At 74.0% G+C, this 56899-nt stretch carries 48 protein-coding genes and 1 riboswitch (1 of these 49 running past the window's edge); of the genes, 16 read left to right on the forward strand and 32 right to left on the reverse strand.

Translation table 11 applies throughout. From position 1 onward, the window contains the following. The 3 genes from FZ103_RS18355 to FZ103_RS18365 all read left to right on the forward strand — a co-directional run. On the forward strand, positions 1-317 hold the 3' end of the coding sequence (locus tag FZ103_RS18355; RefSeq protein WP_156002988.1) for an ABC transporter ATP-binding protein. Its footprint begins 1576 nt before the window's first position; only the last 317 of its 1893 coding nucleotides appear in the window; its start codon lies off the left edge, out of view; the stop codon is at positions 315-317. A gap of 172 nt (positions 318-489) precedes the next feature. After that, a complete protein-coding gene (locus FZ103_RS18360; protein ID WP_156002807.1) occupies positions 490-1122 on the forward strand; it encodes a TetR/AcrR family transcriptional regulator in 633 nt (210 codons plus the stop codon). 98 nt (positions 1123-1220) lie between these two features. Further along, positions 1221-2855 carry an MDR family MFS transporter gene (locus FZ103_RS18365; protein ID WP_156002808.1) on the forward strand — a complete coding sequence of 545 codons (1635 nt, stop codon included), beginning with the start codon at positions 1221-1223 and terminating at the stop codon, positions 2853-2855. A gap of 96 nt (positions 2856-2951) precedes the next feature. On the opposite strand, the gene FZ103_RS18370 is transcribed toward FZ103_RS18365, so the two are convergent. Next, positions 2952-3527, reverse strand: coding sequence for a (2Fe-2S) ferredoxin domain-containing protein (locus tag FZ103_RS18370; RefSeq protein ID WP_343233587.1), 576 nt, complete (start codon positions 3525-3527; stop codon positions 2952-2954). 160 nt (positions 3528-3687) lie between these two features. Here FZ103_RS18370 and FZ103_RS18375 point away from each other — a divergent pair, with 160 nt between their 5' ends. Continuing rightward, complete coding sequence (locus FZ103_RS18375) at positions 3688-4494, forward strand: ATP-binding cassette domain-containing protein (protein WP_343233588.1); 807 nt, start codon at positions 3688-3690, stop codon at positions 4492-4494. A gap of 104 nt (positions 4495-4598) precedes the next feature. On the opposite strand, the gene FZ103_RS18380 is transcribed toward FZ103_RS18375, so the two are convergent. The 3 genes from FZ103_RS18380 to FZ103_RS18390 all read right to left on the reverse strand — a co-directional run bounded on the left by FZ103_RS18380 (position 4599) and on the right by FZ103_RS18390 (position 7570). Then, on the reverse strand, positions 4599-4856 hold the full coding sequence (locus FZ103_RS18380; protein ID WP_343233589.1) for an antitoxin: 258 nt from the start codon (positions 4854-4856) through the stop codon (positions 4599-4601). 119 nt (positions 4857-4975) lie between these two features. Then, positions 4976-6319, reverse strand: a complete 1344-nt coding sequence (mgtE, locus tag FZ103_RS18385) for a magnesium transporter (protein ID WP_156002810.1) — start codon at positions 6317-6319, stop codon at positions 4976-4978. A 147-nt stretch (positions 6320-6466) separates the two neighbouring features. Continuing rightward, positions 6467-7570 carry a PP2C family protein-serine/threonine phosphatase gene (locus FZ103_RS18390; protein WP_156002811.1) on the reverse strand — a complete coding sequence of 368 codons (1104 nt, stop codon included), beginning with the start codon at positions 7568-7570 and terminating at the stop codon, positions 6467-6469. 313 nt (positions 7571-7883) lie between these two features. Between FZ103_RS18390 and FZ103_RS18395 the strand changes: the two genes are divergently transcribed. Continuing rightward, positions 7884-9155 carry a GNAT family N-acetyltransferase gene (locus FZ103_RS18395; RefSeq protein WP_156002812.1) on the forward strand — a complete coding sequence of 424 codons (1272 nt, stop codon included), beginning with the start codon at positions 7884-7886 and terminating at the stop codon, positions 9153-9155. 341 nt (positions 9156-9496) lie between these two features. Here FZ103_RS18395 and FZ103_RS18400 read toward each other — a convergent pair whose 3' ends face one another. The 5 genes from FZ103_RS18400 to FZ103_RS18410 all read right to left on the reverse strand — a co-directional run bounded on the left by FZ103_RS18400 (position 9497) and on the right by FZ103_RS18410 (position 12780). Beyond that, entirely contained in the window at positions 9497-9982 is a 486-nt protein-coding gene (locus FZ103_RS18400; RefSeq protein WP_186356487.1) for a ribose-5-phosphate isomerase, read from the reverse strand. Between the two features lie 94 nt (positions 9983-10076). Continuing rightward, entirely contained in the window at positions 10077-10238 is a 162-nt protein-coding gene (locus FZ103_RS24935; RefSeq protein WP_186356488.1) for a hypothetical protein, read from the reverse strand. 113 nt (positions 10239-10351) lie between these two features. Further along, a complete protein-coding gene (locus FZ103_RS18405; protein ID WP_156002814.1) occupies positions 10352-11779 on the reverse strand; it encodes an aldehyde dehydrogenase family protein in 1428 nt (475 codons plus the stop codon). A 66-nt stretch (positions 11780-11845) separates the two neighbouring features. Then, positions 11846-12001, reverse strand: coding sequence for a hypothetical protein (locus FZ103_RS24940; RefSeq protein WP_186356489.1), 156 nt, complete (start codon positions 11999-12001; stop codon positions 11846-11848). Positions 12002-12138: 137 nt separating this feature from the next. Further along, positions 12139-12780: a disulfide bond formation protein DsbA gene (locus tag FZ103_RS18410; protein WP_186356490.1), complete on the reverse strand. Its 642-nt coding sequence runs from the start codon at positions 12778-12780 to the stop codon at positions 12139-12141. 250 nt (positions 12781-13030) lie between these two features. Between FZ103_RS18410 and pepN the strand changes: the two genes are divergently transcribed. After that, positions 13031-15577, forward strand: coding sequence for an aminopeptidase N (gene pepN / locus FZ103_RS18415; RefSeq protein WP_186356491.1), 2547 nt, complete (start codon positions 13031-13033; stop codon positions 15575-15577). A gap of 159 nt (positions 15578-15736) precedes the next feature. Here pepN and malQ read toward each other — a convergent pair whose 3' ends face one another. After that, positions 15737-17788, reverse strand: a complete 2052-nt coding sequence (gene malQ / locus FZ103_RS18420) for a 4-alpha-glucanotransferase (RefSeq protein WP_186356492.1) — start codon at positions 17786-17788, stop codon at positions 15737-15739. 150 nt (positions 17789-17938) lie between these two features. Here malQ and FZ103_RS18425 point away from each other — a divergent pair, with 150 nt between their 5' ends. After that, positions 17939-19231 (forward strand): MFS transporter, encoded by a 1293-nt coding sequence (locus FZ103_RS18425; RefSeq protein WP_156002815.1) that lies wholly within the window; start codon positions 17939-17941, stop codon positions 19229-19231. On the opposite strand, the gene FZ103_RS18430 is transcribed toward FZ103_RS18425, so the two are convergent. Next, positions 19158-20576, reverse strand: a complete 1419-nt coding sequence (locus tag FZ103_RS18430) for an amidase (protein ID WP_156002816.1) — start codon at positions 20574-20576, stop codon at positions 19158-19160. The two genes, FZ103_RS18425 and FZ103_RS18430, sit on opposite strands and share 74 nt — an antisense overlap. 186 nt (positions 20577-20762) lie before the next feature. Here FZ103_RS18430 and FZ103_RS18435 point away from each other — a divergent pair, with 186 nt between their 5' ends. Then, positions 20763-21593, forward strand: coding sequence for a nuclease-related domain-containing protein (locus tag FZ103_RS18435; protein WP_156002817.1), 831 nt, complete (start codon positions 20763-20765; stop codon positions 21591-21593). Positions 21594-21836: 243 nt separating this feature from the next. Next, positions 21837-23699 carry a dihydroxy-acid dehydratase gene (ilvD, locus tag FZ103_RS18440; RefSeq protein WP_156002818.1) on the forward strand — a complete coding sequence of 621 codons (1863 nt, stop codon included), beginning with the start codon at positions 21837-21839 and terminating at the stop codon, positions 23697-23699. 159 nt (positions 23700-23858) lie between these two features. Here the strand turns inward: ilvD and FZ103_RS18445 are convergent, their stop codons facing one another. Then, positions 23859-24059: a zinc ribbon domain-containing protein gene (locus FZ103_RS18445; protein ID WP_156002819.1), complete on the reverse strand. Its 201-nt coding sequence runs from the start codon at positions 24057-24059 to the stop codon at positions 23859-23861. A 124-nt stretch (positions 24060-24183) separates the two neighbouring features. Beyond that, positions 24184-24684: an HNH endonuclease gene (locus tag FZ103_RS18450; RefSeq protein ID WP_186356534.1), complete on the reverse strand. Its 501-nt coding sequence runs from the start codon at positions 24682-24684 to the stop codon at positions 24184-24186. A 341-nt stretch (positions 24685-25025) separates the two neighbouring features. Here FZ103_RS18450 and FZ103_RS18455 point away from each other — a divergent pair, with 341 nt between their 5' ends. From FZ103_RS18455 to FZ103_RS18465, 3 genes are all read left to right on the forward strand, one after another. Next, complete coding sequence (locus FZ103_RS18455; protein WP_156002820.1) at positions 25026-27134, forward strand: prolyl oligopeptidase family protein; 2109 nt, start codon at positions 25026-25028, stop codon at positions 27132-27134. Between the two features lie 113 nt (positions 27135-27247). Continuing rightward, a complete protein-coding gene (locus tag FZ103_RS18460; protein ID WP_186356493.1) occupies positions 27248-27712 on the forward strand; it encodes a thioesterase family protein in 465 nt (154 codons plus the stop codon). Positions 27713-27772: 60 nt separating this feature from the next. Further along, entirely contained in the window at positions 27773-29038 is a 1266-nt protein-coding gene (locus FZ103_RS18465; RefSeq protein ID WP_343233591.1) for an MFS transporter, read from the forward strand. A 54-nt stretch (positions 29039-29092) separates the two neighbouring features. Here the strand turns inward: FZ103_RS18465 and FZ103_RS18470 are convergent, their stop codons facing one another. The 13 genes from FZ103_RS18470 to FZ103_RS18530 form a co-directional block, all read right to left on the reverse strand. Then, positions 29093-29281, reverse strand: coding sequence for a hypothetical protein (locus FZ103_RS18470; protein ID WP_156002821.1), 189 nt, complete (start codon positions 29279-29281; stop codon positions 29093-29095). A gap of 482 nt (positions 29282-29763) precedes the next feature. Continuing rightward, entirely contained in the window at positions 29764-30216 is a 453-nt protein-coding gene (locus FZ103_RS18475) for a globin (RefSeq protein ID WP_156002822.1), read from the reverse strand. A 148-nt stretch (positions 30217-30364) separates the two neighbouring features. Next, positions 30365-32029, reverse strand: a complete 1665-nt coding sequence (gene ettA, locus FZ103_RS18480; RefSeq protein ID WP_156002823.1) for an energy-dependent translational throttle protein EttA — start codon at positions 32027-32029, stop codon at positions 30365-30367. A gap of 227 nt (positions 32030-32256) precedes the next feature. Beyond that, positions 32257-33339: a DUF4192 domain-containing protein gene (locus tag FZ103_RS18485; RefSeq protein WP_156002824.1), complete on the reverse strand. Its 1083-nt coding sequence runs from the start codon at positions 33337-33339 to the stop codon at positions 32257-32259. A gap of 85 nt (positions 33340-33424) precedes the next feature. Beyond that, positions 33425-34807, reverse strand: coding sequence for a GGDEF domain-containing protein (locus FZ103_RS18490; protein WP_186356495.1), 1383 nt, complete (start codon positions 34805-34807; stop codon positions 33425-33427). Between the two features lie 379 nt (positions 34808-35186). Continuing rightward, the gene (locus FZ103_RS18495) at positions 35187-37841 is read right to left on the reverse strand and encodes a GTPase (RefSeq protein WP_156002825.1); all 2655 of its coding nucleotides are present in this window, start codon (positions 37839-37841) and stop codon (positions 35187-35189) included. Then, on the reverse strand, positions 37838-39670 hold the full coding sequence (locus tag FZ103_RS18500) for a GTPase (protein WP_156002826.1): 1833 nt from the start codon (positions 39668-39670) through the stop codon (positions 37838-37840). Before FZ103_RS18500 ends, FZ103_RS18495 begins: the two co-directional genes overlap by 4 nt. A 32-nt stretch (positions 39671-39702) precedes the next feature. Continuing rightward, positions 39703-41013, reverse strand: a complete 1311-nt coding sequence (cobA, locus tag FZ103_RS18505) for a uroporphyrinogen-III C-methyltransferase (RefSeq protein ID WP_343233592.1) — start codon at positions 41011-41013, stop codon at positions 39703-39705. A 199-nt stretch (positions 41014-41212) separates the two neighbouring features. Next, positions 41213-43831 carry a nicotinate-nucleotide--dimethylbenzimidazole phosphoribosyltransferase gene (gene cobT / locus FZ103_RS18510; protein WP_156002827.1) on the reverse strand — a complete coding sequence of 873 codons (2619 nt, stop codon included), beginning with the start codon at positions 43829-43831 and terminating at the stop codon, positions 41213-41215. A gap of 112 nt (positions 43832-43943) precedes the next feature. Continuing rightward, complete coding sequence (gene cobC, locus FZ103_RS18515) at positions 43944-44999, reverse strand: Rv2231c family pyridoxal phosphate-dependent protein CobC (protein WP_156002828.1); 1056 nt, start codon at positions 44997-44999, stop codon at positions 43944-43946. Continuing rightward, positions 44989-45930 (reverse strand): sirohydrochlorin chelatase, encoded by a 942-nt coding sequence (locus FZ103_RS18520; RefSeq protein ID WP_156002829.1) that lies wholly within the window; start codon positions 45928-45930, stop codon positions 44989-44991. Before FZ103_RS18520 ends, cobC begins: the two co-directional genes overlap by 11 nt. 249 nt (positions 45931-46179) lie before the next feature. Further along, on the reverse strand, positions 46180-46770 hold the full coding sequence (locus FZ103_RS18525; protein ID WP_186356496.1) for a precorrin-8X methylmutase: 591 nt from the start codon (positions 46768-46770) through the stop codon (positions 46180-46182). Between the two features lie 52 nt (positions 46771-46822). Continuing rightward, positions 46823-47023, reverse strand: coding sequence for a 4Fe-4S binding protein (locus FZ103_RS18530; RefSeq protein WP_156002830.1), 201 nt, complete (start codon positions 47021-47023; stop codon positions 46823-46825). A gap of 159 nt (positions 47024-47182) precedes the next feature. Next, a riboswitch (cobalamin riboswitch) is annotated at positions 47183-47392 on the forward strand. Positions 47393-47421: 29 nt separating this feature from the next. Here FZ103_RS18530 and FZ103_RS18535 point away from each other — a divergent pair. From FZ103_RS18535 to FZ103_RS18550, 4 genes are read left to right on the forward strand one after another with little or no spacing between them, the layout of a single operon-like run. Next, entirely contained in the window at positions 47422-48156 is a 735-nt protein-coding gene (locus tag FZ103_RS18535; RefSeq protein WP_156002831.1) for an energy-coupling factor ABC transporter permease, read from the forward strand. A 3-nt stretch (positions 48157-48159) separates the two neighbouring features. Further along, entirely contained in the window at positions 48160-48537 is a 378-nt protein-coding gene (locus tag FZ103_RS18540) for an energy-coupling factor ABC transporter substrate-binding protein (protein ID WP_156002832.1), read from the forward strand. 9 nt (positions 48538-48546) lie between these two features. Further along, a complete protein-coding gene (gene cbiQ, locus FZ103_RS18545; RefSeq protein ID WP_186356497.1) occupies positions 48547-49299 on the forward strand; it encodes a cobalt ECF transporter T component CbiQ in 753 nt (250 codons plus the stop codon). Further along, positions 49296-50168: an ABC transporter ATP-binding protein gene (locus FZ103_RS18550; protein WP_186356498.1), complete on the forward strand. Its 873-nt coding sequence runs from the start codon at positions 49296-49298 to the stop codon at positions 50166-50168. Before cbiQ ends, FZ103_RS18550 begins: the two co-directional genes overlap by 4 nt. A 120-nt stretch (positions 50169-50288) precedes the next feature. Here FZ103_RS18550 and FZ103_RS18555 read toward each other — a convergent pair whose 3' ends face one another. The 6 genes from FZ103_RS18555 to cobI all read right to left on the reverse strand — a co-directional run bounded on the left by FZ103_RS18555 (position 50289) and on the right by cobI (position 56654). After that, positions 50289-50627, reverse strand: a complete 339-nt coding sequence (locus tag FZ103_RS18555) for a hypothetical protein (protein WP_156002833.1) — start codon at positions 50625-50627, stop codon at positions 50289-50291. An 85-nt stretch (positions 50628-50712) separates the two neighbouring features. Beyond that, positions 50713-52485, reverse strand: a complete 1773-nt coding sequence (cobJ, locus tag FZ103_RS18560) for a precorrin-3B C(17)-methyltransferase (protein ID WP_156002834.1) — start codon at positions 52483-52485, stop codon at positions 50713-50715. 9 nt (positions 52486-52494) lie between these two features. Further along, positions 52495-53739, reverse strand: a complete 1245-nt coding sequence (gene cbiE, locus FZ103_RS18565; RefSeq protein ID WP_156002835.1) for a precorrin-6y C5,15-methyltransferase (decarboxylating) subunit CbiE — start codon at positions 53737-53739, stop codon at positions 52495-52497. After that, a complete protein-coding gene (locus FZ103_RS18570; protein ID WP_343233593.1) occupies positions 53736-54965 on the reverse strand; it encodes a cobalt-precorrin-5B (C(1))-methyltransferase in 1230 nt (409 codons plus the stop codon). Before FZ103_RS18570 ends, cbiE begins: the two co-directional genes overlap by 4 nt. Positions 54966-54969: 4 nt before the next feature. Then, positions 54970-55815 carry a precorrin-4 C(11)-methyltransferase gene (cobM, locus tag FZ103_RS18575; protein ID WP_156003003.1) on the reverse strand — a complete coding sequence of 282 codons (846 nt, stop codon included), beginning with the start codon at positions 55813-55815 and terminating at the stop codon, positions 54970-54972. A gap of 95 nt (positions 55816-55910) precedes the next feature. Further along, positions 55911-56654 (reverse strand): precorrin-2 C(20)-methyltransferase, encoded by a 744-nt coding sequence (gene cobI / locus FZ103_RS18580; protein WP_156002836.1) that lies wholly within the window; start codon positions 56652-56654, stop codon positions 55911-55913. Positions 56655-56899 lie beyond the last annotated feature (245 nt).

The raw sequence follows: 56899 nt of genomic DNA on the forward strand, positions 1-56899 counted from the left end.
TCGCGCGCCTGCTGCTGAAGGCGCCGTCGGTGGTGGTGCTCGACGAGGCGACCGCGCACCTGGACTCGGAGTCGGAGGCCGCGGTGCAGGAGGCGCTGCGCACCGCGCTCGCCGGGCGCACGTCGCTGGTCATCGCGCACCGGCTGGCGACCGTGCGCGAGGCCGATCTGATCCTGGTGCTGGAGGACGGCCGCATCCTGGAGCGCGGCACCCACGAGGAGCTGCTGCGCGAGGGCGGGTTGTACACGGCGCTGTACCGCACCCAGTTCGCCACCCAGGAGAGGGAGGAGCGCGGCACCGCCGCCTCGCGCGCGTGAAGCCCCTCTGCTCCGGCCGCCCTGCCTTCGGGCCGGCCGCCACCCGCACCGAATCGGGCCGAAGAGATACACGTCACGCATATATTCACTTTGCGCATTTTTTCATCCGGTGCAACAATTGGGTGGAAGGTATCCGGAGCGCGCATGACGACACGGCTGAGGGGGTGAGCCGATGGGCCTGCGCGAGCGCAAGAAGGCGGCCACGCGGCGCACCCTGCAGCGCGCGGCCGTGCGGCTGGCGATCGAGCGCGGCTCCGAGCAGGTGACCGTCGACGACATCGCCGCGGCGGCCGACGTCTCCAAGCGCACGTTCTTCAACTACTTCTCCTCCAAGGAGGAGGCGATCGTCGGCGACGGGCCGCCGCGCCCGGACGACGAGGCCCACGCGGTCTTCGTCGCCGACGGCCCGACCGGCGACCTGCTGGAGGACCTCAAGGTCTTCCTGCTGTCCCCGCTGGCGGACTCCGACGCCGAGGACCTGCGCCGGCGCCTGGCCGACGTCCGCGACCGCAAGCGCCTGGTGCAGCAGGAGCCGCACCTGGCCCCGCGGGTCATGGCCGCCTTCGCCGACATGGAGCGGTACGTGGGCGAGAGCGTCGCCGAGCGCCTGAGCGAGGACCCCGACGACATCCGCCCCCAGATCGTGGCCTCGCTGGGGATCACCGCCATGCGGTTCTCCATGCGGCGCCTGCAGACCCATGCGGGTTCCGGCGGCGCGGATTCCCCGGACGACGCCGCGGAACTGCGCGTGCTGTTCGACCAGGCCTTCGACGCGCTCCGGCGCACTTTCCACCCGGCCGCCTAGACCACGCGCCGGGCCCCACGACACACCCAGGACGCGGCCCCGCCCAGCGGGCGGCGGCGGTCCGTACCGGATCCGACCAGGGGAAGCGAGTACCGCTTATGCCACCGACCCAGCAGCAGTCGCCGTTACCCGATCCCGCGGGTGCGCACGACTCGGGAGGCCCGCTGCCGCGCCGCAAGGTGCTGCTGGTCTTCTCCGGGGTCATGCTCACGATGCTGCTCGGCGCGCTCGACCAGACGATCGTCTCGACGGCGCTGCCGACCATCGTCGGCGAACTCAACGGCTTGGAGCACCTGTCCTGGGTCGTCACGGCCTACATGCTGGCGGCCACCGTGGGCATGCCGATCTACGGCAAGGCCGGCGACCTCTTCGGCCGCAAGGTCGTCTTCCAGTTCGCCATCGTCACCTTCCTGCTGGGGTCGGTCCTGTGCGGCGTGGCCCAGGACATGACCCAGCTCATCCTCTTCCGCGCACTGCAGGGCATCGGCGGCGGCGGGCTGATGATCAGCGCGCAGGCCATCATCGCCGACGTGGTCTCGGCGCGCGACCGCGGCCGCTACATGGGGCTGATCGGCGGCGTGTTCGGCCTGGCCTCGGTGGCCGGGCCGCTGCTGGGCGGGTTGTTCACCGACCACCTCTCCTGGCGGTGGATCTTCTACATCAACCTGCCGCTGGGGGCGGCAGCGCTGCTGGTGACCACCGTGGCGCTGCAGCTGCCCCGGCCCTCGGGCCCCCGGCCCAGGCTCGACTACGCGGGCACTGTGCTGCTGGCCGCCGCGAGCGTGTGCATGGTGCTGTTCACCAGCTGGGGCGGCACCGAGTACGACTGGTCGAGCCCGGTGATCATCGGGCTGGGCGCCGGCGCCGCGGTCGCCGCCGCACTGTTCGTCCTCGCCGAGCGCTACGCCGCCGAGCCGATCATCCCGCTGCGCCTGTTCCGCGACCGCGAGTTCGTGCTCACCTCGCTGGTGGGCATCACCGTGGGCATCGCGATGTTCTCCACGGTCTCCTATCTGCCGACGTTCCTGCAGATGGTCAACGGGGCCAGCGCCACCGAGTCGGGCCTGTGGATGCTGCCGATGGTGGCGGGCATGCTGACCGCCACCATCACCACCGGGCGCATCATCAGCCGGACCGGCCGCTACAAGGTGTGGCCGATCGCCGGCACGGCCGTGATCATGGTGGGCCTCACCCTGCTTTCGCGGATGGACGCCGACACCACCTACCTCTACAACGCCACGGGGATGCTGGTGCTCGGCCTGGGCGTGGGCATGGTGATGCAGAACCTGGTGCTGATCGTGCAGAACTCGGCGCCGCGGCGCTACCTCGGCACGGCCACCTCCGCCACGAACTACTTCCGCCAGATCGGCGCCTCGTTCGGCATCGCGGTGTTCGGTTCGATCTTCGTCAGCCGACTCAACGACGAGATGGCGGGGCTGCCGAACGGCTCCGGGTTCGCGGTCGAGGGCGGCGAGGCCGGGATCAGCTCGCTGACTCCCGACATGCTCCAGCAGTTGCCGCCGCAGATTCAGCAGTTCATCGTGCACGCCTTCGCCGACGCGCTGCCGCCGATCTTCCTCTACGGGGTGCCCGTCGCACTGGTCGGTTTCGTGCTGGCGTTCTTCATCCGCGAGAAGCCGCTGGCGACCACGGTGGGCGCGAGCGCGGGCGACGACGAGGAGGACGGCGCGAGCGGCGGCACGACGCAGACCGCGGCCGCGGTGAGCGACTGAGCTGCCCGTCCCCGCAAGACAGATCCGCGGCGGGCGCTCGGGGGTGTCCGCCGCGGACGGCGCAACGGGGCTGCGAGGGCCGGCTCGGGCCTCCCGTCAGCCCTTCTTCGCCTTCTTGGCCTTCTTCGTCTTCTTCGTCGGTGCGGAGCGGTCCGCAGCGGCCGCTCCGGCCTCCTTGGCCGCCCTCTTGGCCTTCTTCGCCGCCTTCTCGACCTTCTTGACGGCCTTCTTCGCCTTCTTGCCGGGCTTCTTCTCCGCCTTCTCGGCCTTCTTGGTCTTCTTGGCCTTCTTCGCCTTCTTGGGCTTCTCGGCGTCCTTGGAGGTGACGCGGGCCGCGAGGGCCTCCGGCAGCGGCGCGGCGCCGGGGCCGCCCTCGCGGATCCAGTCCCCCAGGTCGTCGATCAGCCCGTCCTCGGAGAACTCGCCTAGCCAGACCGGGCGGCCTCCCCGCTCGCGGCCCTCGGACGACGGCTGCACGACCACGACGTTGGCCTGGAAGCACGGCCCCAGACAGGTGCTGGTGCGCAGGGGCACCCGCCTCCCCCGGCCGTCGCGCAGGCCGCCGAGCCGCTCCAGCTGCCCCTCATGGTCGACGCCGGGCCGCTTCTTCGCCGTTCCGCAGCAGCAGCCGCGGCACACGACGAGTCGGCAGGGGCGGCCAGTCGCGGTCACGGTGCTCCTCTCCGGCCGGTGTGCTCGCTCGCGCCGCCCGGGTGGAGCGCGGAGCGCGGCCGCCTCCACGGTATCCAGACATTCCAGACAGGGCGCCATGAACTCCCCACTCCTCCCCCAGCGCCCCGGCCCGCGACCGCGCCGCCGCTACCCTGGACCGGTGACCTCCCAGACCACCGCACCCGTGATCGAGGCCGACCGCGTCGAGGTCGTGCGTTCGGGCAAGAAGCTCCTCGACCAGGTGAGCATGACCGTGCGCCCCGGTGAGCACTGGGCGCTGCTCGGCCCCAACGGCGCCGGCAAGACCACCCTGCTCAGCCTGCTGGGAGCCGAGCAGCACCCCACGCGAGGAGCCGTGCAAGTGCTGGGCCGCCGCCTGGGCCGCACCGACGTCCGCGAGCTGCGGCGCCACATCGGCCACGTCAATCCGCGCCACGACGTGCGCACGGCGCTGTCGGGCCGCGACATCGTGCTCACGGGCGCCACCGGCACCATCGAACGCCCGCCGCGGTGGCGCCCCTCCCCCGCCGAGGAGGCCCGCGCCGACAGGCTCATCGAGCTGATGGGCGTGGGCGCGCTACGCGGCGACACCTGGCCCACCCTCTCCCAGGGCGAGCGGGGCCGCTTCCTGATCGCCCGCGCGCTGATGCCCGCTCCCCGGCTGCTCCTGCTGGACGAGCCCGCCTCCGGGCTCGACGTCGCGGCGCGCGAGCAACTGCTCTCCAGCCTGGACGGACTGCGCCGCGAGCATCCCGAGCTGGCCACCGTGCTGGTGACCCACCACCTGGAGGAGCTGCCGGCCTCGACCACCCACGCCCTGCTGCTGCGCGCGGGCCAGGTCGTCGCGGCGGGCGAGGCAGAGGAGACCCTGGCCACCAAGCCGGTCACGGCATGCTTCGACCACCCGATCGCCATCGAGCGCCGCGGCGGCCGGTGGAGCGCGCGGGCCGAGGGCTCCTCCGCCTGAGCCCGCGGCACGCCGCGGTTCGCGGCCCGCAGACAGCTCGGCGGCCGCGGAGCACCCCTCGGGTCTCCGCGGCCGCCGCCGGGCCGCTCCGCGGCGGAGCGCGGTCAGCGCCGCGTCTCGCCGGAGCCGCCCTCGCCGCTGTCGCGGTCGGGCTTGTTCTGCTGTTCGCCGGTGAGGTAGCCGGTGGCCGAATCCCCGGCCTTGTCGATCTGCGCGTCGTACTTGCCGCCGGTCTTGCGCTTGGCGAAACCCTTCAGCTTCTCGACGCCCTGTTCGACCTTCTGGCTGTTGCCGCCGGCCGCCTGCCTGATCTTGCCGAGCATGCCGCCTTTGCCCATGCGATCCACCCCCTGTACGGGCACGTCGCGGCGGACCATCCTTCGTGGACTGCGATACCCGCTGAACGCGCGGCCATACCAGCCGTGAACGCACCGTCGCAGGTGGCGACGCCCGCGGCGCGGTGCCGCGGCCCGGGCCGCCCTCAGACGCCCAGGATCAGCCGCGCGATGGTGAAGTAGATCAGCAGCCCGGTCGCGTCGACGAGGGTGGAGACCAGCGGGGCCGAGACCACCGCGGGGTCGACCCCCACCCTGCGGGCCAGCAGCGGCATGGTGCTGCCGATCACGGCGGCCCAGGTGCAGATGGCGATCACCGAGGCCGCGACGACCACCGCGATCAGCGTGCCCACCAGGGCGGTGCCGATGACCATCGCGATGCCGGCCAGCATCAGCCCCAGCAGGATGCCCACCCGCGATTCCTTCCAGGCCACCCGCGGCAGGTCGCGCAGCCGCACCTCGCCGACCGCCAGCGCGCGCACGATCGCGGTGGCCGACTGGGAGCCGACGTTGCCTCCGGTGCCGGTGAGCATCGGCACGAACAGCGCGAGCGCCGTCACCTGCTCCAGCGTGGCCTCGAAGCCCTGCATCACGTTGACGGTCAGCGTGGCCGCGACGATGAGCAGCAGCAGCCACACCGAGCGCGCCCGTGCCAGGCGCACGACGCCGGCGGCGACGTAGTGGCCGGCCACGGGGCTGGCGCCGGACTGGCGGGCGATGTCCTCGGAGTCGGCCGCCTCGATCAGCTCCAGCGCGTCGTCGAAGGTCAGCAGCCCGACGAAGCGCTCCTCGGAGTCGACCACCGGCAGGGCGACCATGTTGGCCTGCTGCATCAGCCGGGCCGCCTCCTCGGCCGGCTCGGTGGCGCTCACGCGCGGCACCAGCACGTCGACGATGTCCTTGACCAGGCCGTCGTCGTCACTGACCACCAGGTCGCTCAGCTGGACGGTGCCGGCCAACCGGCGGCCGTCGTCGACAACCGGCAGCGTGTAGACGGTCTCGGCGTCGGCGCCCTTGGCCCGCACCACCTCCAGCGCCCGGCCCACTGTCAGGTCGCGGTGCAGCACGACGGTCTCGGGCGTCATGTAGCGCCCGACGGAGCCCTCGGGGTAGCCCAGCAGCGCCGCGGTCATCTTGCGCTGGGCCGGGCTGAGCCCGGCCAGGGCGCGGGTGGCGATCTTGGCGGGGGCCTCCCCGATCAGCCGCGCCCGGTCGTCGGGGTCCATCGACTCCAGCAGCTCATGGAAGGCCGCGTCGCGCAGTCCCAGCAGGATCTCCTGCTGGTGGACCGGGTCGAGCTCCTCGAAGACCTCCAGCTCGCGGTCCTTGTCCAGCAGCCGGAAGGGGACCAGGGCGATGTGGCTGGACATGCGTTCCAGCTCGTCGGCGATCTCGTAGGGCTGGTGCTCGGCCAGCCACAGCCGGATGCCGGTCAGGTCGTTGGATTCGACCAGCTCGGTCAGCTCCGCGCCGGAGTCGTCTTCGGCCATGCTGAGCACCCCCTTCTCGATCGCGAAAACTCCGCTGGGGCGCGGGGGCCTCTGGACACGGCAACGAGGCACCACTCGTCTGCCCGGGGAACACGACGACCCTACCGCCACGAGCCGTGCGCCGGGGACGCTGCGGGGCGCCGGTCTTTAGTCGCGCCAGATCACGACGAGCGCGGTGTCGTCGTTCTTGCCCTTGCTCAGCGAGTCGACGATGGACTGGGCGCCCTCGCCGAATCCCTGGAGCGCGGCGGTGTCGGCCGCTCCGAGCAGGCGTTCCACCCCCGCGTCGAGGTCTTCGCCGGGGGTTTCGATGAGCCCGTCGGTGTAGAGCATGATGGCGTCGCCGGGCCGCAGCCGCCCCTTCACCGGCGTGTACTGGATCTTGGGCATCACCCCCAGCACGATGCCCTTGGCGTCGGTGGAGGACCACCGGCCCGCGCCGTAGTCGTACTGCACCGCCGGCGGGTGGCCCGCCGAGGCGAGAAGGTAGTCGCCGCTGTCCAGGTCCAGGCTCAGGTGGACAGCCGTCACGAAGCCCTCGCCCAGGGCGGTGCGGATGAGGTGGTCGTTGCAGTGCGCCAGGAACTCCCCGCTGGGCACCGCGCTGATCAGGCCGCTGAACGCGCCGGAGAGGAGCAGGGCGCGGGTGCCGGCGTCGACCCCCTTGCCCGACACGTCGACCACCGCCACCTCCAGGCGGTCGCCCTGGCGCATGGACACGACGAAGTCGCCGCCGAAGGAGGAGCCCCCCGCTTGGCGCAGCACCGAGGTGCCGCCCCAGCCGTGGGGCAGCTCGGGCAGTTCTCCCTGGGCGCGCAGGCGGTCGCGCAGCTCCAGCAGCATCCGCTCGCCGCTGAGCCCCTGCATGCCCAGGCGCTCGCGCACGCCGGAGAGCAGGTAGGCCACGACGGCGGTCGCGCCGATGGTGACCAGCAGCCCGGGCCCCACCTGGGAGAGGTCCAGGCTGTAGGCGGTGAACAGCAGCACCGCGGCGTCCACGGCCAGCAGGAACGCCAGGCTCTTGCGCTTGAGCAGCAGCCCGCCGGCCACCACGGTGACGATCACCGCGCTGGGCGGGAACCACCCCGAGGGGCCCCACACGGCCCCCACTCCGATGCCCACCGCCAGCAGCACGAGCGTGATCAGCACCAGCCGATAGCGGAAGAGCACCTTGCGCCGGAGCAGCGCCGCCAGGCGCTGCCACAGGGAGCGCGCACGGCGGAGGAGGCGGGCGGTGGGCTTGGCGTTCATTGTGCCCGCACTGTAGCGCGCACGTCAGGCACCGGCACGCATGCCCTGCTGCTCCGATCCCATCGTCCCAGGTATGGGAGCAACCGATATCCCCCCAGCGTACGCGCCGAATCCCGAAAACCACCCTGCTTCACCCAGTATGGGCGGATAACGGCGCGCCCGTCAGTCCCGCCCCGAGGTCGCCCCCGATTCCATCGGAAATCACAATGCGGCACGGGCGGGAATATGGGCTGCGGTCAGCTCACAACTCGGACGGAAAACACGGAAAAAACCGTTCGCTTCCCGCACAGGGGTGGTGATAGGGACAAGGGATATGTCCTTCTCCCGTGACGCCTCCGCCGCGGCGGAGCAGGGGCCTGGCGCGCAGTGGCGCGTGCGGGTGCCCGAGGAGTCCGAACTGCCCGCCGTCGCGCGGATCGCCCACGAGGCGCTGCTGGCGCCCACATTCGACATCGACCGGATACGCCAGACCGTCGAGCTGGACCGCACCCTGGCGGTGTTCGACGGTCCGCAGCCCGTCGGCGTGGCCGGCGTCCACTCCTTCACCATGACGCTGCCGGGCGGGCCGCGCCCGGTCGCCGCCGTGACCGGCGTCGGCGTGTGGCCCACACACCGGCGCCGCGGCGTGCTCAGCGCGCTCATGCGCCGGCAGCTCGCCGACATCCGGGAGCGGGGCGAGGACGTCGCCGCCCTGTTCGCCTCCGAGGGCGGCATCTACGGCCGCTTCGGCTACGGCCCGGCCGCTTACGCCACCGACTTCCGGGTGCGCACCCGCGAGATCGGGCTGCGGCCCGACGCGCCGCGCGACCCCGCGCTGCGGCTGCGCCTGGCCGATGCGGGCGAGGCCCGCAAGGACATGGCCGTGGTGCACCAGGCCGCCGCAGCGCAGCGTGTCGGCGAGTTCCAGCGCAGCTCCGCCTGGTGGAACACGGTGCTGCGCGACGAGCCCGCAGAGCGCGGCGGCTACGGCCCTCTCATGTGCGCGGTCGCCGAGGACGACGCCGGCCCTCTGGGCTATGCCCTCTACCGGACCCGGCAGCACTGGGACGAGCACGGCGCCACCGAGAGCTCGCTGTGGGTCAAGGAGCTCTACTCCACCGCCCCGGCGGCCTACACGCTGCTATGGGAGCACGTGATCACCCGCGACCTGGTGTGCCACCTGTCCCACGACATGGCGCCGCCCGACGATCCGCTGTTCACCCTGCTGGCCGACCCCTACCGGGTGAGCAAGGGGCAGGTGGACAACCTGTGGGTGCGGCTGGTCGACCTGCCCGCGGCGCTGGAGAAGCGCAGCTTCGCGGCGCCGGTGGACGTCGTGCTGGAGGTGAGCGACCACTACTGCCCCTGGAACGCCGGCCGCTGGCGGCTCAGCGCCGACACCTCGGCCGCCCGGTGCGTGCCCACCGACGGTGCGCCCGACATCGTGCTGGACGTCTCGCACCTGGGCGCCGCCTATCTCGGCGGCACCGGGTTGGGCGGCTATCTGGCGGCCGGGCTGGTCTCCGAGGCCGCGCCGGGTGCGGTGCAGCGGCTCGACACCGCGCTGCACCGATCCGATCGGCCGCACTGCGGCAAGATCTTCTAGGCGGGGAGAGCGCGGCGGCGGCCGGGCACCTGCGGCCCCCGGCTAACGCGCACCACGACCGCCTGCGCAGACCCGACCGGGCCCGGCGGCACGCCCCGCCGCGCGCGAAGCCCCGTGCCGCGGGCTTTGCGCGCGGTGCGGGGCTTTCCACGCCCGGGTATCCGTATTACGGTCGCAGCAGAGCGTAGGCGGACGCGGGGGCCGCGGTCCCGTGCACCCGCCGACCGGGCCTTCGGCCCGCCGGCGCGGGGACGGCGCCGCCCGCCCGCCGCATGCGCTCTGGGACCGGCGGATCCGCGCACCGGCAGCGCCGCGGATCCGCCGCCCGTCTTCCTGCGGCCTCAGCGGGTCCGCCCGCCGCCGGGCAGGGGCGGCAGCTCGCCGGAGCGCTCGTAGGCGGTGAGCATCTCGATGCGCCGGGTATGGCGGTCCTCGCCGCTGTAAGGCGTGCGCAGGAAGACGCCGACGAACTCCTCGGCCTCCTGCGCGGTGTGCATGCGGGCGCCGAGCGAGACGACGTTGGCGTCGTTGTGCCGGCGGGCCAGCCGCGCGGTCTCCTCGCTCCAGGCGAGCGCGGCGCGCACGCCGGCGACCTTGTTGGCCGCGATCTGCTCGCCGTTGCCCGAACCGCCGATGACCACGCCCGCCGAACCCGGATCGGCCGCCACGCCCTCGGCCGCGCGCAGCACGAACGGCGGGTAGTCGTCGGCGGGGTCGTAGTCGGCCGGGCCGGCGTCGACGACCTCGTGCCCCTGCTCCTTGAGCCGGGCGACGAGGTGCTCTTTCAGCTCGAATCCCGCATGGTCACTGCCAAGGTATACACGCACGTGTTCTAGTTTCCCATGAGAAGCGCCCGCACCGGCGCGCAGAGCGCCGGCCGCGGGCGTACGGACACCGTGGGCGGGGCCTGCCCGGGGCGGCCTAGAACCCCTGGAACAGCGACTCGCCCGTGGCGAGCGTGGCGATTCCCAGCCCCATGGCCCCGAAGACGACCAGCGAGGCCAGGGCGATCACGTTGGCCAGCACAATGGCCTTGATCTCCTTGCTCAGCGGACCGGCCTTCGACTCCGTCAGCTTGTTCAACTCACACCTCGTACTGGACGACCGGACACCCAAGGTGCGGAGATACCGTGTCGACACTCCGCCCGCAAGCAGATACTGCCATATACCACGCACCGGTCCGTACCGGGGTGGAACTACAGCTGGATGCCCTTGACCTCGCAGAACTCCTCGATGCCGTGCAGTCCCCACTCGCGTCCCACGCCCGACTGCCTATAGCCGCCGAAGGGCAGGCGCGGCTCCACGCGGGAGCCGTTGACCTTGACCTGGCCGGTGCGCAGCCGCCGCGCCACCGCGAGCGCGCGGTCCCGGTCGGCCGACCACACCGCGCCGGAGAGGCCGTAGTCGGTGTCGTTGGCGATGCGCACGGCCTCCTCCTCGGTGTCGTAGGGGATCAGCACCACGACGGGTCCGAAGATCTCCTCGCGGGCGATGCGCATGGAGTTGTCGACGCCGGCGAAGACGGTGGGCCGCACGAAGTAGCCGCGCTCGCGGCCCTCGGGCGGCTCGGCGCCGCCGGCGGCCAGGCGGGCGCCCTCCTTGAGGCCGGACTCGATGTAGTCGCGTACGCGGTCGCGCTGGGCGGCGGAGACGACCGGCCCCATGCGCACGCCCTCCTCGAACGGGTCGCCGGGGGTGTACTTGCCGGCGGCTTCGGCGGCCGTGCGCACCGCCTCGTCGTAGTGCTCGCGGGGCACGATCATCCGGCTCAGCGCGTCGCAGCTCTGGCCGGTGTTGCGCATGACGTCGGCCACGCCGTTGTTGACGGCCGCGGCGAGGTCGGCGTCGGGGAGGATGACGTTGGGCGACTTGCCGCCCAGTTCCAGGGCGACCTTCTTGACCGTGGCGGCGGCGACCTCGCTGACGCGCTTTCCGGCCCGCCCCGAGCCGGTGAAGGAGACCATGTCCACGTCCGGATGGGCGGCGAGGGCCTCGCCCACGACCGGCCCGGTGCCCGAGACGAGGTTGAACACGCCGGCGGGCAGCCCGGCGTCGTGCAGCGCCTCGGTGAGGGCGTAGGCGGCCAGCGGCGCGACCTCGGTGGGCTTGAGGACGAACGTGTTGCCGGCGGCGAGGGCGGGCACCGCCTTGAGCACGATCTGGTGCAGCGGGTAGTTCCACGGCGTGATCGCGCCCACCACGCCGTAGGGCTCGCGCACCACGAGGGACTCGCCGTCGCCCACCTTCTCCCCGGTGAACAGCCGCTCGCCGTGGGCGTCCACGAGCTGCAGGAAGGTCTGGAACATCAGCAGGGGGAAGCCGGTCTGGACCTTCTGCGCGAACTTCAGCGGGGCGCCGATGTCGGTGGCGACGGCCTCGGCGATGCCCTCGGCGCGCTGCTGCAGCAGTTCCAGGGCGCGGGCCAGGTGGGCGCACCGCTCGGTGTAGGGCAGCGCGGACCAGGAGGGGAAGGCGCCGCGGGCGGCGGCGACGGCGCGGTCGACGTCGGAGGCGTCACCGGAGGGGACCGCGTCGAAGACCTCTTCGGTCGCGGGGTTGACGACATCGATGGCGGTGCCGGAGGCCGAGGGCGTCCAGGCGCCGTTCAGGTAGAGGGATCGCATGGCATCCACTTTCCCAGAACGGCGTTCTGCTATTCCGCCGGCGGGGCCGGGCGGGCATCGGCGGTTTCACCAGTGCGGCGGTCGCTCCTCCAGCAGCCGCTCGGTGTTGTCGTCGCGGTCGTCGCCCCAGCCGGGCCCGTACTCGTCGCGGGTGGTGTCGGGCAGGATCTCCAGCTCGTCGTCGCCGGGGTCCACCACGCGCTCGTCCTCGGGTGCGCTCATCGCCGCGGGCCTTCCTCGTCTGTCGGTTCCTGCACATCTGTCGACGCCGCCGCGGGGCAGCGGGTTTCCGCCCCGGGCACGCGTGTGCGGGTGCGGCGCCCGGTCGGACGCGCGGGCGTCCGACCGGGCGCGCCTGCCTACTCCGCGGCGTCGAAGATCGGTTCGCGGGTGCGGCTGCGCTTGAGCTCGAAGAAGCCGTCGGTGCCGGCGACCAGCAGCACGCCGTCCCACAGCCGCGCGGCCGCCTCGCCCTTGGGCGCGGGGGTGACCACCGGGCCGAAGAAGGACACGCCCTCCACGGAGATCACCGGGGTGCCCACCTCATAGCCCACGCGGTCCATGCCGTCGTGGTGGGAGCGGCGCGGCTCCTCGTCGTAGTCGGCGGAATCGGCGGCCTCGGCCAGGTCCTCGGGCAGCCCGGCCTCGGCCAGGGCCGCGCGGTAGGTCTCGGCCGTGCGCGGCTCCTTGCGGTGGTGGAAACGGGTGCCCAGCGCGGTGTAGAGCGGGCCCAGCACCTCGTTGCCGAACCGCTGCTCGGCGGCGATGGCGATGCGCACCGGCCCCCATCCCTCAGCCAGCAGCCTCCGGTACTCCTCGGGCACGTCGCGTCCCTCGTTGAGCACGCTCAGGCTCATCACATGCCAGCGGGGCCGCACGGGGCGCACCTTCTCGACCTCCAGCAGCCACCGCGAGGTCATCCACGCCCACGGGCACAGGGGATCGAACCAGAAGTCGACCGGGACCGTCTCGCCGTTCGCCCGCTCTTGTCCGTCAGCCACAGGATCTCCTCGCAAGCTCGTGGTGCAGTCGTCGCGGCCGCCGTCCCCGCCCATCCCGCCGCGCCGGGCGGGTCGCGCGCGGAACACGCCGCCACTGTGCACCAACCTTCTGCGCTGGTTCCGCATTCCGCAGTCGAGCGTGGCAGGATCGGACGCGGCAAGCATTGCACCCCTCGATTCCGGCGCAGGGCTGCAGCGGGGGAAACAGCGATTCCGGCCGGCGTGCGGCGGCGGCCTGAAGGGAGCGGACGTGGCGGGCAATCTGACACGCGAGGAGGCACGGGAGCGGGCTCGCATCCTCAGCGTCGCCTCCTACACCGTGGAGCTCGACCTCACCGGCGGCGACCAGACGTTCGAGTCCCGCACGGTCGTCAGATTCGACTGCGCCGAGCCGGGGGCCGAGACCTTCATCGACCTGACCGCGCCCAGCGTCTCCTCGGTCGAGCTCAACGGCACCGCGCTCGACCCGGCCGAGGTCTTCGACGGCGGGCGGATCCGGCTGCGCGGGCTGCAGGCGAGCAACGAACTGCGGGTGATCGCCGAGGCGGCCTACATGCGCACCGGCGAGGGCCTGCACCGCTTCGTCGACCCCGTCGACGGCCGCACCTACCTCTACACCCAGTTCGAGACGGCCGACGCGCAGCGGATGTACGCCTGCTTCGACCAGCCCGACCTCAAGGCGTCCTTCGAGCTGACCGTCCTCGCCCCGGCCGACTTCGAGGTCGTCTCCAACAGCGCCCCCGACATCGCGGGCGCGGCGGTGGAGGACCCGGCCGGCCCCAAATCGCGGTGGCACTTCCCGGCCACCGAGCCGGTCTCGACCTACATCACCGCGCTGATCGCCGGGCCCTACCACGTGGTGCGCGACGAGCACGACGGGATCCCCCTGGGCGTCTACTGCCGGGCCTCGCTGGCGGAGTACCTCGACGCCGACGCGATCCTGGAGGTCACCAAGCAGGGCTTCGACTTTTACCACGGGCTCTTCGGGCTGCGTTACCCCTTCGGCAAGTACGACCAGCTGTTCGTGCCCGAGTTCAACGCGGGCGCGATGGAGAACGCGGGGGCCGTGACCTTCCTGGAGGACTACGTCTTCCGCTCCCGTGTCACCGACGCCCGCTACGAGCGCCGCGCCGAGACCATCCTGCACGAGATGGCCCACATGTGGTTCGGCGACCTGGTCACCATGCGCTGGTGGGACGACCTGTGGCTGAACGAGTCCTTCGCGACCTTCGCCAGCGTCTACTGCCAGGTCAACGCGACCAAGTGGACCGAGGCCTGGACCACGTTCGCCAACGTCGAGAAGGCCTGGGCGCTGCGCCAGGACCAGCTGCCCTCGACCCACCCCATCGCCGCCGACATGGCCGACATGCAGGCGGTGGAGGTCAACTTCGACGGCATCACCTACGCCAAGGGCGCCTCGGTGCTCAAGCAACTGGTGGCCTACGTCGGCGAGGACGCCTTCTTCGCCGGCCTGCGCGCCTACTTCGCCGAGCACGCGTGGGGCAACACCGAGCTGCAGGACCTGCTGCGCCACCTGGAGCAGGCCTCCGGGCGCGACCTGGCGAGCTGGTCGCGGGAGTGGCTGGAGACCGCCGGGGTCAACACCATGCGCGCGGAGTTCGAGGTCGGCCCGGACGGCGCGTTCACCTCCTTCGCCCTGCGCCAGGAGGCCGCCGCGGAGTACCCGACACTGCGCTCCCACCGGCTGGCGATCGGGCTCTACGACCGCACCGACCGGGGCGTGGTCCGCCGCGAGCGCGTCGAGCTGGACGTCTCGGGCGAGCGCACCGAGGTGCCGGACCTGGTCGGCACGACCCGGCCCGACCTGATCCTGGTCAACGACGACGACCTCACCTTCACCAAGGTCCGGCTGGACGAGCGGTCCCTGCGCACCGTCGTCGAGCACGCCGGCGAGATCACCGAGTCCCTGCCGCGTGCCCTGTGCTTCTCCGCGGCCTGGGACATGACCCGCGACGCCGAGATGGCCGCCCGCGACTACGTGCGGCTGGTGGTGTCGGGCATCAGCGGCGTCGGCGACGTGATGGTTGTGCAGTCGCTGCTGCGCCAGGCCGTGGCCGCGCTGCACCAGTACACCGATCTCTCCTGGCGGGAGTCCGGGTTCGATCTGCTGGCCGGACGGCTGCGCGACCTGCTCACCTCGGCCGAGCCGGGCAGCGACCTCCAGCTGGCCTACGCCAACGGGTTCGCCGACGCCGCCGTGGCCGGCGAGCACCTCTCGCTGCTGCAGGGGCTGCTCGACGGCGCCATCACGGTCGAGGGGCTGACCGTCGACACCGATCTGCGCTGGACGCTGCTGCGCCGGCTGGTGGCGGCCGGGCGGGCCGGCGAGAAGGAGATCGCCGCCGAGCTGGACCTCGACCCCACCGCCACCGGCGAGCGCCAGGCCGCCGGCTGCCGCGCGGCCATCCCCACGCCCGAGGCCAAGGCGCAGGCCTGGGACCGCATCCGCTCCGGCGAGATGGCCAACGCCGAGTTCCGCGCCACGCTTTCCGGCTTCACCGAGCCCGCCCAGCGCGAGTTGTACCGGCCCTACGTCGAGCGCTACTTCGACCTGCTGGAGCACGCCTGGCAGAAGTGGACCGGCGAGTTCGCCCAGACGTTCGCCGAGATGGCCTACCCCGGCCACCTGGTGGAGGAGGAGGTCGTGCGCCGGACCGAGGAGTACATCGAGAAGCACCAGCCGGCTCCGGCGCTGCGCCGCCTGCTCGTCGAGGGCCAGGCGGGCGTGCGGCGGGCACTCAGCGCCCAGGCCTGCGACGCGCGGTCGGGCGAGTAGACCCGCCGGGCTCGGGAGCCGCCGCATCCGGCTTCAGCACGGGCGGACCCCCGGGGCGGGCGGCCACGGCCGCGACCGCCGCGGCGGGTCCGTCCGTTGCGCTCACCGGGTCCGGCGCGCTGCGCCGGGCCCCGCGGACCCGCCGGTCCCGCCGCGCGCTCAGGACTCCAGGCAGGACGGTTCGATGAGCGGGCGCAGCATCCGGCGCGCGTGCTCGGCCAGGCGCGGGTCGGCCATCAGTTCGTCGAGGAGCACCGGCTCCCCTTCGGCGCTGGTCAGCGGGATCCGCCAGTTGGGGTAGGCGTCGGTGGTTCCCGGCTGGTTCTGCATGCGCCGATCGCCCACCACGTCGGCCAGCGATACCCCGACCATGTGCGCGGGCGTGCGCACCAGGTAGGCGTGCAGCGCCGTGACCACCGCGCTCGGCTCGGAGAGCGGGTCGGTGCGCGGGTCGAGCAGCCCCAGCTCCACCAGGCGCTCCCGCCAGGCCGCCACCTGCGCCTCGGCGTCGGCGCGCTCGGCGGCCGCGGGCCGGTTGAGCAGGCCCAGGTGCTCGCGCAGCTCCACGTGCTCGGCGGAGAGGTAGGAGGCCACCGGCGGCAGGTCGTGGGTGGACACGGTGGCCAGGCAGTCGGGGCGCCACTCCTCGGGGCGGCGCGGGCTGCCGTCGTCCCTGCGCTCGAACCACAGCACCGAGGTCCCCAGCACGCCGCGCTCGCTGAGGTGGTCGCGCACCCAGGGCTCGACGGTCCCCAGGTCCTCGCCCACCACGGCCGCGTCGAAGTCGTGGGCGGCCAGCAGCAGGCTGCCCACCATGCCCTCGTGGTCGTAGCGCACGTAGGTGCCCGCGTCGGGCGAGGCGCCCTCGGGCACCCACCACAGCCGGAACAGGCCCATGATGTGATCCATGCGCAGCCCGCCGGCGTGCCGCAGCGCCTGGCCCAGCACCTGGCGGAAGGGGCCGTAGGCCTGTTCGGCCAGCCGGACCGGGTCCCAGGGCGGCTGGCCCCAGTCCTGGCCGCGCTGGTTGAACTCGTCGGGAGGCGCGCCCACGGTGACACCGGGGGCGATGGCGTCGGCGAACATCCAGGCGTCGGCGCCGCCGGGCTGGACGCCCACGGCCAGATCGTGCACGATGCCCAGCGCCATCCCGGCCGCGCGGGCACCGGCCTGGGCGGCGGCGAGCTGGTCGTCGAGGATCCACTGCAGCCAGCGGTGGAACTCCACGCCGGGCCAGCGGCGCAGCGCCTCGGCGCCGACGGCGTGGGCCGAGGCGTCGCGCAGCTCGGCGGGCCAGGTGCGGTAGTCGCGCCCGTGCTCCTCGGCCAGGGCGCACCAGGTGGCGTACTCCACCAGCGGCGCCCCTTCGCGGGCGAGGAAGGACTGGAAGGCGGCCTCCCGGGCGGGGGTGCGCGGCACCTGGAACAGCATGGTCAGGGCGGCGCGCTTGGCGTCCCACACGGCGTCGCGGTCGAGCAGGTCGGCCGTGCGGGCGTGCTCGCGCAGGGGCCGGGCGAGCCGCTGGATGGACTCGCGCTGGGCCGGCTCCAGGGACGCGTATTCGGGGATGTCCTCGATGCGGATGTTCAGCGGCCCGCCGTAGCGGCGGCTGACGGGGAAGTAGGGGGAGGGCTCGATGGGGCAGACGGGCTCGGTGGCGTGCAGCGGATTGACCAGGGTGAAGTCGGCGCCGAGGTCGCGCGCGCTCCAGTCGGCGAGTTCGGCGAGGTCGCGCAGGTCGCCCATGCCCCAGGACGCCCGCGAGCGCACGGAGTAAAGCTGGGCCATCAGCCCCCAGACGCGGCGCTCCTCGGGCCGGGGGCTCAGCCGCTCGGGCACCACCAGCAGCGGGGCCTGCTGGCGCACCGACCCGTTCTCCACGTGCAGGGTGTGCCTGCCCAGCGGCAGATGCGGCCCCGGTTCGCTCCACGTGCCGCCGTCCTGCTCGACCCAGCAGCGCGAGAGGGCGGGCAGGGGCAGCTGCGGGGTGCGGCCGGCGCGGGAGACCACGCAAGGCGGCAGCAGCCGCGTGGCCTGGCGGGCCCAGTGCTCCTCCAACGCGGTGCGCGGGGCGGAGGCGTCCACCCCCAGGGAGCCCAGCACGTGGCGGAGCGTGTCGACGGGCACGTGCACACGGCGGCCGCGCCAGTCCTCGTAGGTGGTCGCCACGCCGTATTCCTCGGCCAGCCGGGCCAGCTCCGCATCACTCACAGACAACGATAATGCCGCACCGCGGGGATTCGTGTCGGGTGCGCCATGCCCGTACCCCTTTCCACGGGATTGAATGTGAGGTTTGCCGGGAAAATGCGTTAAACGCCTAAAGCGACCCGTTAGAGGTTTTCTTCTCGATACGATCCCAGAATGCTCGCGCCCTACCGCCGGCTCTTCGCGGTCGATCACGTGCCCGCTCTGCTGTTCTGGTCGCTGTTCGCACGGCTGCAGCTGGGCGGCCTGCCGATCGCCGTCACGTTCCTGGTCGCCGGGTGGACGGGATCCTACGGACTGGCCGGGCTCGTCGCCGGCGGGCTGACGGTGGGCACGGCCGTCGCCGGGCCGGTGCGCGGGCGGCTCGCCGACCGCGGCTCCAAGGCGCGGCTGCTGCTCAGCTCGGCCGCGGTTTACGGCGCCGGACTGCTCCTGCTGGCGCTGCTGCCCGCGCCGCTGTGGTGGGCGGCGGTCCCGCTGGCGCTGGCGACGGGGCTGTTCCAGCCGCCGGCCACCCAGATCGCCCGGTCGATCTGGCCGCGCATCACCTCCGGCCCCACCCGCCAGACCATGTTCGCCGCCGAAGCGACGCTGCAGGAGCTGCTGTTCATCGCCGGGCCGCTGCTGGCCGCGGCCACGGTGGCGCTGGCCGGCGGGCGCGCCGCCGTGGCGGTGATGGCCGTCCTGCCGTGCCTGGGCGCCGCCGGTTTCGCCTGGAGCCTGCGCCGCGCGGGCCTGTCGGCGCCCCAGCCCGATGAGGAGGAGCACGGCGCGGCCCCGGCGCGCGCCCGCTCCCTGCTGCTGAACCCGCGGATCAGCCTGGTGCTGGCGATGACCTCCCTGCTGGCCGCGGGGCTGGGCGCCGTGGACCTGACCATGGTGGCCTGGGCGCGCGAACTCGGCTCCCCCGGCTACGCCGGAGCGCTGATGGCGGTCTACGCCGCGGGATCGGCCGTCGGCGGGCTGCTCTCGGGCACCTTCACCGGGCCGCCGCGGCTGGCGCTGCGGGCGTGGGGCGCAGCTGCGGGCGCGGCGCTGCTCGTCCCCCTGCTGCCGCCGCTGCTGCACCTGCCCACACCCTGGATGCTGGCGCCGGTGCTGTTCGCGGGCGGCCTGGCGATCGCCCCCACCATCGCCGCGGTGACCGAGCGGATGGGCGGCGTCGCTCCGGAGCGGCGCCGGGGGGAGGCCTACGGCTGGCTCTCCTCAGCCATCACGGGCGGGATCGCGGTGGCCGCGCCGATGACCGGCTGGCTCATCGACCTCGGCGGGATCGCCGCCGGGGCGGCCGGGGCCGCCGCCGCGGCCACCGTGGCGGCGCTGGCCTCGCTGCGGCTGCGCCCCGCCGCTGCGAGCGCTCCGCCTGCCGCTACCGCTACCAGACGGGCGGCCGGCGGAGGGCCCACGGGCGCACCGCCTCCAGCTGGGCCGCCAGCGAAAGCAGAGTAGGCTCGCCGCCCGGCCTGCCCATGAAGCTGACGCCCGCGGGCAGCCCCTCGGGACTCCAGTACAGCGGGACGCTCACCGCCGGCTGGCCGGTGATGTTGGCGATCGAGGTGAACGGGGCGTACTCGGTCATCCGGCGGAAGTCCTCGGCCGGGTCGCCGCCGAAGTGGCCGATGGGGACCGGCAGCTTGGCCACCGTCGGGCTGAGCACCGCGTCATAGGGCAGCATCTGCGGCAGCGCTGCGCGCCCGGCGTTCTGCAGCCGGCCGGCGGCGCGCATGTAAGCCGCGATCGAGGAGTCGGCCGCGCGCTCGCGCAGCCAGCGGGTGAGCGGGCGCAGCCGGTGCTCGTCGGCCGGATCGACCGGCTCGGCGGCCGCCAGTCCCGCCCACACCAGCGCGAAGTCCTCCAGCAGATCGGCGTCGAAGGGCGGATCGATCTCCTCGACGTCGTGGCCCAGTTCGACCAGCAGCTTGGCCGCGTCCTCGTAGGCGGCCGAGACCTCGGGGTCGACCCCGGCGCCGGGCACCGGGGAGGTGCCGAAGCGGGCGATGCGCAGCCTGCCCGGCTCGCGCAGCGCATAGCCGACGAACGTCTCGCCGACGGGCAGCGCCGGTGCGGTGAAGTGGTCTCCGGGGCGGTTGACCGAGATGATGTCCAGCAGCAGCGCGGCGTCGGCCACGGTACGGGCGATCGAACCCGCGGTGGCCAGCCCGGTGAAGTCGGGTTTGGTGGGCCCCGAGGTCACCCGGCCGCGGCTGGGCTTGATGCCGAACACGCCGCAGGCGCCGGCCGGGATGCGGATGGACCCGCCGCCGTCGCTGGCGTGGGCGGCCGGGGCCAGGCCCGCGGCCACGGCGGCGGCCGCGCCGCCGCTGGAGCCCCCGGCCGAGCGGGAGGTGTCCCACGGGGTGCGGGCGGCGGGGGCGAGGTCGTTCTCGGTGTAGCAGGAGCAGCCGAACTCGGGGGTGTTGGTCTTGCCGGTGATCACGGCTCCGGCGGCGCGCAGCTCGGCCACCACGTCGGAGTCGGCGTCGGCGACGCGGTCGGCGTGCAGGGCCGATCCGCGGGTGTAGGCCATGCCCGCCACCGGGTCCAGGTCCTTGACGGGGATGGGCACGCCCAGCAGCGGCGGCGGCTCGCCGGGCGTGTCGGAAAGCGCCTCCTCCTCGGCCTTTCGGGCCTGATCGCGGGCTGATTCCTCCGCAACCGCAATGAACGCCCCGAGCTGCTCGTTGAGCCGCCCGATGCGCGTGAGGTAGTGCTCGGTGATCTCCGTCGGGGAGAGCTCGCGGCGGCGGACGGCCTCGGCCTGCTGAATCGCCGTCAGCTCGTGGATCTCGGCCATGTGATCAGAGCGTAGTCCGCAACAGGCGGTGTTAGAACCGCGCGGTACGGGGACGTTTATCGACGGGCCTCTCTAGAGAACCGCGGGGAGAGGGCAGTCTTTCCCCGGAGCAACCCTGCGTACACGTGAGAAAGCACCCCATGACGGGGAAGTAAAGTGTGAGATTCGATGTACTAGGACTCGCATATGGATCGAACTACTCTTTCCAGCGTGGATTCGGCAACCTCGGCAACCTCAGTCAACGGCGCCGCGCAGCAGAGCCGCTCCGGTTCGCCCTTCGTCACCTCCCGCACGACGAGTTCCCCTGGTACCCGCGGCTCCGGCGCCGCAGCCCGCAAGACCTACGGCGCGCTGGCCTCGGCGTCGGGCCGGCGCTGGCTGATCCGCCTGTCCTCCGCCGCCGCCCTCGGGGCGGCCGGCGGATTCCTGACCGCCGACTGGCGGCTGGGCGCCACCCTCGCCGCCGCCGCGCTCGTCGCCTTCATCGTCCACGCCTCCCGGCGCCACTCCGAGGTTCCGCGCTGGCGCAGGCCCTCGGCCGCCCAGCGCCGCACCGAAGCCCAGCTTCGCGTCATGAACCGCCTGGGCTACCGCGTGCTGCACGCCCGCGGCATCCCCGGCGGCAACGGTCAGATCGACCACTTCATCGTGGGGCGGCGCGGCGCGTTCGCCATCGACTCCGAGTCCTGGGACAAGCGCTTGCCGGTGCGCAACAAACTCGAGAAGCTCTACCACGGCAAGTTCTCCAAGAACGAGCGGATCGACGAGGCGCTTGAGGAGGCCCGCGCCGCCGAGCGCCTGATCAGCGAGCACCTCGGGCGCGAGATCAGCGTGCGCGCCTCGCTCGCCGTCTACGGCCCCAGCCTGCCCTGGGACAGCCACAACCTGCGCGGCGTCGACGTCATCGCCGGAACCAAGGTCCGCAAGTGGCTGCGCAGCAGCAAGGGGCAGCTCAGCGACCGGGAGATCGAGGAGATCGCCCAGACCGCCGAGAAGGTGCTGCCCGCCCGCTATTGACGCGGTAGGCCCCTCGCGGCCGGGCCGCCGCCCCGCTCCGTACCCGCCCCTTCCCCAACGCGCCGAGCCGCCGCGCCCGGCGCGTTCGCTCGTTCGCGGCCGCGGTGCGGGCGATCGGCGCAGTACTGTCTCACCATTCGGACAACCGATCTTCGGTGCCGAGACGTGTCGGGTCCGCGGCAGGGCTACCATCGTGAGTGGAACACATGTCGTCCACGCTTCTGGCGTCGATGGGAGCACCCCATGCCCGCGCTGCGCTCACGCACCGTCACCCACGGCAGGAACATGGCCGGCGCGCGCGCCCTCATGCGCGCGTCCGGCGTGGAACGCGAGGACTTCGGCAAGCCGATCGTCGCGATCGCCAACAGCTTCACGCAGTTCGTGCCGGGCCACGTCCACCTCCGCGAGGTCGCCGACGTCGTAGCCGGCGCCGTGCGCGAGGCCGGCGGGGTGCCGCGGGAGTTCAACACCATCGCCGTCGACGACGGCATCGCCATGGGCCACGGCGGCATGCTCTACTCGCTGCCCAGCCGCGAACTGATCGCCGACGCCGTGGAGTACATGGTCAACGCCCACTGCGCCGACGCCCTGGTGTGCGTGTCCAACTGCGACAAGATCACGCCGGGCATGCTGCTGGCCGCGATGCGGCTGAACGTCCCCACCGTCTTCGTCTCCGGCGGGCCGATGGAGGCCGGTAAGGCCACCGTCGTCAACGGCACCGCCGTCACCGAGCGCAAGCTCGACCTCATCGACGCCATGGTGGCCTCCGCCGACGAGAGCGTCTCCCAGTCCGACCTGGACGCGATGGAGGAGGCGGCCTGCCCCACCTGCGGCTCCTGCTCGGGCATGTTCACCGCCAACTCGATGAACTGCCTGACCGAGGCCATGGGCCTGGCGCTGCCGGGCAACGGCACGGTGCTGGCCACCCACGTCGCCCGCAAGCGCCTCTACGAGGACGCCGGGCGCCTGGTCGTCGAGGTCGCCCGCCGCTACTACGAGCAGGACGACTCCTCCGTGCTGCCCCTGTCGATCGCCTCGCCCGCGGCCTTCGCCAACGCCATGGCGCTGGACATCGCGATGGGCGGCTCCACCAACACGATCCTGCACCTGCTGGCGGCCGCCACCGAGGCGGGCGTGAAGTTCGGCCTGCCCGACATCGACGAACTCTCCCGCCGGGTGCCCTGCCTGTGCAAGGTCGCGCCCAACACCGACAAGTACCACATCGAGGACGTGCACCGGGCCGGCGGCATCCCCGCCATCATGGGCGAACTGGCCCGCGGCGGGCTGCTGGACACCTCGGTGCCCACCGTCCACGGCGCCACCCTGGGCGAGTACCTGCAGCGCTGGGACATCGCCGTCGACACCTGCGCCGAGGACGCCCGCGAGCTGTTCCACGCCGCCCCCGGCGGCAAGCGCACCACCAAGGCCTACTCCCAGAACGTCCGCTGGGAGACCCTCGACACCGACCGCGAGGCCGGCTGCGTGCGCGACGTCGCCCACGCCTACACCGCCGACGGCGGGCTGGCGGTCCTCTACGGCAACCTCGCTCCCGACGGCGCGATCGTCAAGACCGCGGGGGTCGAGGAGGAGCTGCTCACCTTCACCGGGCCGGCGAAGGTGTTCGAGAGCCAGGAGGATGCCGTCGACGGCATCCTGAACAAGCGGATCGAGCCCGGCGACGTGGTCGTCATCCGCTACGAGGGCCCCAAGGGCGGGCCGGGCATGCAGGAGATGCTCTATCCGACGAGCTTCCTGAAGGGCCGCGGACTGGGCAAGTCCTGCGCGCTGATCACCGACGGCCGCTTCTCCGGCGGGACCTCGGGACTGTCCATCGGCCACGCCTCGCCCGAGGCGGCCCAGGGCGGCGACATCGCGCTGGTGCGCGAGGGCGACACCGTGGTCATCGACATCCCCAACCGGACGCTGCAGCTGGACGTGCCCGCCGCGGAGCTGGACTCCCGGCGCGAGGAACTGCTCGGCGAGCTGGGGACCTTCCGCCCCCGCGACCGGGAGCGCCCGGTCACCCAGGCGCTGCGCGCCTATGCGGCGATGGCCACCTCCGCCTCCACGGGCGCGGCGCGCGACGTCGCCCAGGTGGAGCGGTAGGCCCGCTCGGCCGGCGGCCGCGCTGCGGTGCGGGGGCGCCCCGCACCGCGGCACGCCGAGGGTGCTCCCGGGGGCCGCTCCCGGCGCTGACGCCGAACGCGCAGGCACCTCTGCGGACGCCGAAGCACCCCCGGCGGCGCGGGCGCCCCGGGGCGGGACTCACCCGCAGCAGGCTCCGCCGCAGCAGCCGCCGGCCGCGGCCGGTGCCTCGGCGACGCCGCCGACTGCGACGGTGGACAGCAGCTTCACGGTGTCGTCGTGCCCGCGGGAGCACATCGCGGGCTCCGTCGACTCCGCCATGGGACGGGAGCGTTCGAACGTCTCGCCGCATTCGCGGCAGCGGTACTCGTAGCGTGGCATGAGCATAAGGATAAGCGCCCGGCGGCGCCCGCGCTGGGGCGCCCTGCCGCCGGGCCCCGGCAGGCGACGAGCGCGACGCGCCCCCGCCTCTCGGCGCGGACGCGTCGCGCTGCCGCTGCGTGTGTCAGGCCGCGGCCCGGGCCATGTACGGTGCCCACTGCGGATCGCCGTGGTTCTCACCGTTGATCAGGCGCCAGTGCAGGCCGCGGGGGACGGTGGGGGTCACGTTCAGCTTCCAGCCGAGTTCGTCGAGCAGGCGGTCGGCCTTGCGGTGGTTGCATGTTTTGCAGGAGGCCACTACGTTCTCCCAGACGTGCGCACCGCCGCGGCTGCGGGGAATGACGTGGTCGATGGTCTCGGCCCGCTTGCCGCAGTAGGCGCAGTGGTTGCCGTCGCGCCGCATCAGCGCCACCCGTGTCAGCGGGACACGGCGCCGGTACGGGACCCTGATGTAGCGCCGGAGCCGGATGACCGAGGGCACCGACAACGCGGTGGTGGCCGAGTGCAGGGCGGTTCCGCCGGCGTCGCCGTGCACCACCTCGGCCTTGTCCCGCAGGACGAGCAGGATGGCCCGGCGCAGCGGTACGGTCGTCAGCGGCTCGTAACTGGCGTTGAGCAGCAGCACGTGGCGGTGAATTGTGCCGCCCTCCGTACTGCGCGCGCTGCTCACGGCTTCTCCTCGGCCGTCGGGGACAACGGCCGTGTCTCTTCCCCGGCAAGCCGATCGGCCAGCCAGGAGGCCTCCTTGTCGACCGGCCGGACGACCGGTGCTGTTCGCGTTGCCACACGGACCTCCCGTGGGTGGTTCCCGCCGAGTAACGTCCCGCATTCAGTTTGCTTGGTCGGACCGCTCCGCCGCCACCCTAATTATGCGTAGGCAGCGAAAACCAGCGGGTGATCCATGATCGTCCACAGGCGTCCCGAAGGATCCGAGGCACGCCGCGCCCGGCGGATAGAGTTCTGGACATGCCTGAACCTCGCTACCCCGCTGCCGAGCGCGCCGAGTGCCAGGAGGAACTCCACGGGCACCGCGTCGCCGACCCCTACCGCTGGCTGGAGGATCCCCGCTCCCCGCAGACCAAGGAGTGGAGCGACGCCCAGGACGCGCTCTACAGCGCCCAGGCGGCGCGGTGGCAGGACCGGGACCGCTTCACCGCCGACATCCAGGAGCTGCTGGGCGCCGGGTTCGTCGGCGCCCCCTGCTGGCGGGGCGAGCGCCGCCTGTTCATGCGGCGCACCGCCGAGCAGGAGCACGGGGTGCTGTACGCCGCCGATCCCGGCCCCGGCGGCGCACCCGTCGAGCGCGCGCTGATCGACCCGGTGGCGCTCGACCCGGGCGGCGACACCACGCTGGACTCCTGGCGGCCCGATCTGGAGGGGCGGCTGCTGGCGTATCAGATCTCGGCGGGCGGCGACGAGGAGTCGCTGCTGCGGGTCATGGACATCGACACGGGCGAGGTCGTGGACGGCCCCATCGACCGGTGCCGCTACTCCCCGGTGGCATGGCTGCCCGGCGGCGAGGCCTTCTACTACGTGCGCCGGCTGCCGCCGGACGCGGTGCCCGAGGGCGAGGAGCAGTACCACCGCCGGGTCTACCTGCACCGCATCGGCACGCCCACCGACCAGGACGTGCTTGTCTTCGGCACCGGACGGGACAAGACCGAGCACTACGGGCTGCAGGTCAGCCGCGACGGCCGCTGGCTGGTGCTGACCGCCGCCAAGGGCACGTCGGCGAGCAACGACGCCTGGCTCGCCGATCTGGCCGCGGACGGCTGGGAGCGGCCGCGCTTCGTGCCCGTCCAGGTGGGTGTCGACGCCGAGGCCGTGCCGTCGGTGGGCCGCGACGGCCGGCTGTACGTCTTCACCGATCGCGGCGCCCCGCGCGGACGGCTGTGCGTGGCCGACCCGCGCACTCCCGGCGCCGAGCACTGGCACACGCTCGTGGCGGCCGACGCCGACGCTGTCCTCATGGACTACGCGATTCTGGACGGGCCGGAACTCGACGAAGGCGTACTGCTCGTCTCCTGGCGGCGCCACGCCATCAGCGAGGTGACCGTGCACGACCTGGCGACCGGGCGCCGGCGCGGAGCCGTGGAACTGCCCGGGCTCGGCTCGGTCGGCGGCCTGATGGAGCGGCCTGAAGGCGGGCACCAGGCGTGGTTCGGCTACAGCGACACCACCTCGCCGACCGCCGTCTACACCTACGACGCCCGCACCGGGGAGCTGGCGCTGTGGGACGCCGCTCCGGGCGCGCCCGAGGTGCCCGACGTGCGCACCGAGCAGGTCTCCTTTCCCTCGCGCGACGGCACCGCGGTGCACATGCTGGTGGTCTCCCCCGCCGGCGAGCCGCGCCCGCGCCCGGCCGTCCTCTACGGCTACGGGGGCTTTCGGATCTCGATGACGCCGGGCTACTCCGCCACGGCGCTGAGCTGGGTGCGCGCGGGAGGCGTCTATGCGGTCGCGAGCCTGCGCGGCGGGCTGGAGGAGGGCGAGGAGTGGCACCGCGCCGGCATGCTCGGCGCCAAGCAGAACGTCTTCGACGACTGCCTGGCCGCGGCCGAGTACCTGGTCCGCAGCGGGCGCACCACGCCCGACCGGCTCTCGGTGATGGGCGGCAGCAACGGCGGGCTCCTGGTCGGCGCCGCCGTCACCCAGCGCCCCGACCTCTTCGCCGCGGCCGTGTGCTCCGCGCCGCTGCTGGACATGGTGCGCTACGAGCGCTTCGGCCTGGGCGAGCTGTGGAACGTGGAGTACGGCAGCGCCGAGGACCCCGAGGCGCTGTCCTGGCTGCTGGCCTACTCCCCCTACCACCGGGTCCGCCCGGGCACGGCGTATCCGGCCACCCTGTTCACCGTCTTCGACAACGACACCCGGGTCGACCCCATGCACGCCCGCAAGATGTGCGCCGCGCTGCAGCATGCCACCACCGCCCCACTGGAGGAGCGCCCCATCCTCCTGCGCCGGGAGTCCGAGGTCGGCCACAGCTCCCGGTCGGTCTCACGCACGGTCGGCCTCAGCGCCGACCAGCTTGCCTTCCTGGCGCACCACACCGGCCTGGAGGACGGCCCGACGTGACCGAGCGCACGCGTCGGGCGCACGTCCCCGGCGGCACCGCGGCGCGCGCCGCCCGATAGCGTGAGCACGCGGGCAGGTGCCCGGCCGTGTCGCCGTTGGGAGGGTGGACAACCGTGGTGGAGGCCGCTACGCAGGCGGAGGCGTCGCAGACGGCTGCCGGAGGGCCGCGCCGGCACGTCTTCCACGCCCAGGTGCGCTTCGCCGACCTGGATCCGCTGAACCACGTCAACAACGTGCGGATGTTGACCTACCTGGAGGACGCCCGCATCGCCTTCCTGCGCCCGGACTTCGGGCCGGGCCGACCCGGCCCGCTGGGCGGCCTGGTCGTGGCCCGCCACGAGATCGACTACCTCAGGCCGATCCTCATGCGCACCGAGCCCGTCCGGGTGGAGACCTGGGTGACCGAGGTCCGCAACGCCAGCTTCCGGCTGTCCTATGAGATCCGCGACGACGACCACGTCTACGCCCGGGCGGTGTCGGTCCTGGTGGGCTACGACATCGAGGCCCAGTCCGTGCGCCGCCTCGACCAGCGGGAGCGCGACTACCTCGACGGCTTCCTGCTGCCCGAGGGGGAGTAGGCAGGCCCGGGGCCGCCTCCCGCCGCGATGCCGGCCGAGGGCGCTGGCTAGGCTGGCGTGGTGGGCAGCAGACGTTGGGTCATCCTGGGAATCGCGGTCGCCTCTCAGGTGGCGAGCGTGGGGGCCATGTTCGGGGTGCCGTTCGTGCTTCCCGAACTGCGGGAGGCCTACGGGCTGAGCATCGCCCAGGCCGGGACGCTGGCGGGGCTGCCCGCGTTCGGGCTGCTGGTGACGCTGTTCGGGTGGGGCTGGGTCATCGACCGCTACGGCGAGCGGTTCACGATGACCGCGAGTCTGCTGCTGACCGCGTTCTTCCTGGCGCTGCTCGGCGCGGTCGAGGGGGTGTTCGGCGCCGGGGCGGTGCTCGTGTGCGTCGGGGCCTCGGGCGGGCCGGTCAACGCTGCCGGCGGGCGGCTGGTCATGGCGTGGTTCGACGTGCGCCGGCGCGGGCTGGCCATGGGGATCCGGCAGATGGCCCAGCCGCTGGGCGTCGGCGCGTCGGCCGCGCTGATGCCGCTGGCCGCCGAGCACTGGGGGTTCGCGGCCGCCATGCTGCTACCGGCGGCGCTGGGTGTGGTGATGGTGCCGCTGGTGCTGGTCTTCGCGCGTGCCCCGCGCGAACCGGAGGCAGGCGGGGCGGCCGGAGCCGGTGCTGAGGAGGACGATCGCGGCGGCGCCGGGTCGCCGTCCGGGGACTCCCCCGCCGCGGTGCCCGCGGGTTCCCCCTACCGCCAGGCGGCCATCTGGCGCGTGCACGGAGTCAGCATGCTGCTGGGCGTGCCGCAGGCCTCCGTCATGACCTACGCGCTGGTCTACCTCGTCAGCGAGCACGGCTGGTCCGCCCCGGCCGCGGGAGCCCTCATCGCGGCGACCCAGGTCCCCGGCGCCCTTAACCGCATGCTGCTGGGCATCGTCTCCGACCGCATCGGCAGCCGCCTGCGCCCGGTGCGCATCCTCGCGATCGCCTCCGGCTGCGCTCTCGTGCTGCTCTCCCTCTCCGGCACCGTCGCCCCCGCCGCCTCCGTGCCGCTGCTGCTGCTCTGCCTCCTGCTGGCGATGGGCCACAACGGCCTGACCTTCACCGCCGTCGCCGAGACGGCCGGCATGTCCTGGGCGGGCAGGGCGATGGCCGCGCAGAATTCGCTTCAGGCGGTCAGCAACACGCTGACACCGCTGTTCATGGGGTTGGTGATCACCTGGCTAGGCATCGACGCCGTCTACGCGGTGGCGGCCGCGTTCTGCGCCGCCGCGGTGGCGGTGGTCTCCCTGAGCCTGCGCGCGCGGCCCCAGGTCCGGCTCCCCGGTTCGCGCAGCACCCGAGCCTGAGGCGACCGCAGCGAGTCGCGCCCCGTACCCGGCGACAAGAGCCGCGCCCTTTCGCTACCCGCCCAAAAGCTCCGGATTGTGCAGGGCAAGCGCGTACAGGAATATGAGCACCGCCGCCATGATCGCTATCAGCACGACGTCCACCCACCTCGGAACGCGCACCTTGGATAGCCGCAGGAGTTGGCGCAGAGCAACGGCCACCACACAGGCGAACCCGAGCAAGCTGAAGCCGGCGACACTCAAGGCCCCTCCCTCTTCTTCCTGACCGACGGTACCCGTCGGATACGGCGATATGCGCGATCCGCACGATGTATCCGACACTTTGTGGGCAGCGGACTACCAAGCGGATTCGAGTGAACACTGCTCTGCGCGGTCCGGGGGCCGTGCGGAGGACGGGGGCAGGGATGGAAATCTCCGATGAACTCGGCGGGGACGTTCCCGGCGATGCCCGGGCGGGGTGGGACTGCCGGCTGTGTGCCCGGCCCAATGTGGAGGAGGTCTGCGGTTACTGCGGCAATCCGAAGGACGCGAACGCGTCGCTTCCGCCGCTCTCCTGCAAAAGACCCCGGCACGGCGCGGCGCTCGTCGGGGAACGCGAGCGCCGGTGGGGAGTCGCTGTTCCGCCGCCGGGCGGTGCCCTACCGGCGCGGCCGGTGAGTGCGCCGACGTAGGGCTGAGCGGGTGGCCCCGGCGCCGAGGGGATTCCCAGCGCGGCGCCTGGGGGCCTACTCCGGCGGCCGTTGCACGCCCAGCTGGGCCTCGCCGCCCGGAGCGACGTCGTCGGGGGTGTTGACCATGCTGTGGGCCGCGTAGACGAGGTACTCCCAGAGCTGGCGGTCGAGCGCCTCGGGAAGCTCCAGCTCGTCCACGGCGGCGCGCATGTGGGCGAGCCAGTGGTCGCGCTCGCGCGAGCCCACGCGGAAGGGGCCGTGCCGCATGCGCAGGCGCGGGTGGCCGCGCTGTTCGCTGTAGGTGCGAGGGCCGCCCCAGTACTGCATGAGGAACAGGCGCAGCCGCTCCTCGGCGGGCCCGAGGTCCTCCTCGGGGTACAGCGGCCGCAGCACGGGGTCCTCGGCCACGCCCTCGTAGAAGCGGCGGACGAGGCGGGTGAACGTCTCCTCGCCGCCGACGGCGTCGTAGAACGTCTGGGGTTCTGGTTCTTCGCGCGGGGAAGTCATAGTCGGTCGTCAGCCTATGCGGTGGCGATCGGCGGCGCGAGTCCGCGCCCGCCCCGATGCGGCCGCGGGTGCGGGGCACCGGAGGTGGTCGCCGCGGGGTGCGCGCACGCACCCCGCGGCCCGATGCCGGATGTCCGCCGACCGGTCGTCAGTCGCGGGTGAGCTTGCGGTGGGTGACCGCGTGCGGGCGGGCGGCGTCGGCGCCCAGCCGCTCGACCTTGTTCTTCTCGTAGGAGGCGAAGTTGCCTTCGAACCAGAACCAGTCGGAGCCGCCCTCCCAGGCGAGGATGTGGGTGGCGACCCGGTCCAGGAACCAGCGGTCGTGGCTGGTGATCACGGCGCAGCCGGGGAAGTCCAGCAACGCGTTCTCCAGCGAGCCCAGGGTGTCGACGTCGAGGTCGTTTGTGGGCTCGTCCAGCAGCAGCAGGTTGCCGCCCTGCTTGAGTGTCAGCGCGAGGTTGACGCGGTTGCGCTCGCCGCCGGAGAGCACGCCGGCGGGCTTCTGCTGGTCGGAGCCCTTGAACCCGAACGCCGCCACGTAGGCGCGGCTGGGGATCTCGACCTTGCCCACCTGGATGAAGCTCTCGCCGTCGGAGATGACCTCCCAGACGTTCTTGTCCTTGGCGATGCGCGAGCGGGACTGGTCGACGTAGGAGATCTCGACCGTGTCGCCGATGTTGATCGACCCGGAGTCGGGCTTCTCCTCGCCGACGATCATCTTGAACAGGGTCGTCTTACCGACGCCGTTGGGGCCGATGACGCCGACGATGCCGTTGGGCGGCAGCGAGAAGCTCAGGTCCTCGATCAGCACCCGGTCGTCGAAGCCCTTGGTGAGGTTGCTCACGTCGACCACAGTGTTGCCCAGGCGCGGGCCGGGCGGGATCTGGATCTCCTCGAAGTCCAGTTTGCGGGTGTTGGCGGCCTCGGCCGCCATCTCCTCGTAGCGCTGCAGGCGGGCGCGGCTCTTGGTCTGGCGCGCCTTGGCGTTGGAGCGCACCCACTCCAGCTCCTCGGACAGGCGCTTCTGCCGCTTGGCGTCCTTCTGTCCCTCGACCTTGAGGCGGGCGGCCTTGGTGTCGAGGTAGGTGGTGTAGTTGCCCTCGTAGGGGTAGAGCTTGCCGCGGTCCAGCTCCAGGATCCACGTGGCGACGTTGTCCAGGAAGTAGCGGTCGTGTGTGATCGCGATGACGGTGCCGGCGTAGTTCTCCAGGTGGGACTCCAGCCACTGCACGCTTTCGGCGTCCAGGTGGTTGGTGGGCTCGTCCAGCAGCAGCAGGTCGGGCTGCTCCAGCAGGAGTCGGCACAGCGCCACGCGGCGCTTCTCGCCGCCCGAGAGGGTGTCGACCTGCGCGTCGGGCGGCGGGCAGCGCAGCGCGTCCATGGCCTGGGAGAGCTGGCTGTCGAGCTCCCAGGCGTTGCGGTGGTCCAGCTGCTCCTGGAGCCTGCCCATCTCGGCGAGCAGGTCGTCGGAGTAGTCGGTGGCCATCTTCTCGGCGATCTCGTTGAACTGCGCGAGCATCGCCTTGGTCTCTGCGACGCCGTCCTCGACGTTCTCCAGGACGGTCTTGTCGGGGTCGAGGTGGGGCTCCTGGGCGAGCAGTCCGACGCTGTATCCGGGCATCAGCCGGGCTTCGCCGTTGGACGGCTGCTCGACGCCGGCCATGAGCTTGAGCAGCGAGGACTTACCCGCGCCGTTCGGCCCGACCACGCCGATCTTCGCCCCGTAGATGAACTGCCCCGAGACATCGTCGAGCACGACTTTGTCGCCGTGCGCCTTGCGCACGTTTCGCAAGCTGTAAATGAACTCCGGCATGTTTCCAGCCTAGGGCGTGGCACACGGCGCTTGGACCAGTCGCGAGCCCCGACGGCAGGGGTGGAACGGCGATCCGAGGGGTGGAGGGCAGAGGGCGGGGGCCACTGCTTGTCGACGTCGGTTAGGCAGGTTCTCCACTCCCCCAGGGGAAACGACGGGCCCCTCGCGGCGTCGCGGACATCATGGCTGTCAGGGCGGCCTCCGATCTCGGCCGCCGGCGCTCGCGGTCACGGAGACTCCAGGGGCCAGGCGGCCTCAAGGGTCTCGGGCGGGTAGCCCTGCCACGGGAGGCCCGCGCGCAGGGCGCGGTGGACCAGGGCGGCCATGGAGTAGTCGGGATCGGCCTCGCGGACGCGCTCCAAGGCGGTGGCGGCCAGGGCCGTATCGCCCCGGGCCCAGGCGGCGACCGCCAGCAGCCCGCCGGGCGCGGGGCGGTAGGCGGGCTCGGCGTGGCACAGCAGGTGCCGCCACAGCCGCTCGTGGACGGCGGCGCTCGCGCGGTCGATCAGCGTCCAGGCCTCGTCGCGCACCCGTACGCACTGCAGCAGCACCCCCAGCCAGGCGATCTGGTCGGGATCGTCGGGCAGCTCGCCCTGTTCGGCCGCCGCGACGGCGGCGCGCACCGCCCGGGCACCCTCGACGCGGAAGCGCGGCCCGTAGGTGTCGCGGCCGCTGCGCGCCGCTGTGGCGCGCAGCCGCGCTGCCCGCTCCTCGGCCGCGCGGGTGGCCGCGCGCATGCGTTCGCGCGCAGCGCCGCCGACCGGGGCGAGGTGGTCGCGGATGCACTCGCGGCTGGGCCACGCGCTCAGCCCGTTGGCGACCGCGGTGGCCGCCACCGCCGAGGCCGAGGGGTCGAAGGGCACTCCCTCGGGAGGGCAGCACTCGGGTGAGCCGCACAGGTAGGACCAGTAGCGGCCGCCGGCCACGCGCAGCGCCTCGCGCAGGGCGATGCCGGCCTGCTCGGCGGTGCGCCGCAGGGCGTCGATGTGGCGGGTGACCACGGACGCGGGACCGTAGCCCACGGCCAGCGCGATGGTGCAGTCCTCGGCGCGCAGTGCCGCGGCGACCCCGTCGGCGGCGGCCCCGGCGTCGGTGGTCTCGGCGTCGGTGGTCTCGGCGTCGGCGCCGCTGTCGAGATCGCGGCAGAAGGTGGTGTGCAGGCGCGGAGTGTCGCCGCGCAGGCCCAGCACCAGCAGGGTGTCGCGCGGGTGGTAGCCGATGATGTAGGGGACGGCGGCGAGGATGTCGGCGGGGCAGCTGAGGGTGAGGCGGGCGGGGACCTGGAGGAGCGACTCCTTGTTCTGTTCCATGTACTCACGGTCGCCCCGGGCGCCGTGCCGCGGCAACGCCGATACTGCGGCTGTGGACGACCGGCGGGCGCCGCCCGGACCGCCCTCAGTCGGCCTCGGCGCCCTCGGCCGCCGTGACGCTGGGGGCCGGCGGCACCGCCTCGCGCTCGCCGTGGGCGCCGAGCTGGGCCGGTATGGCAGGGCGGGCGACCACCGGCAGGCACACCCGGTCGCGCCCGGCGCCCTTGGCGCGGTAGAGGGCCAGGTCGGCCGCCGCCAGCAGGCTCACCAGGTCGTCACCGTGCACCTGCAGCACGGCCAGGCCCAGGGACACCGTGATCGCCACCTCTTCGCCGTCGGCGTTCAGCTCCATCCTGCCCACGCGCATCCGCAGCCGCTCGGCGACGCGGCAGGCTTCGGCCATGTCCGCTCCGGGCAGCAGGACCACGAACTCCTCGCCGCCGAACCGCCCCACGACGTCGCCTGAGCGCAACTGCCCGGTGAGGGTGGTGGCCACCCCGAGCAGCACGTGGTCGCCGAAGAGGTGGCCGTAGGTGTCGTTGACGGATTTGAAGTGGTCGATGTCGATGATCAGCACCGCGGCCGACTGCCCGGCCTCGCGCGCCCTGGCGAGTTCGGCGCCCGCCTCGGTCTCCCAGGTGCCCGCGTTGAGCAGGCCGGTCTTGGGATCGGTGCGGGCCGCCGTCTGCAACTGCTGGTAGAGCAGGCTGCGCTGGAGCAGCAGCACCGGTGGGAGCACCACCGCCAGCAGGACCGGCGAAAGCCCGGTCACGATGGCGGCGGTGATCCCGGCGCACAGCTCCACCCCGTCGACGATGAGGGCCTCGCGGTCGCACAGCGTCTTGCGCCACGGCGCCCCCGTGGCGCTCAGGCACATGGCCGCGACCACGGCAAGGTTGTTGAGCACCGTGAACACCGCACAGCAGGCCAGCGCCAGCATGGCTCCCGGCACCGTGGACATCGCGTCCTCGGTGCTCTCCAGCGGCAGCGACACCCCCGCCTCCCAGCCGCCGCCCACCGCGCTGTGGAACAGCATCGATGCGGCGAACCCGGCCACGCCCACGGAGGCGGCGTTGAAGACCCTGCGGTGCGCCACGGCCCGCCGGATGCGGTACTGCAGCAGCAGGTACACAGGGACGGGCAGGAGCAGGGCGTACAGCGGCGGCAGCATCAGCATGGTCGGCAGCCACCAGGCGCCCAGCAGGTCGCGGGTGAGCCCCGAGGGCTTGCCGAGCCGGCGCATGGCCTCGACCGACAGCCCCGCGCAGGCCACCAGGGCGCCGAACGTGGCCAGTTCCTCACCCCGGACGGGGGTCCGGGCCGCCGCGCCGGCCCCCAGCAGCACGGCGCAGCCCACGACCGCGCTGATCAGGACGACAAGGCCGCGCGGCTGGGCCAGCAGCGGCCAGGGGGAACGGGGCTGCCGCCTCCGTTCGCGGGTCACCGCGCTCCGCTCGGCTACCGCCACGTGGATCTCCCCCGCTCGCAGTCAGGGCGTCCAACCGGGCACCGCGAGGCGACGCCGCGGGCCGCACGTCAGCGTGCCCGCGCGCATCCGGTGCCCACCGTCAGGTCCGCCTTGAATCACAGTCAGTGATATTTTAATCGCTGATTGTGCAGCGCTCAGCAGAACCGCCAGATTCCTGCGCTGCGGCTCCCATCCGGAGTGGTTTGGCCCGAATCGGGGTTGCGGACCGTCCGCTCGGGGTTGCGGACGGTCCGCGAGGCGTCGGTAAGGAGGGCGCGGAAACGACGATCGCGAGGCATCCGGGCGGGTTCGGCGGAATCCCGGAAGCCTCGCGATCGGTGATCGTCGGGTGCGGACTGCGGAGCGCGGCGCCCCGGATTCAGTCCGCGCGGGGTCCCTGCGCGGTCTGCAGGGCGCGGCAGGATTCGGCGTAGCGCGCGAGCTCCTGTTCGACCGGGGCGAGGATGCGCTGCTCGGCCAGCTCGCGGGCCCGCTGGGCACTGCGCTGCTCGACCTGCTCGCGCCGCTGGGCCGCCGACACCCCGATCAGGTTGGCGCACCCGGTGCCCAGCAGCCAGCCCGCCACCGGCATGGCCGCCGCCATCGCGCCGGCGAAGGCCAGGAAGACCGGTGTGTCCAGCAGCACCAGGCCGGTCAGGCCCCCGGCCAGCCAGCTGACCAGGACGGTGATGAACCAGAGCGCGCCGACTCCCGCCAGGGCCACCAGCACGTACTGCAGCACCTGCACGCCGCGCCACCAGTTGGGGGTGTCCTCGGGGTCGGGCACCGACGCCGCCACGGCCTCGCTCAGCTCCCGCGGCAGCGTGTCCAGCCCGCCGCGGGCCGCAGCGCGCACCCGGCGCGGCCAGGGCACCGGAAGCGACCCGGCGACCTCGTCGGCGACATCGACGGCGGCCTTGTCGATGCCCGCGCTGTAGGCCTCGACCGGTGCCGCCGCCTCGGCGCTGCCGCCGAAGCCGTCGCCGACCGCGCTGAGCGGGTCGCGGCGCAGCTTGCGCGCCCACCGGCTCAGCGGCCAGCCGACCCGGCGCTCGCCGCGCTGCTCGTAGGCGGTCTCGGCGGTGTCGGCGATGGCCGCCACGCCGCCCGCCTCGACCAGGTCGGCGACCAGTGCGGCGCGCACCCGGTCGGGCACGACGACGTCGGTCTCGCCGGGGTCGCCGTGATAGCGCTCGAATCCCACGACCACGCGGTCCAGGTCGGCGACCAGCCGGTCGATCAGCGCCCGGCGCTGCGAGACGGTGTCGGCGAGCAGGGAGCGCAGGGTGCGGATCCCCTGGCCGGTGAGGGTGGAGGTGGTGAGCACCCGCGGGTGCACTCCCGATTCGGTCTCCAGCAGCCGGCGCAGGTCGGTCAGCAGCTCCTCCAGCTCCTCGGGCTCGACGCGGTCGACCTGGTTGAGCACGGCCACGGTGACCGAGCCGTGGCCGGTCATCTCGGCGAGGTAGCGGTGGTGCACGGCGGCGTCGGCGTACTTCTGCGGGTCCAGGACCCACACGAGCAGGTCGCAGGAGCCGATCAGGCGGTCGGCCTCGGCGGTGTGCTCGGCGCGCACCGAGTCGTGGTCGGGCAGGTCGAGCAGGATCAGCCCGGACAGCTCGGAGTCGCTCTTGTCGAGTTCGCTGGTGCGCGAGTGGCGGTTGCGCCGCGGCACGCCCAGCCAGCTGAGCAGCCCCTCGGCGCCCTCGTTGCCCCACACGCAGGCGTGTGCGTCGGAGGTGGTGGGGCGGGTGATGCCCACGCGGGAGAACTCCAGCCCGCACAGCGCGTTGAACAGCGACGACTTGCCGCTTCCGGTGCCACCGGCCAGGGCGACCACGGTGTGCTCGCCGGAGAGCCGCAACCGGGCCCCGGCGTGGTCGAGGAGGGCCTGGGCCTGTTCGAGGAGCTCGGGGTCGAAATCGTCGGCTCCGATGCCCACGAGCGCCGAGACCGCGTCCAGCCGCGTGATCAGCTGCTCGCGGGTGATGGCGGGCATCGGCTCCCACAGGTCGTCGGCCGTGGTGGGCCGGTACTCCTCGTCCTCGTCCGCGGGGATGTCGGCGTCTGCCCCGTAGCGGGCCACCGCGCCGGCGGCGCTCGGCTCGGCCGGCGTCGGCGCGTCCTCAGCGGCCGCCTCGGGCTCGGGGGCCGACGGCGCGGGGGCCGCCTCGGCGGAGGTGTCCTCGACGTTGACGACGGGCATCGGGCCGGTGCGGCGCCCGGCGATCATGTTGGTCTCGTTGACGTCGGCCAGGCTGCCCACCCAGGCGGCCAGGCGGTCGGGGTCGTCGGGGTCGCCCTCGCCGCCGGTCCGCCCGGCGCCCGGGGCCCCGGGGGCGGCGTGGCGGCCGTGGACGGAGCGGTCGCCGGCGCCCTCCTGCTCGCGCCGGGCCTGGCGCGGGCCGGACTCGCCGGCCGCGTGGCGGACGGGGCGCTTGGGCAGCGGTTCGGGCTCGGGCCGCGCGACACCCGCGGGAGCCCTGCCCCCCTCTTTGGCGCCGGGCGTGCTTTCCGCGGGCCTGCGGGGCGCTTCGACGTGCCGCCTTCCCTCCTCGCTTGGGTCGCTCGTTCCTCGCTCCCCGCGCTCGTCAGTCCAGGCGGCACCGCGCCCCTCCGGCCCGCTCTGACTACTCCCCGCGGGCCTGCGGGGCTCCTCCTGCTCCGCGCCGACCTGGGGCACCGGGGCGGTGGGGGCGTCGTCAGGAACGCGGCCGGGCTCCGCCCCCGAGTGCCGGGCCGACCACCCCGCCTGGGCGGCCTCCGACTGGTCGACGGCGCGCCGCAGCGCCGGGTAGGACGAGGCGGGCGGACCCACGGGCGGGCTCGCGGGCCAGGCGTCGCCGGCGGGCGGGGCCCATCCGGCGTCGGCGGGATCGGTCTCGGGGACGACGTAGCCGTTCCACGGCTGATCGCCGCTGCGCGCGTCATGCCCGGAACCCGGCGCCTGGCCGCGCGGGACGCTGCCGGGTTCCCGGTTTCCCGCCGCCTCGGGCTCCTCATCCGCGTGAGCGGCGTTCCAATGAGTCGTCATCGCGCAATCTCGAGGTTGTACGTCGCTTGGTAGAGCTGGACGGCATCGGCCTCTTCGGGCAGTTTGATGGCGGCCAGCGTGTCGGTGAAGCGGGTGCGCTCCTCATACAGCAGCGTTCCGATGCGGCGCCGCAGGTCCTCACGCGCCCGGTTACTAATGTTACGCAGTGAATCGGCCCCGAACACACCTTTGAGCAGCCGGTTGGGCGAGGGGCCCGATCTGCGCTCGGCTCCGGCGCCCGCGGCGTCGTAGCCGAGCAGCTCCACGATCAGCACCAGGGTGAAGGCCTGCTTGTCGAAGCTGATCACGCGGGCCACCGAGCGCTTGGTGGCGCCGTCGGCGGAGACCATCTCGCCGACGCGGTCCATCCATTCGCGCACCGTGGTGCCGACCCGTTCGACGAACTTCTCGGGCAGCCGCCGCCCGCCGGCGCGCTCGACGACGGCGCCGCCGCCGGGGACGGTCTCCCACCGGTCGGCTACCTTCTCCACGGCGCGTTCGGCCGAGGACAGCACCAGCGACTCCAGGCTGTCGCGGACGGCGTGCTCCAGCCCCTGAACGCGCGACTCCTCCTCGGCGTCGCCGCGGGGCTTGCGCCTGCCGCGCGAGCGCATCATCCGCATCAGCTCGCCGCTGGCGGCGATGTCCTGCCAGCGCGCCAGCAGGTTGCCGCGCATCAGCTCGCCTTCGCGCAGCGCGTCGTCGATCTCGGCGCCGGCGTCGGAGTAGGCCGACTGGATGGCCGACTCCAGCACGCGCCTGGCCTCGACCTGGGCCTCGACGTGCTTGGCGAGGTCGGGCACCCGGGTGCGGAAGCTGTCGATGACCCCGATGAAGGTGCGCAGGGACACCCGATCGCGCTGGACGAGGTCGCCGGCCACGTCGGCGAGGTACTCGCGGATGGGGTCGGCGACGTTGGCGGTGAAGCGCTCCCCGGCGATCTGGTCGGTCTCGGGGATGGCGAAGCGGGTGGCGCCGCCCAGCCCGTTGGCCTCCAGCATCGCGCCGAAGTGGGCGAGGAGCTGGTCGCGCCCGCGCTCGGGCACGCGGGAGAGCACGACCGCCAGCGACGTGCCGCGGTCGCGCGCCACCTGCAGGAACTCCCAGACGCGCGCGTCGGCGTAGCGGCGGCTGGTGGTGACGAACACCCACAGGTCGGCGGCGTCGAGGAACTTGGCGGCGAACTCGTGGTGGGCCGCGACGGCGGAGTCGACGTCAGGGGTGTCCAGCAGCGCGACGCCCCGGGGCATGGCCTCGCTGGGGGCCAGCACGAGCATGCCGTCCTTGCCGGGCATGGCCAGGCCCTGCTGGCGCACGCGGGGCAGGGTGGGCAGGAACGACGCCTCGCTGAACCAGTCGACGTCGGCGGGGTTGCAGGCCAGCACGGGGCTGTTGGTGGTGGGGCGGCGCACGCCGGTGGTGGTGACCTGTTCGCCCACCAGGCTGTTGACCAGGGTGGACTTGCCCGCTCCGGTGGAGCCGGCCACGGCGATCAGCAGCGGGGTGTCGGGGCGGCGGACACGCGGGAGGACATAGTCGTCGAGCTGGTGGAGGACGTCGGTGCGCGCGCTGATGCCCTCGCTGGCGCCGGGCAGCCCTTCGGCGAACTCGATGCCGCGGATGCGGCTGCCCAGGTGCTCCAGGACCTTCTCGAAGCGTTTGTCGAAGGAGTCGTCGCCGCGGTGCTTGGCGCCCTTGCGGCTCTCGGCGGAGGTGGGGGCGCGCTCGTGGCGCCCGGCGGGGGCCTGGTGCTCGCCGGCTCCCTCGGCCGCGCGCGGCTCGGGTCGGCCCGCCCCTGTGGCTTCCGGCATCGCAGACGGCCGGGACATAGCGCTTCCGCCCTCCTCATCGGTCGTCGCTGTCACAAGATGCGATTCCCCTCGGGTGGATCGCCGACGGCGGCATCGGCGGAGGCGCTGCCGGTCCCCGGATCAGCGCGCCCCATGTGCAGTATGTCAAGTCCGCGGGCCACGTTGACCACTTCTCCGATGACGATCACGGCGGGCGGGCGCACCTCGGCCTCGCGGACGGTGCGCGCGGCGGTGGCCAGGGTGGCCCTGATCGTGCGCTGGGTGGGCATCGTGGCCTCCTGGACGAGCGCAACCGGGGTCTGTGGCGCCCGCCCGTGCTCCATCAGCGCCGCGGCGATGGCCTCGATCCGCTCGACGGCCATCAGGGCAACGACGGTACCGCCTGAACGGGCCAGTCCGGGCCAGTCGACGGTGGAGCGGGGATCGCCCGGCGGCACGTGGCCGGAGACCACGTGCACCTCCTGGGCGACGCCCCGGTGGGTGGCCGGGATCCCCGCGGCGGCGGGGGCGGCCAGTGCGCTGGTGATTCCAGGCACGATCGTGACCGGCACCCCCGCCTCGGCGCATGCCGCGGCCTCCTCTCCGCCGCGCCCGAACAGGAAGGGGTCGCCGCCTTTGAGCCGGACGACGAACCGGCCGGCGCGGGCGTTGTCGACCAGCGTGCGGTTGATGTCCTCCTGGGTCATCGACCGCCCGTAGGGGATCTTGGCGGCGTCGACGATCTCGACGTCGCCCGGCAGCGAGTCCAGCAGCGAGTTGGGGGCGAGCCGGTCGACCACGACCACGTCCGCCTGGGTGAGCAGCTGGCGCCCGCGCACCGTGATGAGCCCGGGGTCTCCGGGCCCGCCGCCCACGAGGGCGACGCCGCGGTGGCGTTCGCGGCCGCGCCGGGCGTCGAGGGAGCCGTCGGCCAGGCCCTCGACGACGGCGTCGCGCATCCCGGCCGCGCGGCGGGGATCGCCGTTGGCGACCACGCCCACGCTGACGCCGGCCGCACCGCCGGTGGCCGGTGTCCAGGCCGCCGAGGCGTGGCGGTCGTCGGCGCGGACGCACCAGACCCGCTCGGCCTCGGCCTCGGCGGCCACCGCGGCGTTGGCCTCGGCGGAGTCGGTGGCGGCGTGCACCAGCCAGAAGCGGCCCAGGCGCTGCCCGGCGACGTCGCCCGCCTGGAACGCGCGCCGGTGCCAGGTGATGCGCCCGGCGTCGGCGAGCCCTTCCAGCGTGGCGGTGGCCTCGGGCGCCACGAGGGTGACGCGGGCTCCCGACTCCAGCAGGACGGGCACGCGGCGCTGGGCGACCCGGCCGCCGCCCACGACCAGCGCCTCGCGTCCGTCCATCCGCAGGCCGAGAAGATAGGTCACCGAGGCTGCCCTCCAGATCCGCACCGTGTGTCCGCGGCCCCGCCGGGGCGCGCCGGTGCCCGCGATTGGCCGCGGATCGGATCGCACGGCGGGATCCGGTTTCACCGTGTCAGACGGGGATCACGCTTGTGTTGCGTCTCCTGTCGGCGCACGCCCTCATGCCGCGTTCGACTCTTCAACTCTAATACGCGCGGCCCCCTCAGCCGCGCTCGGAGACTCCCGCCGCATCGAAGGTGGCCACGTTGCGCAGCGCGCGGACCGACCCCTGCAGGAGCGGCAGCGCCAGCAGCGCGCCCGACCCCTCGCCCAGCCGCATCTCCAGGTCGACCAGCGGGCGCAGCCCGATGTGGTCGAGCACCGCCGCGTGGCCCGGTTCTGTGGAGCGGTGGCCGGCGAAGCAGGCGTTGAGGGAGAGCGGCTCCATCGCGGCCGCCGCCAGGGCCGCCGCGCCCGCGATCACCCCGTCGAGCAGGACCGGCACCCGCAGCGCCGCGGCTCCGAGGATGAACCCGCTCAGCGCGGCGTGCTCGAAGCCGCCCACCGCCGCCAGCACGCCCACGGGATCGGAGGGATCGATCTCGTTGGCCGCCAGCCCGCGCCGCACCACGTCGATCTTGTGCTCCAGCGCCGCGTCGTCGGCGCCGGTGCCGCGACCGGTGACCTCGGCGGGATCGGCGCCGGTGAAGGCGGAGACGAGCGCGGCCGAGGGCGTGGTGTTGGCGATGCCCATGTCGCCGGTGATCAGGCAGCGGTTGCCGGCCGAGACCAGGTCGCGCGCCACCTCGATGCCCGCCTCGATGGCGTAGTCCACCTGGGTGCGGCTCATCGCGGGACCGCGGGTGAAGTCGGCCGTGCCGCGGGCGACCTTGCGCGGCAGCAGGCCGGGCACGGTCGGCAGGTCGGCGGCCACGCCCACGTCGACGATGGTGACCTCGGCGCCCACCTGCTCGGCGAAGGCGTTGACCACGGCGCCGTCGGCCAGGAAGTTGTGCACCATCTGCGCGGTGACCTCCTGGGGCCAGGAGGTGACGCCCTGGGCGTGCACTCCGTGGTCGCCGGCGAAGATCGCCACCGCCGCGGGCTCGGGGATGGGCGGCGGGCACTCGCCGGCCAGGCCCGACAGCCGCACCGAGACCTCTTCGAGCACGCCCAGCGAGCCCGGAGGCTTGGTCATGGCGGCCTGGCGCTCCTCCGCCTCGTTGAGGGCTCTCTGGTTCAGGGGGCCGATGGCCGCGATCGTCTCCTCCAGCAGACTCGTTGCGGCCTGCCCGGGCAGGCCGCGGCGGCCGTAGTGCTCGCGGTGGACGGCCCAGTGCAGCGGGCGGCCGCGCGCCCAGCCGCCCATGGCCAGCTCCGGCTCGGGCGGGAAGTCCTCGACGTAGCCGACGCACAGGTAGGCCACGACCTCCAGGTGCGGCGGCAGGTCCAGCGACGCGGCGAACTCCCGCTCGTCGAAGAAGCTGACCCAGCCCACGCCCAGGCCCTCCGACCGCGCGGCCAGCCACAGGTTCTCCACGGCCAGCGCGGCCGAGTAGGCGGCCGTCTGCGGCTGGGAGTGGCGGCCCAGGGTGTGGCGGCCGCCGCGGGTCGGGTCGACGGTCACCACGATGTTGACGGGGGTGTCGAGGACGGCCTCGACCTTGAGCCCGGAGAACGCGCGGGCGCGGGCGCCGGGCAGCGCTCGGGCGTAGGACTCGCGCTGGGTCTGCACGAGCTTCTGCACGCGGGCGCGCACGTCCTCGTCCTGGACGACGATGAAGTCCCAAGGCTGGGAGTAGCCCACCGAAGGCGCGCGGTGGGCGGCGTCCAGCACGCGCCGCAGCACGTCGTCGGGGACGGGGTCGGCGCGGAATCCCATGCGCACGTCGCGGCGCTCGCGGATGGCGCGGTAGACCGCCTCGCGCTCGGCCTCGCCGTAGGCGTGGGCGCCCGGCGCGGGGGCGCGGGCGGGTTCGTGCGCGGGAGCGGCCTGGGTCTGCCGGGGCTGCTGCTCCTCGCGGGCGGAGGGCTCCTGGGCGCCCCGCCCGGCTCGGTCGTCGTGGTGCTCGGGGTAGGAGGCTGCGGCGTGTGCGTTCACAGGAGTGCCGTCTTCGCTCGGGGTCGGTGGTCCGGTGTCGTCGGCGCCGCGCGGGGCGGGCGACCGTGGTTCGGGCGAGGGTTCGGGCGCGCCCGGCGCGGCGCGGCCGGCGGGTGCGCCGCGGTCCGCGGGCCGGGAGTCGGCGGGCCGGGAGGGCGGCGGGTACTGCGGAGCCATCGGAGCGGGCCTGGACTGCGGCCGGTGCGCGGCCGGGCGCGAGTACTCGGGGGCGGAGGCGGGCTCGGGCCCGCGCTCCGGCGCCGGGGCCCGCCCGGCGGCGGGCGCTGCGCCGCGGTGCTCGGCGTGCCCGCCCACGGGCTGCGGCCCGGCCGGCGGCGCCTGCTCCCGGTGGCCGTCGCCTTCGCGGCCGCGCTCGGTCCGCTCGCGCTGCTCGCCTTCATCCGGGTACTCGGACGGCTCGGGCCGCTCCTGTTCGCGGGGCTGGCGGTGGCGGGCCTGCTCGGATGCGCGGTCCTGGTCGCGGTCGTGGCCGGCGCCGCGGAAGGGGATCACGTTGGGCTGCGTCCGGGGCGCCCTGCCCGCGTCGCCGCTGTCACCGCGCCGGCGGTCGGCCGGGGTGTGGAAGGGGTTGGGGCGCTGCTCGCCGGAGCGCGGCCCGGGGGCGGGCGAGGGTGCGGCCCCCGATCCGCGCCCGGTCTCGGGCAGGTCGTCGAGCAGCCCTTTGGACGCCGGCTCGCGTCCCTCGTCGGCGCCTCGGTGGCGCCGGTCCTCACCGCTCATGCCGTCTCTCCAAGGCGTGCCGGCGGCACGATCCGCCGGCGCTCGTCAGCAATGGACACACGTACCTCGCCATCCTCACCACGCCGCGCAGCGACCCGCTGCTGCGGCGATCTCACCGCAACTCTGCCAGAGTCCGCGTCAGCCGTAGGGAGGTCTCCCGATCCCGCACCGCCACCCGCAGCCAGTCGGGGCCCAGGCCGGGGAAGGTGTCGCCGCGTCTGACGGCGATTCCCGCCTCGCGCAGGCGCAACCGCAGGTCTTCCCCGTTCTCGGCCTTGACCAGCAGGAACGAGGCCGCGGCGGCGGGAGTGACGTGCAGGCCGCAATCGGCCAGGTCCGCGGCGAACTCGCTGCGCCGGACCGCCAGCCCGCGGGCCCACTCCTCGGCCTCGGCCAGCGCCCGCGGTTCGCAGCAGGCGGCGGTGGCCGCGAGCGCGGGCGTTGACACCGACCACAGCGGCTGGGCCGCGGCCAGCCGCCCGACGGTGCCCGTGTCGGCGAGCACGTAGCCGGCGCGCAGCCCGGCCAGCCCCCAGGTCTTGGTGAGGCTGCGCACGACCACCAGTCCGGGTGCGCCGGTGCGCGCGGCCAGCGACTCGGTCTCGCCGGGGACGCAGTCGGCGAAGGCCTCGTCGACGACGAGCACGCGGCCGGGCCGGGCAAGGCGCTCGACGACTCCGGCGGGGTGCAGCACCGAGGTGGGGTTGGTGGGGTTTCCCACCATCACCAGGTCCGCGTCGGCGGGCACGGCTTCCGGGTCGAGCTCGAAGCGCGGCGCCTCCAGCACGACCCGCTCGACGGGGTGGCCGGCGGCGCGCAGTGCGGCTTCGGGCTCTGTGAACTGCGGATGGACCACGACGGCGCGCCTGGGCCGCAGAACCCGCGCGAGCAGCACGAACGCCTCGGCGGCCCCGGCGGTCAGCAGCACCTCGGCGGGGTCGCGGCCGTGCCGGCGGGCCACCGCCTCGCGGGCGGGCGCCGGGTCGGGGTAGGCCGCGACGCCGGAGAGCGACGCCGCGATGCGCTCGGCGAGCCAGGGCGGCGGGGCGCCGGCGCGCACGTTGACGGCGAAGTCGAGCAGGTCGGGACCGGTCTCGGCGTCGCCATGGTGGCGCAGGTCGGGGCCGCGGCTCCCGGCGGCGGCGCGGCCGGGCGCCTCAGTGCCCATGGCCGTGCCCATGCCCGTGGCCGTGGCCGTGCGCGGGGTCGTCGGGGTGGTGGTGTGGCGTCTGGGCCGCGCCGACCTTGTCCTCGAATCCGGGCAGCGCGATGCGGTAGACGCAGGTGTCGCAGTTCATCCGGATGTCGCCGGCCCGGGCCTCGTCGTAGCGCTCGGCGATGACGTCGGCCAGCCCGTCGCAGTCGCCGATCACCTGCGCGCAGCGGATGTCGAGCCCGGGGTGCTCGCCCGCGTAGTCGAGGGCCTGGTCGGCGACGCGGTCGGGCAGCACCCCGGAGAACAGGAAGTAGGGCAGCACCACGATCCGCCGGGCGCCCAGGCGGCGGATGCGCTCCAGCCCTTCGGGGACACTCGGCCGCGCGAGCGAGATGAAGGCGGGCTCGACGAAGTCCACGCCGCGCACGGCGGCGTGCCCTTCCTGGAGGAGCCGCGCGACCTTGCACACCTCGGCGTTGGCGTCGGGGTCGGTCGAGCCGCGGCCCACCAGCAGGACCGCCGTGGGCTCGGTCGGGGCCGCCGCCGGGTCTTGTGTGCCGGCCGCCGCCTGCTCGGTGTCGAGCACCTCCTCCAGGCGCTCGGCGAGCAGCCGCAGCACGGTGGGGTGGGGGCCGAGCGGGCGGCCGTAGGCGTAGTCGAAGCCGGCGTGGCGCTCCTTCTCGCGGGCGAGGGCGCCGGGGATGTCGCCCTTGGCGTGGCCCGCGGCCACGAGCATCAGCGGCAGGGCGACCATGCGGCGGTGGCCCTTGGCGTAGAGGTCGCGCACGGCGTCGGTGAGCGGGGGCGGCGAGAGTTCGATGAAGCCCCCGGCGACCTCGCGGTCCGCGAGGCGCCGGCCCAGGCGCTCGACGAACGCCTCGAAGTCCGCCACGCCCTTGTCGTCGCGGGTTCCGTGTCCGACAAGCAGCAAAGGGGGTTGCATCCGAGTCCTAACCGGTGAGTGGGGTGTTTCGGACCGGCTGCGGGGCAGCACGGTCCGACTTCTCGTGGTCGGGGGAAGAGCCGCGCAGCGACGGCGGTGCGCGGGGTGCGGGAAACGCTGCCGGGTGCGGTCGGCTCGGCACCGTATCGGGCCGACCGCCGGTTCGGTAGCGGCGGGCTCCTCCTCTCCGGTCGACTTCCGGCCGCCTCCCGGCCCGCGGCCGCGGCGGCGCGCCGGCGGGCGCACCGCTCATTCGGGTACGGGACCGTACAGCAGAGCGTTCAGCGCCGCAGCGGCGACGGCCGATCCGCCCTTCTCTGAGACGTTGCTCACCTGCGGCAGGCCGCTGGCGCGCAGTTCCGCCTTGGACTCGGCGGCACCGACGAAGCCCACGGGCAAACCGATGACCAGGGCGGGCTCGACCCGGCGGGCGATGATCTCGACCAGTGCCGTGGGCGCGCAGCCCACCACCCACACCGCGCCCGGCCCGACCTCGGAGTAGGCGCTGCGCACCGCGGCGGCCGAGCGGGTGATCCCGGCGGTGCGCGCCAGCCGTGCTGCGCGGGGGTCGGAGATGTGGCACACGCAGTCGCGGGCGGTGATTCCCGCCGCGACCATCGCGACGTCGGTCACCACCGGCGCACCCTCGGCCAGCCGCTGCGCGGCCTTCTCGACGGCGGTGTCGTCGATCACCAGGTCGGTCGCATAGTCCAGGTCGGCGCTGGAGTGGATGACCCGCTCGGCCACGGCGCGGCTCAGCGGCGGCAGTCGGCCCAGATCGACGCGGGAGCGCAGGATGGCGAAGGACTCGGCCTCGATGGGATGCACGTTGCGCTCCACCGTCGTCTCCCCCCGTCGGTCTCGTGCTCGGTTCGGCGCGCCTTGGGCACGCTCAGCCTGCCAGGACGGCGATCGCGTCGGCCGGGCAGACCTCCACGCACTCCAGGCAGCCTGTGCACCGCTCGCCCAGCACCTCCAGGCGCCCGCCCCGCGGCCGCAGCGCGTGCTCCGGACACGACAGCAGGCAGGCTCCGCAGGCGGTGCACGACGATGTCACAGCCACCGGCGCGATCGGCTCGGCGGGGTCGGCCAAAGCGCCTCCTTCACTCGTGCGCCGGCGGGTGAGACCGGTGCCACCGTCGCGGCGCGGCGGCCCCGCGGGGGCGGCGCTCGCCCAGCGTACACGGCCTTTCGGGCAGGATTCCGGTCGTGCGCGCCCGCTGCCCGGTATTGCGGATCCGCCGCTGGCGCCGTACGTTCATTGGGCCGTGGTGTTCGGGAAGTCCGGTTCGAAACCGGCGCGGCCCTCGCCACTGTGAGCGGGAAGTCCGACGCCCCGACCGCCGCCGGCGCGGCCGGTCGGTGCAGGCCACTGGGGGCATCAGCGATGCTGCCCCTGGGAAGGCCGGCGGAGGGCGACGACCCGTCAGCCAGGAGACCGGCCACGGCGTGACGACCGTCCACGAGGTGCTGGAAGTTGGGTCCTCCGATATGCATATCGCTGAAGGCTTTCTGCCCTGGCAGCACGCCGCGGCCTGGACCGCCGCCGCGGCTCCCTTCGTCGCACACGGCATCCGCTCGCTCACGCACGCGGTCCGCGCCGACCCCGACGCCAAACTCCTGATCGGCGCGTCCGGAGCGTTCTGCTTCGTGCTGTCGGCGCTGAAGATCCCCTCGGTCACCGGCAGCTGCTCCCACCCCACCGGCGCCGGCCTGGGCGCGGTGCTGTTCCGCCCGCCGGTCATGGCCGTGCTGGGCACGATCACGCTGCTGTTCCAGGCGCTGCTGCTGGCCCACGGCGGGTTGACCACGCTGGGCGCCAACGCCTTCTCCATGGCCGTGGTGGGGCCGTGGACCGCCTACGGCGCCTACCGGCTCGTCCGCTCGGCCACCGCCTCGGCCGGCGAGCAGACCTCCCTGGGTCTGGCCGTGTTCTGCGCGGCCTCGCTGGGCAGCCTGGCCACCTACACGACGACCAGCGTCCAACTGGCCCTGGCCTTCCCCGACCCCGCCTCCGGCTTCCTGGGCTCCTTCGCCACCTTCGCCGGCATCTTCTCGCTGACCCAGATCCCCCTGGCCGTGATCGAGGGCTTGATCACCGTGGTGCTCGTGCGGATGCTGGTCCGCGTCACTCCTGACCAGCTGCGCCGGCTGGGCGTGCTGCGCAGGCCCGCCGCGGCGGCGCCGACCGCCTCCACCGAAGCGACCGAAGAGAAGGCGGGCTGAGGCATGCCGAAGACCACGACCACCTGGATGCTGATCGCGCTCGCCGCGCTGATCGCCGCGCTGCCCCTGCTCATCGGCTCGGGAAACCACCTGGAGGAGCCCTTCGCCGGTGCCGACGCCCAGGCCAAGAGCACCGTGACCGAGGTCGACGAGGGCTACGAGCCGTGGTTCGCACCGATCTACGAGCCTCCGTCCGCCGAGATCGAGTCGGGCATCTTCGCGCTGCAGGCCGCGATCGGCGCCGGGTTCATCGGCTACTTCTTCGGGGTCGTGCGCACCCGCACCAAGCTCGCCAGGCCCCGGGCCGAGGCGCCGGATGCGCCGGACGCCGCGGACGCCGCCCGTTCGGCGGAGGCGGAGCCCGGTTCCGCCGAACGGTAGCGGCACCCCGTGCTCGCCATCGACGCCGCCGCCTACCGGAGTCCGTGGCGGCGGCTCCATCCCACCGTCAAGGGCGTGTTCTTCGGCGGCCTGCTGGTGTGCGCGCTGGCGCTGCCCACCTGGCCGGCCGCGCCGCTGGTGGCGGCGGTCGCCCTGGCCGCCGCCTTCGGCCCGGCGCGGGTGTCGCCCGCCGCGTTCCTGCGCGCTGCCTGGGGGCCGCTGCTGTTCGTCCTCACCGGGTCGCTGGCGCTGCTGGTGAGCGTCGGTGGGCCGCAGCAGATCGTCGCCCTGGACCCCGCCGGACCGGCGCGGGCCGCCGAGGTCACCGGGCGGGCCGCGGCGGCGATCTGCTGCCAGCTGCTGTTCGCCTTCACCACGCCGCTGGCCGACCTGCTGCCCCGGCTGACGCGCATCGGGCTGCCGGCGGTGCTCGTGGAGGTGGTCGCGCTGATCTACCGCATGCTGTTCGTCACCCTGGACAGCGCCCGGCGCATCCACGCAGGCCAGGCCGGGCGGCTGGGTTATGCCAATCGGCGGGCCTGGACCCGGTCGGCGGGGTCGCTGGGTGCGGCTCTGTTCGTGCGCTCCTACGACCGCGCGCGGCGGATGCAGCGCGGCCTGGAGTGCCGCGGCTACACCGGCGAGCTGACCGTCCTGGTCGAGGAGCTGTCCCTGCGGCCCGCCGCCGTTCTCGCCGCCGCCGCGCCGCCGCTGCTGGTGGCCGCGGCGGCCGTGAACTACCAGTTGGGAGCAGGCCTGTGACCACCGCCTCCGGCGGCGACACCACCGCCGCCCCGCCCGCGGCTCTGGCCGGGCGCGGGCTCTCCTATTGCTACCCCGACACCTCCCCGGTCTTCACCGGGCTGGACGTGCGCATCGACTCCGGCGCCGTCGTGGGCGTCCTCGGCCCCAACGGGGGCGGCAAGACGACTCTGCTGCGGCTGCTCTCGGGCAGCCTGACCCCCGACGCGGGGGAGATCTACGTGAGCGGCGAGCGGGTGCGGCGCGGCCGCCGCGCGCTGGCCGAACTGCGGCGCAGGGTCCAGCTGGTGTTCCAGGACCCCGACGACCAGCTGTTCTCCGCGAGCGTCACCCAGGACGTGTCCTTCGGCCCGCTCAACCTGGGCCTGGACGCCCGGGCGGCGCGCGAGCGGGTCGCCTGGGCCCTGGAGGCGCTGGAGATCACCGACCTGGCCGACCAGCCCACCCACCTGCTCTCCTACGGCCAGCGCAAGCGCGTGGTGCTGGCGGGCGCGCTGGCGATGCGGCCCTCGGTGCTGGTGCTGGACGAACCCACCGCGGGGCTGGATCCCGAGGGGGTGGAGTCGCTGCTGGCGACGCTGGAGGGGCTGCGCGCCGCGGGCACCACGCTGGTGCTCTCGACCCACGACGTCGACCTGGCCTACCGGTGGGCCGAGACGGTGCTGCTGCTCGACCGGGGACTGCTGGCCGCCGGCCCGGCCCGCGAGGTCCTCGCCGATCCCGGCCTGCTGTCGGCCGCCCGCCTGCGCCCGGCCTGGGCACCGGCGGCCGGGCGGGCGCTGCGGGCGGCGGGCCTGCTGGCCCCCGGAGCGCCCGATCCGGCCACCCCCGAGGAGGCGGCGCGGCTGCTGGGCGACCGGAAGGGATGACGGGCCCGGGCATCAGCCGGGGAAACCGGCGAGCCGCCGCCCCGGAAGTGCGGTGGGGCGCCATCCCGACGGCTCGCCCGACGGGGGTGCACGGTTGCGAGCCCCACGCTGGACGGCGTGTCAGGACCGCCAGGTTCGCACCACGTGCAGCACGATCGCGACCACGGCGAGGATCGCCCACGGCGGCACTGCCTCGGGGGTGGACTCGACCGCCCAGGCTGCGGCGGCGATACCGAGCGCGCCCCACCCGGCGACCCTGAGCGTCCGTGCGCTGCGCGTGGCGGAGCCGGGGTGCCCGTGCTCCCCCTCGCGCTTGGGTGCGGTCTCCGCTTCCATGCGCGTGGCCAGCGAGTCGGCGATCGCGGTGTCGAACTCCGGGCCGAGTTCGCGTCCGGTGGAGATCGCGGTGGCGATCTCCGCGCGCAGGTCGGTGGTGCGGGCGGGGGGTGTGGTGGCCATGGCGCCTTCCTCCAGCGGTGTTGCAGGCCGCGGCCGCCCGAGGGCGGAGGCCACAGTCTAAGGGGGACGGCGCTTCCGGACAGGGCTAGGGCACGGTCTCATCCGCGGCGCTGCGCCAGGTGTAGCCGCGCGGGGTGACGAAGCGGCCGGCCACGGTGCGGCTGGCGGAGCTGCCCACCAGTACCACGGTGTACATGTCCACGTCCTCGGCGCCGCCCTCGCGCATCGCCTGCAGTGTGGTGACGACGGCGCGCTCGTCGTCGCGGGCGGCGTTGCGGACATGGCCCACCGGCGTCTGCGGCGGCCGGTGCCGGGCGAGGATGTCCAGCGCCTCGGGCAGCTGCCAGTCGCGGCGGCGGCTGCGCGGGTTGTAGAAGCACACGGTGAAGTCGCCTTCGGCGGCGGCCCGCACGCGGCGCTCGATCGCCTCCCAGGGGGTGTGCAGGTCCGACAGCGAGATGTAGGCGTGATCGTGGCCCAGGGGCGCGCCGAGCCGGTGCGCCGCGGCGACGGCGGCCGTGATCCCGGGCACGCCCACCACGTCGATGTCGGCGCCCGCGAAGTCCAGCGCGGGACTGGCCATGGCGTAGACCCCGGCGTCGCCCGAGCCGATGAGCGCCACGGCGGCGCCTGCCCGCGCCTCGCCCACAGCGGTGCGGGCGCGCTCCTCCTCCTGGCCCAGGCCGCTGGCCAGGACGCGGGTGCCGGGGCGCAGCAGGTCGCGTACCTGGTCGAGGTACTGGTCGAGGCCCACGACGACCGAAGCGCGGTGCAGCTCGGCGAGCGCGCGGGGGGCCGCGAGGTCGCGGGCGCCCGGCCCGAGACCGACGAGGGCCAGGCGCCCGCGGGGCCGCAGGCGGGCCACGGCAGCGGTGGCGTTGGCCGACTTGCGCTTGGCCGCCACGAGGTCGGCACCTGCGCCGTCGTCGGCCGCGGCGCGCAGGGCGGCGGCCTCGGCGACGCTGGGCGTGCCCACTTCGGCGCGCACCGCCTCGCTGGGGTTGGGCACCTCGACCCCGGCCAGGTCGGCGGCGGCGAAGACGCGCACCGGCCAGCCGCGATCGCGGGCGGCGCGCAGGATGCCCTCCTCGTCCGCCTTGACGTCGACGGTGGCCAGAGCGCGTACCGAGGCCGGGGCCAGGCCCGCCTCGTCCAGGGACGCGTCGATCAGCGCCCCGACCTCCTCGGCCGCGGCGCCGCGCGCCGAGCCGACACCCACCACGAGGGAGGGCGGGCGGTAGGTGACGGCCGGCACGGTCTCGGCGCACGGCGGCGCGGTCCGGTCGGTGACGCGCAGCACGGCCGCCGCCGACTCCGGCGGGGTCTGCGGCGAGGCGTTGGGCGGCAGCGGCGGCAGCGGCCAGGCCTGGTCGGACTCCACCCGCACCGGCCGCCCCGACAGCAGCGCGGCGCCGGCGGAGGCCAGCGGCGCCGGGTCGGCGACGGCGAAGCCCAGGTCCGCGCCGTAGGAGTCCAGCGCCGCGGTGGAGGCGGCGTCGCTGGCGGTGGTGACCACCGGTTGGCAGCCCAGCACGCCGGCGACGCCGCTGGCCAGGTCGTTGCCGCCGTGGTGGCCGCCCAGCACCGCCACCGCGTGCTGCAGCGCCTCGTCGACGCAGACCACCGGCGGGTCGGTGTGCTTGTCGCCGAGTACCGGCGCCAGCGCCCGCACGGCCGCCCCCACGGCCAGGAAGGCCACCACCGCGCCGCATTCGGCGAAGGCGGCGCGCAGCGCCTCGCCCGCGCGGTCTTCGGTGAAGGTGCGGACCCGTCCGGGCCAGGCCGCGGCCAGGCGCGCGGCCGCGGTGCGGCCGCGCTCGGTCGCGGCGATGACGCCGATGGGGGCGCTGTCGGTCATCGTTGCCTTTCACATCGAGGGGCGGGGCGGTGCCGGCCGGGTGCCCCACAGCAGGGTCACCGGGTTGGCCGCGGCCAGCCGCAGCGAACCGCTGGGCAGGCCCGCCAGGCGGGAGGCCTGGAGCTGGGTGCCGTCGACGGTGTAGCCGGCGGCGGCGAGCATGTCGTGCAAGGGGCGGATGCGGTCGAGGGAGGCGAGCGCGGCGACGATCCGCTCGGGCCGGCGGGCGCAGACCGCGGCGGCGACGGAGTCGTCTCCTCCGCCGACGAACACCGCGTCCGGGGCCAGGCGCGCGGCGGCGGCCGGAATTTCGGCGGCTGCCTCGCCCTGGCGGATCTCGACCGCGACGCCGTGGGCGCGGGCGTTGGCGCCGATGCGGGCGCAGTCGGCGGGGTTGCGCTCGAAGGCGACGGCGCGGGCGCCGAAGCGCGCGCACTCCACGGCGACCGATCCGCTGCCGGCGCCCACGTCCCACACGACGGTGCCGGGCCGCGGCGCCAACCGCGCCAGGGCCAGCGCCCGCACCTCCGGTTTGGTGATCAGGGAGGCGCGGTGCTCGAAGGAGTCGGCGGGCAGTGCCCACTCCGGCGGCGCGCCCTGGTGGCCGGGCAGCCAGGCCATGGCGGGCGCGACGGCGCGCTCGGGATCCACGGCCAGGACCACGTTGGGGGCGGCCCAGGCGCGTTCGGGCGCGTCCTGCCCCGGCGCCAGGCGCACGACCTCCTCGTCGGGCGCACCGAGCCGCTGGGCGACGTGGACCTCCCGTCCGGCGCGCAGCAGCTCGGGCAGGAACGCCTCGGGGCCCGAGCCGCCGGGCGCGGTGAGCACGGCCGCCTTGGGGTGGGCCAGCGCGGCGGCCAGCGCGCGCCGCACGCCGCGTCCGGAGTCGTCGCGGCCGTGCGCCGAGACGACCACGGCGTCGTCCCAAGGCAGGCCGATGCGCGCGAAGGCGGTGGCGACCGAGGAGACCGCGGGGATCACCGCGGGCCGGGCGCCGCGCGCCCGCAGGCTGCGCAGCACACCGAAGAACCCGGGGTCGCCCGAGGCCAGGACCGCGGCGGGTCCCGGCGCGGCCAGCACGGCTTCGGTGGCGGCGTGCAGGTCGCCGATGGGCACCCGCTGGGCGCCGCCGCCGATGTGCTCGCCGACGGCGTCGAGGTGGCGCTGGGCGCCGGCGACGCACACCGCCGCCGACAGCGCTTCGGCGGCCCGCCGCTCCAGCGGTCCGCCGTCGAGCCCGATGACGGTGATCATCCGTGCGCGTCCTCCGGCGCGTGCTCGCCGCGCCCGAGCCGCGGGTGGGCGGCGACGACCCGCTGCCCGGTGAAGTCGACCATGGCGACCTCCACCTCCAGGGCGCCCTCGGTAAAGCGGGTCAGGACGTCGGCGACGCGCCGGCACAGCTCCGTCCCGGCCGGCTCCAGCAGGCCGGCCCGCTCCCAGATCTCGTAGGCGTGGCGGCCGGTGTTGGCGGCCTCCACCTCGGCGGCCAAGTCCTCTCCCCCGCCGACCCGCCGGGTGACGGTGCCCAGCAGCTCGGTGGAGACCTTGGAGCGCGTGTAGTGGGTCATCAGCACGCCCGACGCCAGCTTGGTGAGCTTGCCCGCCATCCCGACGAAGACGACGCGCGCCAGGCCGTACTCCACGGCGCGGCGCATCGCGGCGCCGGTGAAGTCGCCGACCTCCACGAAGCACACCCGCGGCAGGTCCGGGTGCAGGAGCACGGCGCCCTTCTCGGTGCGTCCGCCGGTGCACAGCACCAGGGTGTCCTCGCCCTGGGCGGCCATCACGGATACGGCCTGCTCGACGCTGGCCCGCCAGGAGGCGGTGGAGAAGGGCCGCACGATTCCGGTGGTTCCGAGGATGGAGATACCGCCGAGGATCCCCAGCCGGGCGTTGGTGGTCTTGCGCGCCATCTTCTCGCCCTCGGGCACGCTGATGACCACCCGCAGCCCGGCCCCGCCGGTGTCGGCGACCTCGCCCACGGCCTGGCGGATCATCCGCGCGGGCACCGGGTTGATGGCCGGGCCGCCCAGCTCCAGGCCCAGGCCGGGGCGGGTGACCACCCCCACCCCGACACCCCCGTCCAGCTCGACGCCGGGTTCCGGGCGCCGGGTGACGGTGGCGGTGATGTGCGCGCCGTCGGTGACGTCGGGGTCGTCGCCGGCGTCCTTGACCACGACCGCCTCGGCCCGGCGGCCCGGCTCGATCACGGCGCAGCGCTCGGTCGCGAAGGTGACGCGCCGCTCCGAGGGCAGCGCCACCTCCACGACCTCCGCGGGCTCGCCGGTGACCAGCGCCGCCGCGGCGGCCTTGGCGGCCGCCGAGGCGCAGGTGCCCGTCGTCCAGCCGGTGCGCAGCGCCTTCTGGCGCACCTTCATCGTGCGCGGCAGGTCGGGTTCGCGCGGCTGGGGCTCCTCGGCCGCGCCGGGGGCGGGCCGGGGCCCGTCGCCGCTGCGGGGCCGCTGGGTCTCGGACACGGCTTTAAGCTCCCCGACGCGCCTCGCGCAGCGCGCGGCGCGCCTCGCGGTCGGCCCGGCGGTGGGTGTGGAAGTGGCCGGGGTGGTAGAGGTGCGAGCGGGTCCCTCCGGCGCCGAGGGCCGGGCCCACCAGCACCAGGGTGTGCTTCCACAGCCGGTGCTGTTTGACGGTGGCCTCCAGCTCGCCCAGCTCGCAGTGGACGATCAGCTCCTCGGGCCAGGTGGCCTGGTAGGCGACGATGCACGGCGTCTCGGGCGGATAGCCGCCGTCGATCAGCTCCTCCTGCAACCGACCCGAGCGCGCCGCCGAGAGGAACAGCGCCATCGTGGTGCCGTGCCGGGCGAACTCGCGGACCTCCTCGCCCTCGGGCATGGGCGTCTTGCCGCCGCCCAGCCGGGTCAGGATGACCGACTGGGCGACCTCGGGGACGGTCAGCTCGCGCCCGGCGATCGCGGCGACCGCGCTGAAGCTGGAGACACCCGGGATGATCTCGACGTCGAGGCCGAGGTCGGCGCAGACCTCCACCTGCTCCTGCACGGCACCCCACAGCGCCGGGTCGCCGGAGTGGATGCGGGCGATGCGCAGGCCCTCCTCGGCGGCGCGGCGGTAGTAGGGCAGCACGCCTTCCATGGGCAGTTTCGCGGAGTCGACGATCTCGGCGCCGGGGCGGGCGTGTTCGAGCACGTCCTCGTGGACGAGGCTGGCCGCCCAGATCACCACGTCGGCGGAGGAGATCGCGCGGGCCGCGCGGATGGTGAGCAGGTCCGCGGCGCCCGGGCCGGCGCCGACGAAGACCACCGCGCCCGTGCCGGTCCCGCTGCTGTGCTCACTGCTCGGCTGGCTGGCCATGCGCTCGTTCACTCACCTCTCGTCGTCGGTCGGTCGGGCGGCGCGGTCCGCGCCGCCGCCGCGGTGCGGCGCGCGCCGTCCCCTCGCGCCGGGGCTCACAGCTTGCCGCCGCGCCGGCCGTGCCGGCGCGCGGGCGCGATGAGCGTGGACAGATAGGGCAGGTCGGCCCCGTTCAGTTCGCGAAGCGGGGCGATGTGCTCGTCGGGCAGGCCCAGGCGGGCTCCGTAGACGGCGTCGTCGCCGCGGCCGGACTCGCGCACCGCGCCGGCGACCTGCGGCGCGAACCGGCCGAACTTGTAGGCGACCACGGTGGCATCGGAGTCCAGTGCGCTGCGCAGCCGCTCCAGGCCGCCGGTGGCCGGCATCAGGGTGAGGGGTTCGCTGCCCTCGACCAGCACGCGGCCGGCCCGCGCGGCGAGGTCCTGCATGGCCGTGACGCCGGGCACGGTCTCGACCTCGGTCTCCGGCGCGGCCTCCCGCACCGTCTGCGCCAGGTAGGTGAAGGTCGAGTAGACGTTGGGGTCGCCGATGGTGGCGAAGGCCACGGTGGCCGCTCCCGCGTCGAAGTGCCGCAGGACGGCGCGGGCCGCCTCGTCCCAGGCGCGCGCCCGGCGCTCGCTGACTCCGCCGCGGTCGTTGAGCGCGAACACGGCTCGCTCGATGCGCGCGGCGTCGACGTGGGCGCGCACGGTCGCCTCGGCCCGGCCCGGCTCGCCGCCGGCCAGCACCGGCACGATCACGGCGTCGGCTTCGCGCAGGCGCCGCACCGCCTTGACCGTCACCAGCTCGGGATCCCCCGGTCCGACGCCGACCCCGACCAGCCGTCCGCCCGTGCCCATACCACCGCTTCCTATTCGCCCGGATTGCCTGATGCGCCCGCCGGCCGCGTCCCGCGGGCCTCCACCGCGCCGGAGCCGGCCGGTGGGCCCGCTGCGGCTGCGGGGGCCGCGGCCAGCGTATCGGGCGGCTGTGGGCCCGGCCGGGGGCGGGCCCGCCCCCGGGCGCCGGTCGGCGAGCACGCCCGGAGTGCCGAGGCGGCCTCCGCCGCGCCTACCATGGCCAGTTGCCGCCTGCCCGGCGGCGA

This window comes from Streptomonospora sp. PA3, from assembly GCF_009728995.1.
GTDB lineage: Bacteria > Actinomycetota > Actinomycetes > Streptosporangiales > Streptosporangiaceae > Streptomonospora.

What these genes read in the sequence shown, in the direction of transcription:
- FZ103_RS18360 (WP_156002807.1), top strand. Translation starts at nt 490, where the DNA reads ATGGGCCTGCGCGAGCGCAAGAAGGCGGCCACGCGGCGCACCCTGCAG.
- FZ103_RS18365 (WP_156002808.1), top strand. Translation starts at nt 1,221, where the DNA reads ATGCCACCGACCCAGCAGCAGTCGCCGTTACCCGATCCCGCGGGTGCG.
- mgtE (WP_156002810.1), bottom strand. Translation starts at nt 6,319, where the DNA reads ATGGCCGAAGACGACTCCGGCGCGGAGCTGACCGAGCTGGTCGAATCC.
- FZ103_RS18390 (WP_156002811.1), bottom strand. Translation starts at nt 7,570, where the DNA reads ATGAACGCCAAGCCCACCGCCCGCCTCCTCCGCCGTGCGCGCTCCCTG.
- FZ103_RS18395 (WP_156002812.1), top strand. Translation starts at nt 7,884, where the DNA reads ATGTCCTTCTCCCGTGACGCCTCCGCCGCGGCGGAGCAGGGGCCTGGC.
- FZ103_RS18405 (WP_156002814.1), bottom strand. Translation starts at nt 11,779, where the DNA reads ATGCGATCCCTCTACCTGAACGGCGCCTGGACGCCCTCGGCCTCCGGC.
- FZ103_RS24940 (WP_186356489.1), bottom strand. Translation starts at nt 12,001, where the DNA reads ATGAGCGCACCCGAGGACGAGCGCGTGGTGGACCCCGGCGACGACGAG.
- FZ103_RS18425 (WP_156002815.1), top strand. Translation starts at nt 17,939, where the DNA reads ATGCTCGCGCCCTACCGCCGGCTCTTCGCGGTCGATCACGTGCCCGCT.
- FZ103_RS18430 (WP_156002816.1), bottom strand. Translation starts at nt 20,576, where the DNA reads ATGGCCGAGATCCACGAGCTGACGGCGATTCAGCAGGCCGAGGCCGTC.
- FZ103_RS18435 (WP_156002817.1), top strand. Translation starts at nt 20,763, where the DNA reads ATGGATCGAACTACTCTTTCCAGCGTGGATTCGGCAACCTCGGCAACC.
- ilvD (WP_156002818.1), top strand. Translation starts at nt 21,837, where the DNA reads ATGCCCGCGCTGCGCTCACGCACCGTCACCCACGGCAGGAACATGGCC.
- FZ103_RS18445 (WP_156002819.1), bottom strand. Translation starts at nt 24,059, where the DNA reads ATGCCACGCTACGAGTACCGCTGCCGCGAATGCGGCGAGACGTTCGAA.
- FZ103_RS18455 (WP_156002820.1), top strand. Translation starts at nt 25,026, where the DNA reads ATGCCTGAACCTCGCTACCCCGCTGCCGAGCGCGCCGAGTGCCAGGAG.
- FZ103_RS18475 (WP_156002822.1), bottom strand. Translation starts at nt 30,216, where the DNA reads ATGACTTCCCCGCGCGAAGAACCAGAACCCCAGACGTTCTACGACGCC.
- ettA (WP_156002823.1), bottom strand. Translation starts at nt 32,029, where the DNA reads ATGCCGGAGTTCATTTACAGCTTGCGAAACGTGCGCAAGGCGCACGGC.
- FZ103_RS18485 (WP_156002824.1), bottom strand. Translation starts at nt 33,339, where the DNA reads ATGGAACAGAACAAGGAGTCGCTCCTCCAGGTCCCCGCCCGCCTCACC.
- FZ103_RS18495 (WP_156002825.1), bottom strand. Translation starts at nt 37,841, where the DNA reads ATGACGACTCATTGGAACGCCGCTCACGCGGATGAGGAGCCCGAGGCG.
- FZ103_RS18500 (WP_156002826.1), bottom strand. Translation starts at nt 39,670, where the DNA reads ATGTCCCGGCCGTCTGCGATGCCGGAAGCCACAGGGGCGGGCCGACCC.
- cobT (WP_156002827.1), bottom strand. Translation starts at nt 43,831, where the DNA reads ATGAGCGGTGAGGACCGGCGCCACCGAGGCGCCGACGAGGGACGCGAG.
- cobC (WP_156002828.1), bottom strand. Translation starts at nt 44,999, where the DNA reads ATGGGCACTGAGGCGCCCGGCCGCGCCGCCGCCGGGAGCCGCGGCCCC.
- FZ103_RS18520 (WP_156002829.1), bottom strand. Translation starts at nt 45,930, where the DNA reads ATGCAACCCCCTTTGCTGCTTGTCGGACACGGAACCCGCGACGACAAG.
- FZ103_RS18535 (WP_156002831.1), top strand. Translation starts at nt 47,422, where the DNA reads ATGCATATCGCTGAAGGCTTTCTGCCCTGGCAGCACGCCGCGGCCTGG.
- FZ103_RS18540 (WP_156002832.1), top strand. Translation starts at nt 48,160, where the DNA reads ATGCCGAAGACCACGACCACCTGGATGCTGATCGCGCTCGCCGCGCTG.
- FZ103_RS18555 (WP_156002833.1), bottom strand. Translation starts at nt 50,627, where the DNA reads ATGGCCACCACACCCCCCGCCCGCACCACCGACCTGCGCGCGGAGATC.
- cobJ (WP_156002834.1), bottom strand. Translation starts at nt 52,485, where the DNA reads ATGACCGACAGCGCCCCCATCGGCGTCATCGCCGCGACCGAGCGCGGC.
- cbiE (WP_156002835.1), bottom strand. Translation starts at nt 53,739, where the DNA reads ATGATCACCGTCATCGGGCTCGACGGCGGACCGCTGGAGCGGCGGGCC.
- cobM (WP_156003003.1), bottom strand. Translation starts at nt 55,815, where the DNA reads ATGGCCAGCCAGCCGAGCAGTGAGCACAGCAGCGGGACCGGCACGGGC.
- cobI (WP_156002836.1), bottom strand. Translation starts at nt 56,654, where the DNA reads ATGGGCACGGGCGGACGGCTGGTCGGGGTCGGCGTCGGACCGGGGGAT.